The organism is Cryptosporangium arvum DSM 44712 (assembly GCF_000585375.1).
Classification (GTDB): domain Bacteria; phylum Actinomycetota; class Actinomycetes; order Mycobacteriales; family Cryptosporangiaceae; genus Cryptosporangium; species Cryptosporangium arvum.
On the sequence record NZ_KK073874.1, the window covers coordinates 2,280,548 to 2,336,262 of the forward strand.

A 55,715-nucleotide genomic window follows, 5' to 3' on the forward strand; every position below is an offset into this window, starting at 1 on the left:
TGCAGGGCACGTACGAGACGTTCGCCGCGGTGGCGGAGCGCAAGTTCGGCGGCACCCTCGCCGGCACGCTCACGGTCACCGGCGGCTGCGGCGGCATGGGCGGTGCCCAGCCCCTGGCCGTGACGCTCAACGGGGGTGTGGCCCTGGTGATCGACGTCGACCCGGCCCGCCTGCACCGCCGGGTGGAGCAGCGCTACCTGGACGAGGTCGCGCCGTCGCTGGACGCCGCGATCGAACGCGCGCTCGAGGCCAAGAAGGACCGCCGGGCGCTGTCGATCGGCGTGGAGGGCAACTGCGCCACGGTCCTGCCGGAACTGCTCCGCCGCGGCGTCGACGTGGACGTGGTGACCGATCAGACCTCCGCCCACGACCCGCTCTCCTACCTGCCGGAGGGCATCGACCTGGCGGACTGGCACGACCGCGCCGAGAAGGACCCGGCCGACTTCACCGTGCGGGCCCGCGCGTCGATGGCCAAGCACGTCGAGGCGATGGTCGGGTTCCTGGACGCCGGCGCCGAGGTGTTCGACTACGGCAACTCGATCCGCGACGAGGCCCGCCAGGGCGGCTACGATCGCGCGTTCGCGTTCCCCGGGTTCGTGCCGGCCTACATCCGGCCGCTGTTCAGCGAGGGCAAGGGCCCGTTCCGCTGGGCGGCGCTCTCCGGGGACCCGCGCGACATCCACGCCACCGACGAGGCCGTGCTCGACCTCTTCCCCGACAACGACCACCTGCACCGCTGGATCCGCGCGGCTCAGGACAAGGTGGCGTTCCAGGGTCTCCCGGCGCGGATCTGCTGGCTCGGCTACGGCGAGCGGGACAAGGCCGGTGTCCGGTTCAACGACATGGTGGCCTCGGGGGCGGTGTCGGCGCCGATCGTGATCGGACGTGACCACCTCGACTGCGGCAGCGTGGCGTCGCCCTACCGGGAGACCGAGGCGATGGCCGACGGCTCGGACGCGATCGCCGACTGGCCGCTGCTGAACGCGCTCGTCAACACCGCGTCGGGTGCGTCGTGGGTGTCGATCCACCACGGTGGCGGGGTCGGGATCGGACGCTCGATCCACGCCGGGCAGGTGACGGTCGCCGACGGCACCGCGCTGGCCGGTCAGAAGATCGAGCGCGTGCTCACCAACGACCCGGGCATGGGCGTGATCCGCCACGTGGACGCCGGGTACGACGACGCCACCGAGGTCGCCGCCGCGCGCGGGGTGCGGATTCCGATGCGGGAGGGTTCTTGACCGGCTTCGACCAGCTCTGGCGGGAGCTGCGGCCGATCGGCCGGGTGGCCGGGAGCGGCGGTTACCAGCGCTTTTCGTGGACGCCCGCCGACCTCTCCGGCCGGGAGTGGTTCGCCTCCACGGCCGAGTCGGTGGGCCTGTCCGTGGAGGTGGACCGCAACGGCAACCAGTGGGCGTGGTGGGGCGCGCCGGGGGCGGGCGCCGTCGTCACCGGCTCGCATCTGGACTCGGTGCCGGACGGGGGAGCGTTCGACGGTCCGCTCGGGGTGGTGTCGTCGCTGGCGGCGGTCGCTTCCCTGACGGCGCGCGGCCTGTCGCCGTCGCGGCCGCTGGCCGTGGTGAACTTCGTCGAGGAGGAGGGGGCGCGGTTCGGGCTGCCGTGCCTCGGGTCGCGCCTGCTGACCGGGGCGGTGTCACCGTCGCGGGCCCGCGACCTGCGTGACCCGTCCGGTGTGACCTGGGCCGCCGCGATGGACGCCGCGGGCCTGGACGCGTCCGGCATCGGCGCGGATCCGGACCGGCTGGGGCTGATCGGCACGTTCGTCGAGCTGCACGTCGAGCAGGGCCGCGGGCTCGTGGAATCCGGGTCGGCGGTGGGGGTCGCGAGCGCGATCTGGCCGCACGGGCGCTGGCGGTTCGAGTTCGCCGGTGAGGCGAACCACGCCGGCACCACCCGGCTGGCCGATCGGCGCGACCCGATGCTGACGTTCGCCTCGACCGTGCTGGGTGCGCGGGAGCAGGCCGCGCTGGCCGGGGCGCTGGCGACGTTCGGGCGCGTGTCGGTGGAGCCGAACGGGACGAACGCGATCGCGTCGCTGGTGCGGGCGTGGCTCGATTCCCGGGCGCCGGACGAGTCGTCGCTCGCCCGGGTGGTCGAGGCGGTGACGACGCTCGCGGCCGAGCGGGGCGACCGGGACGGGGTGAAGGTGACGGTCACCGCGGAGTCGACGACCCCCGTGGTCGAGTTCAACGCCGACCTCCGCGACGAGCTGGCGGTGCTGATCGGGGCGGGAGACGCCGCCGGGCGGGCGCCGATCCTGCCGACCGGGGCCGGGCACGACGCCGGGGTGCTCTCCGCGCACGTGCCGACCGCGATGCTGTTCGTCCGCAACCCGACCGGGGTGTCCCACGCCCCGGGCGAGTTCGCGACGCCCGACGACTGCGCGCTGGGCGTCGAGGCCCTGAGCGCCGTCCTGGAACACCTGGTCACCCGGTGACCGGCGCCTACTGGGCCGAGTACGCCTGGCTGCCGGAGGGTGCGGCCGCCGGGGTGCTGATCGAGGTCGCCGACGGGCGGATCACCGGGGTCACGGCCGGTGTCCGGGCCCCGGCGGGGGCCACCCGGCTGGCCGGTCTGACCCTGCCGGGGCTGGCCAATGCGCACTCGCACGCGTTCCACCGCGGCCTGCGCGGGCGCACCCAGGCCGGCCGGGGCACGTTCTGGACCTGGCGCGAGCAGATGTACGCGCTGGCCGCGACGCTCACCCCGGACACCTACTACGCGCTGGCCCGCGCGGTCTACGCCGAGATGGCGCTGACCGGCATCACGTGCGTCGGCGAGTTCCACTACCTCCACCACGCCCCCGGCGGCACGCCGTACGCCGACCCCAACGCGATGGGCGAGGCTCTGATCACCGCGGCCGCCGATGCGGGCATCCGCATCACGCTGCTGGACACCTGCTACCTGACCGGCGGCTTCGACCGTCCCCTCGAGGGCACGCAGCTCCGCTTCGGCGACACCACCGCTGATCGGTGGGCCGGACGGGTCTCCGCCCTCCGCCCCGGCGAGGGGCACGTGCGGATCGGGGCCGCGCTGCACTCGGTGCGGGGTGTGCCGCGCGAGCAGCTCGGGCCGGTCGCCGAGTGGGCGGCGGCCCACGGCGCGCCGCTCCACGTCCACCTCTCCGAACAACCGGCCGAGAACGAGGCGTGCCTCGCCACGCACGGCGTCACCCCGACGCGCCTGCTCGCCGACGCGGGCGCGCTCGGCCCGCGCACGACCGCGGTCCACGCGACCCACCTCACCCCCGACGACATCGCGCTGATCGGGACCACGCGCACGGTCACCTGCGCCTGCCCCACCACCGAACGCGACCTGGCCGACGGCATCGGCCCGATCCGCGCGCTCCACGAGGCCGGCTCCCCGGTCTCGCTGGGCAGCGACAGTCATGCCGTGATCGATCTCTTCGAGGAGGCCCGCGCCGTGGAACTCGACGAACGTCTCCGGACCCGCGAACGCGGTCACTGGCGCGCCGCCGAACTCCTCCGGACGGCGTTCGCACACGACTCCCTCGGCTGGCCGGACGCCGGTGCGCTCCGGGTCGGAGCCCGCGCCGACCTGGTCACGCTCCGGACCGACACGATCCGCACCGCCGGCTTCACGCCCACCACCGCGGCCGAGACCGCGGTCTTCGCGGCCGGCGCCGCCGACGTCCACTCCGTCGTCGTCGACGGCCGTGCGATCGTCGCCGACGGCCACCACACCACGGTCGACGCAGGCCGGGCGCTCACCGACACCCTGCGAGCCCTGGCATGACCAGCACCGTGATCCGTGACATCGGGATGCTGGTGACCCAGGACCCCGACCTCGGCACGCGGACCGACGCCGCGATCGTGTTCGAACACGGCCGGGTCGCCTGGGTCGGCCCCACGAACCAGGCGCCCGCGGCCGACACCGAGATCGACGCCGGCTCCCGGGCCGTGGTCCCCGGCTTCGTCGACAGCCACAACCACCTCGTCTTCGCCGGCGACCGGTCGGCGGAGTTCGCCGCCCGGATGGCCGGCACCCCCTACGCGGCCGGTGGCATCCGCACCACGGTCACCGCCACCCGCGCCGCGTCCGACGACGAGCTCCGGCGCCGGCTGGCCACCCTGGTCACCCAGGCCCACCGCCAGGGCAGCACCACGCTGGAGATCAAGTCCGGCTACGGCCTGTCGGTCCACGACGAGACCCGCTCGCTGCGTCTCGCCCGTGAGGTCACCGAGGAGACGACCTATCTCGGCGCGCACGTCGTCGCCCCCGACACCGACCCGGCCGACTATCTCGCGCTGGTCACCGGCGAGATGCTCGAGCAGTGCGCGCCGCACGCCAAGTGGATCGACGTCTTCTGCGAGCGCGGCGCGTTCGACGGCGACGCCGCCCGTGCGGTCCTCGCCGCCGGCGTCCGGAAGGGCCTCGTCCCGCGCGTGCACGCCAACCAGCTCGGGCCCGGGCCCGGCGTCCGGCTCGCGGTCGAGTTCGACGCCGCCTCCGCCGACCACTGCACCCACCTGTCCGACGCCGACGTCGACGCGCTCGCGGGCAGCGACACCGTCGCGACGCTGCTGCCCGGCGTCGAGTTCTCCACCCGCTCGCCCTACCCGGACGCCCGGCGCCTGCTCGACGCGAACGTCACGGTCGCGGTCGCCACCGACTGCAACCCCGGCTCCTGCTTCACGTCGAGCATCCCGTTCTGCGTGGCGCTCGCCGTCCGCGAGATGCGTCTGACGCCGTCCGAGGCGCTCTGGGCGGTGACCCGCGGTGGCGCCGCCGCCCTGCGCCGCACCGACGTCGGCCACCTCGGAATCGGGGCAAAAGCGGACGCAATTATGCTCGACGCCCCCGATCCGGTCCATCTCGCGTACCGCCCGGGGGTGCCCTTGATCGCGGAAGTCTGGATATCCGGTCAACCGGTCGTCTAAAACCTCCATTAACCAGCGCCGACGCCGGTTCGCCGTCCATACAGTGACGCTGTGGAACCGAGCCGCGATCGCAGGCTGGCCAACGTCCTCGCGCTGATGGTGTGCGGGGTGCTGGCCGGTGTCGTACTGGCGGCTGTCGCGTTTCCGGTGGTTGGCGTCTCCGGTCTGACCGCGAAGTCCGCTTCGGACTCGTTCCGCGACCTGCCGACGGAGATCCGGATCCCCCCGCTGCCGTCCACGTCGACGTTACTGGCCAGCGACGGCAAGACCGTGGTGGCGCAGTTCTTCGAGGAGAACCGGAAGAACGTCGAGCTCGACGACGTCGCGCCGGTGATGCGCCAGGCGATCGTCGCCGCCGAGGACATCCGGTTCTACGACCACAACGGGGTCGACGCGCGCGGGATCGTCCGGGCGCTGGTGCGTAACCAGACCTCGGGTGAGCTCGCCCAGGGCGCCTCGACGCTCACCCAGCAGTACGTCCGATCGGTGCTGCGCTACAGCGCCTCGAGCCCGTCGGAGTTACGGGCCGCCACCGAGGACACGGCCGGCCGGAAACTGCGTGAGATCCGCTACGCGGTGGCGCTGGAGAAAGAGATCCCCAAGAACGAGATCCTGAAGAACTATCTGAACATCACCTACTTCGGCAATGGCGGCTTCGGCATCAACACCGCGGCCGCGCTCTACTTCAGCAAGGCGCCGTCGCAGCTGACGCTGGCGGAGTCCGCGCTCATCGCCGGTCTGGCGCAGAACCCGACCCAGTACAACCCGGTCGGGAAGGACGAGGCCGGCCAGCGCCCGGCGCTCGCGCGGCGCGCGTACGTGCTGCGTCAGATGGTGAAGATGAAGTACATCAGCGCGGACGAGGCGGCCGCGGCGAACGAGTCGCCGATCGGGTTACGTCCGAAGGAGAACGTGCAGTCCTGCGAGTACAGCAAGGCCGGCTTCGGGTTCTTCTGCGGCTGGTTCCTCGACTGGTGGCAGGCCAACCCGACGTTCGGCAAGTCCACGACCGAGCGGCTGGCCATGTTGCGCCGGGGTGGCTACCGGATCGTCTCCTCGATCGACGTGCGGATGCAGGCGGCGGCGCAGCGTCAGATCAACCGGGCGCTCAGCACGCACAGCCGGTTCGCGACCGGGGTGGTCCTGGTGCAGCCCGGCACCGGCCGGGTGCAGGCGATGTCGATCAACCGGAAGTACGGCGTCCAGAAGAACCCCCACGGGCGGACCTACCCGTACACCGAGAACCCGCTGCTCACCGGGTCGTCGATCTCGCCGGGATACCAGGCGGGCTCGACGTTCAAGATGTTCACGATGCTCGCGGCCCTGCAGCAGGGCATTCCGCTGAGCCACACGCTCTACGCGCCCCGGCAGTTCGTGTCGCAGTACGTCGGCGGGTGCCGCACCGGCCGGTACTACTGCCCGAAGAACGCGGACGGGCGGATGACCGGCGTCCAGACGCTGTCCAGCGGCTTCGGCGAGTCCGCGAACACCTACTTCGTTCAGCTCCAGCAGGAGGTGACGGTGAAGGCCGCGGTCGCCGCGGCGGAGGCGGCCGGGGTGGTGTTCCGCGGCTCCAAGGACCGCAAGAACATCAAGTGGGCGCGCGACTCCAACCAGGCGTGGGGCTCGTTCACGCTCGGCACGGCGCAGGTGACCCCGCTGGACATGGCGACCGCGTACGCGACGGTGGCGGCCCGGGGCAAGTACTGCAAGCCCACGCCGGTCCGGTCGATCACCGACCCCGGCGGACGGTCGCTGCTGACCGCGAACACCACGTGCAAGCAGGCGTTCAGCCCACAGGTGGCGGACGCGGCGAACGACGCCGCGCGCTGCCCGGTCGGGGACGGTTCGCAGTCGGGCATCTCGTGCACGCACCCCGGGGGCGGACCGACCGCCGCGAGCGTCGGCGGGACGATCGACCGGCCGGTCGCCGGGAAGACCGGTACCACCGACGACAACAACGCCGGGTGGTTCGTGGGGTACACACCCAACCTCGCCGGGGCGTCGTTCATCGCCAACCCCGACAAGTACTACGACACGGTGCCGGACAGCCATCTGCCGGTTCAGATCGTGCGGGACACGTTCGCGAGCGCGTTACGGGTGCTGCCGGTCAAACAGTTCGTCCCGGCGCCCCGGCGCCTGTCCTGGGGCACGATGCTGCTGGTCCCCGACGTGAAGGGCGAGACACCGGACGGGGCGGTCCACCGGCTGCGCGCGGCCGGCTTCAACGTCTCGATCAACTACCGGGCGGAGGACTCCGACCAGCCCGCCGGCCGGGTCGCGGGCACCGATCCGCCCGGGGGGAGCTACGCGAGCAAGCGCAGCAGCATCCGCATCAACGTGAGCAACGGCAAGAAGACCAAACGCGATCCCCGCGTCGACGAGCTCTGCACAAAGGATCCCAAGCTGCCGATCTGCCGGATCAAGCCCGGCGAACCCGGCTTCCCCGCGGCACCGGGACGGCCCTGACCGACGGTTACGCGCTGACGTCCGGGGTCACGGACAGGGATCCGAGCAGCTCGAGCGAGCGGGCCGTCTCGGAATGCGGCTCGGCGTGGTAGATCGCCAGGATCAGGCCGGGGGTGTCCTGCAGCGGCAGCTTCTCGCGTCGCAGGTCCATCGGCCCGACCTGCGGATGGCTCAGCCGGAACGACCCACCGGCCAGCGGGGCGACGTCGTGCTGCGCCCACAGTCGGCGGAACTCCGGGCTCGTTCGGGACAGCTCGTCGACGAGCCGCGCGACGTCCGGGTCGTCGAGGTGGGTGCCCACCGACGCCCGGAACCCGGCGACCATGCCCTGGACGGCCTGCTCCCAGTCGGTGAACAGGGCCTGCTCCTCGGGGTCGAGCAGGAGGGCGCGCAGCCGGTTGACGCCGGGGCTGATGTTCGGCGAGACGGCGGTGGCCAGCCGGTTGGCCGCCACCACCGCGAACATCCGGTTCTCGACGAAGGCCGGCAGGTTTATCACGTCGAGCAGTTGCCGGATGCCGATCGGCACCGTCTCGCGACGGGCGCGGCGCGGTGCCGGGCGGGCGGTCGAGAGGCTCAACAGGTACTGCGTCGCGGTCGCGTCGAGCCGGAACACCCGGGCCAGCGACTCGAGCACCTGCGGCGACGGGTTGCGGTCGCGGCCCTGTTCCAGGCGCAGGTAGTAGTCGGCGCTGATGCCGGCCAGCGTGGCGACCTCCTCACGGCGGAGCCCCGGTGTCCGCCGCAGACCGGTCGTCCGCACCCCGGCGGAGGCCGGATCGACCTGCTCGCGCCGCGCGCGCAGATACTCCCCGAGCGTGTTCGGCATGCCCTCGACTCTACGGTCGCGCCGCGCGTCGTGCCTGGTCCCCGTACTACCAGGATGAGTGGGGCACTGCCCGGCCCGCCCGGGGGCGTGGAGTCTCGACGGCATGGCACAGACGAATCTCCCCGGCGGCACCTACCCGGTCGCCGACCTCACGCTGACCCGCTTCGGCTACGGCGCCATGCAGCTGGCCGGCCCGCACGTCTTCGGGCCACCGAAGGACCGCGACGCGGCGATCGCCGTGCTGCGCACGGCCGTCGAGTTGGGCATCACGCACATCGACACGGCTGACTTCTACGGGCCGCACGTCACCAACGAGATCATCCGGGAGGCGCTCGCCCCCTACCCGGCGGACCTGCACATCGTCACCAAGGTCGGGGCCCGCCGCGACGAGAAGGGCGGCTGGCCGCACGCGCGCACGCCCGCCGAGCTGGTGGAACAGGTGCACGAGAACCTGCGGCGGCTCGGCCTCGAGGCGCTCGACGTGGTGAACCTGCGTGTCGGCGGCTTCGACACCCCGGAACCCGGCTCGATCGCCGAGCAGTTCGGTGCGCTCGCCGACCTGCGCGAACAAGGGCTGATCCGGCACCTGGGGCTCAGCACGGTCGACGCCGAGCAGCTCGCCGAGGCCCAGGCGATCGCCCCGGTGGTGTGCGTCCAGAACTTCTACAACATCGCCAACCGGCGCGACGACGCGATGCTCGCCGACACCGCGCGGCAAGGCATCGCCTACGTGCCCTACTTCCCGCTCGGTGGCTTGAACCCCCTGCAGTCCGACGCCCTCCACGGCGTCGCGAAGCGCCTGGACGCCACGCCGCTCGCGGTCGCGCTGGCCTGGCTGCTGCAGCGTTCCCCGAACCTGCTGCTCATCCCGGGCACCTCGTCGGTGGCCCACCTGCGCGAGAACGTCGCCGGTGCCGCCCTGTCGCTGCCCGCCGACGCACTGGCCGAACTCGACGCGATCGGCTGACCACCTCGATGCCGCGGCTCCGACGCCACGGCTCGGACGTCATGGCCCTGAGTTCGCGCGGCCCTGAGTTCGCGCGGCCCTGAGCTCGCGGCCCGGGGTTGCCCCCGGGTGTGGCGGTGCGGAAGCTCGGGGTGCGGGGGAGGGGCTTACCTGATGTGCCGACCGGTGCGCACAGCGCACAGTGAATGGCATCGGGAAACCCCCGCTTCACCCCCAGACAGGGAGCCGGCCATGCATGACGTCCACCGCAGCCTCGCCTCACACGGTTTGGTCCGGCCGCGGGAGGGACGCCTCCTCGGCGGTGTGCTCACCGGCCTCGGCGCCCGCGTCGGCCTCGACCCGTGGCCCACCCGCATCCTGTTCCTGCTGGCCCTGGCGTTCGTCCCCGGCTCGTGGGTCTTCTGGGCCTACTTCGTGGCCTGGGTCCTGATGCCGTCCCAGGAGAAGCAGCGTTCGTACACCGAGCCGTACGCCCCCGGTGCCGCGGTCTGAGCGAGGTGGTCCGCCCCGGTCTGCCCGGTTCGCGGCAGACCGGGCGGACCCTCGGGGTGCGGTTGCCCCACGGGGTCGTCGAGCGCCCGGCGTTCAGCCGGGTACGGCCCCACGACCGATACCGACCGCGCGCGCGACGCTTCCCATGGACCGAGCCATGCGGGATGGCACGGAGTCCGGGGCCGGAATCGCGACCGGTCGCACGCGTCCGTTGTGCAACGCGGTGAATCGCCATCCCTCGGACGTGCGCACCACGACGAGCGTCTGCCGGGACGAGCGCCGCTTCGGCAGCACCGAACGCCACGGCATCAGAACCGAGGCGGTGCCGTGCACCACGGCGACCTCGGGGCAGAGGTAGCGGATCGATTCGATCTCACCGACCAGGGCGGAGCCGACGAGCACGCCGCGGAAGAGATCGTCGTGAGCCCGTTGCATCGGCTCACGGCCGATGGCCCGGGTGCCGTCATAGGAGACGTAATCGGAGTCCTCGGTGAAACACGCTCCGTACTCCTCGGCGTCGTTGTCGGTCCATGCCTGCTTCAGGCGATCGAACAGCTCGGTGATCGCCTGATCGTCGGTATCCACGTCTGACCTCCCCACGGTAAAGTTCGAACATCGATCTTTACGATAGCAGGAGGTTTCGATTGTCGAAACGTAAGTTGATCGAAGACGTGGCGGTGGAGCTCCGGCTGCTGCAGCGGAGCTTCGACGCGTTCGACGAGGCGGCCGCTTCCACCCTCAAGCTCAACCGCACCGACCTACGGGCCCTGGACGTGCTCCTGGCCAGCGACGAGCACCTCACCGCCGGCGAACTCAGCAACGCCCTGAAACTCAGCCCGGCCGCGACCACGACGGTCCTCGACCGACTCCAGCGCGCCGGGTTCGCTGCGCGGATTCCCGACCCGGGCAACCGGCGACGCGTCCACGTTGCCGTGACCGAGGCGGCGCGCGCCGCCGAGCGCGAGCTCTATGCACCCGTGGGTGAGGCCGGAGCCGAAGCTCTCAGCGGCTACGACCTCGATCAGCTCGCCACCATCCATCACTTCCTGCGGACCGCCCGCGGGGTCCAGGAGGCGCAGGCCGCCCGCCTCAACTCGTAGTGGGCGCCGCGACCTGCCGAAATCACGAACCGCCTGCGGACACGGACCGAGGGCCGCTCCGCGCGAAACGCGGGGCGGCCCTCGGTCGTTCTGACGTGGAGCCCGCCCAGGACTCGCCCTGGGCGGGCCGTGCACTCAGGCCAGGCCGGCCGAAGTGAGCCACTCCTTGGCGACCACGTCGGCGTCCTTCTTGTCGGCGACGACCTCCTTGACGAGCTGCGCCAGCGTCGTCGTGTCGAGCTTCGCCGAGACCGCGTTCAGCGCGGACTTCGCGGTGTCGTCCACGCCCTTCTTGTAGACCAGCGGCGTGACGTTCTGCGCGCTGAACAGGCCCTTCGGGTCGTCCAGCACGACGAAGCCGTTCGACGGCACGGCCGGGTCGGTGGTGAACAGGTTCGCGGCCTGCACGTCACCCTTCTTCAGCGCCGACACCGTGATCGGGCCGGCCACGTCGAGCGACTTGAACTCCTTGAACTCGACGCCGTACTTGTCCTTCAAGCCCACGATGCCCTGCGCCCGGGTCTTGAACTCCGGCGGGCCGCCGATGACCAGCTGCTTCGACACCGGCGCCAGGTCCTCGAGGGACTTCAGCTTGTACTTGTCGGCGGTCTCCTTGGTGACCGCGACCGAGTCCTTGTCCTCGGCTTCGGCCGGGTTCAGCAGCTCGAGGCCCTCGGGCAGCTTCGTCTTCAGCGCCGCGTCGACCTCCTCGCTGGTGGTGGCCGTCGCGGCCTTGTCGAGGTACGCGAGCAGCGCGCCGTTGTACTCCGGCAGGACGGTGAGCGTGCCCTTCTCGATCTGCGAGTAGATGACCTCGCGCGCACCGATGTTGAGCTGACGCTTGACCTTGACGTCCTTGGCCTCGAGCGCCTGCGCGTAGATCTCGCCCAGCAGCACGTTCTCCGGAAAGTTCGCCGAGCCGACCACGACCTCGCTGCTGCTCGCGGGCTGGTTCAGCGGGTCGTCCCCGGAGTCGCTGTCCCCGCCGCCGCAGGCGGTGAGCGCCAGCAGCGCGGCGGCACTACCGACTGCGAACAACATGCGGACTTGCTTTCTCATGGTTTCCCTTCCAGCGGGGTGTGGCGGTTGTGATGGTAGGTCTGGGGTACGACGATTATTTGACGAGCGCCCGCTGACGGACGCCCGGCGACACGATGAGCCGCTGGATACCGACGAACAGCGCTTCGGTGCCGAGCGCGAGCAGCACCGAGAGCACGGCGCCGCCGATCATGACCTCGTACTCCCGGCGGGCCAGGCCGTCGAAGATGTAGCGGCCCAGGCCGCCGAGCCCCACGTACGCGGCGATCGTCGCGGTCGAGACGATCTGCACCGCGGCCGTGCGCAGACCCAAGACGATCAGGGGCAGCGCCACCGGCAGCTCCACCTGGAACAGCACCTGGAAACCGGTCATCCCCATGCCGTCGGCGGCGTCACGCAGCTGCGCGTCGACCTGACGCACCCCGGCGTAGGTGTTCACCAGGATCGGCGGGATCGCCAGCGCGACCAGTGGCAGCAGCGTCGGCGTCAGGCCGATGCCGAACACCACGACGGTGAGCCCGACCAGACCGACGGTCGGCAGCGCCCGGGCGGCACCGGCGGAGTTCACCGCGAGGAACGCGCCGCGACCGGTGTGCCCGACGTAGAGCCCGAGCGGCAGCGCGATCAGAGCGGCGATCAGCAGTGAGAGCCCGGAGTAGTAGAGGTGTTCGCCGACCCGGGCCGGGATCCCGTCGGTTCCCGACCACTGCGACGCCTCACCGAACCAGTGGATCGCTCGCGAAACGACGTTCACACCGTCACCCCCGCCGGGTCGCCTGAGACCGGCTTCGCCGAGCGGCCGGTGCGGGTCCACGGCGTCAGCAGCCACTGCAGGCCGACCAGAACCGCGTCGGCCAGCACGGCCAGCACCACCGTCAACACGATGCCGACGATGATCGGCGTGATGAAGCTGCGCTGGATGCCGTCCACGAACAGCTGGCCGAGCCCGCTGATCCCGATCAGCGAACCGACGCTCACGAGGCTGATGTTCGAGACCGTCGCCACCCGCAGACCGGCGATCACGACCGGGATCGCGACCGGCAGGTCCACCTGGAGCAGCCGGCGCAGCCCGCCGAAGCCCATCGCGGTCGCGGCCTGGCTGACGTGCTCGGGCACCGATCGGAGCCCGTCGACGACGTTGCGCACCAGAACCGAGAGCGTGTAGATCGTCAGCGGGACGATGACCGTCCAGCCGGTGAAGCCGGTGTAGTCGATCAGCACGACGAACAGGGCCAGCGACGGCAGCGCGTAGAAGAAGCTGGTGAGCGCGAGCACGGGTGCGTAGAGCCGGGGGACCTGCACGCACAGGATGCCCAGAGGCAGGGCGATCAGCAGGCCGAGCAGCACCGGCACCACCGAGAGGTAGAGGTGCTGGCCGAGCAGCTCGGCGAGCAGGTCGTAGTGCGAGGTCACCCAGGACCAGCGCCAGTCCCAGGTCATCAGGCGACCTCGGAGGGCAGACGTCCGCGCAGCGCGCCCATGATCTGCTCCTGGCCGGCCAGCCCGACGACCTTCCCGTCGGCGTCCACCGCGATGGCGTCGCCGGACGGGTTGAGCACGGCGCTGTCGAGCGCGGAGCGCAGCGACTCGTTCCCGAGCACGAACGCGCGCCCGACCGGGAGCGGGTCCCCCTCGGACCCCGGGGCGAGCCACCCCGACGGCTTGCCGTCGGCGTCCACCAGCAGCCGCCACGAGTCGGCGACCCCGCCCGAGGTCACGACCCGCTCCGTGTCCAGCGACAGACCGTCCGACCCGACGAACGACAGCCGCCGCACCCCGCGGTCGTCGCCGAGGAACTCCTCGACGAACCGGTCCGACGGGGAGGCCAGCAGGCGCTCCGGGGTGTCGAACTGGCCGATGCGGCCGCCGACCTCCAGGACGCACACCAGGTCTCCGAGCTTCACGGCCTCGTCGATGTCGTGCGTGACCAGCACGATCGTCTTGTGCAGCTCGGTCTGCAGCCGCAGGAACTCCTCCTGCAGCTGCTTGCGGACGACGGGGTCGACGGCGCTGAACGGCTCGTCCATCAGCATCACCGGCGGATCCGCGGCGAGCGCGCGCGCCACTCCGACGCGCTGCTGCTGACCACCGGAGAGCTGGTGCGGGTAGCGCTTGGCGAACGACGCCGGCAGGCCGACGCGCTCCAGCAGCTCCATCGCGTGGGCCCTGGCCTGCTTCTTGTCCTGTCCGAGCAGGAACGGCACGGTCGCGATGTTGTCGACGATCGTCCGGTGCGGGAGCAGCCCGCCGGCCTGGATCACGTAGCCGATGCGGCGGCGGAGCGTCGGGGGGTCCACGCTCCGCACGTCCTGCCCGTCCACGGTGATCGTTCCCGACGTGGCGTCGATCATCCGGTTGATCATCCGCAGGGTCGTCGTCTTGCCGCAGCCGGACGGCCCCACCAGCACGGTGATCTTCCCGGCGGGGATCTCGAGGCTGAGATCGTCGACGGCGACCGTCCCGTCGGGAAACTGCTTGGTCACGCTCTCGAAGGTGATCACCCGGTAATCAGCGCTCCCGCCCCGTTGTGAATGGAGTTCTTCATGCTTCTGTTGCGTGAAGATAGTGTCAAGATAGGTTCCGCGTAGCCGCTGTTAACTCGGTATGTAGCGTTGAAGGGGCATCGATGTCGGAGGTGTTGCTCGACGGCGCCGCGCTGACCGCCGAGCAAGTGCGCAGCGTGGCGAGGCACGGCGCCCGCGTGATCGTGCACGAGGACGGTCTGATCCGCGCGAGCGCGGCCCACGAGTCGATCCGGGCGCTGAGCGCCGCCCGGCCGGTGTACGGCCGGACGACCGGCGTCGGGGCGAACCGGCTGGTCGCCGTGGAGTACGAGAGTTCGGCCGGACCGGTCGTGCTCGGCCCCGAGGGCAGCGTCGTGCCCGGCGACGCCGCGCCCGAGCCGATCGTGCGGCACGAACCCCACGGTCTGCGCCTGCTGCGCAGCCACGCCGGTGGCGCCGGTCCGCTGCTCGACCCGGTGAGCGTGCGGGCGATGCTCACGGTGCGGGCCAACCAGCTGGCCGCGGGCGGGTCCGGGGTCGCGCCGCACCTGCTCACCGCGCTCGCCGAAGCCCTCAACCGCGGCGCCATCCCGCCCGTGCACGCGTTCGGCGGCATCGGCACCGGTGACCTGCCCGCACTTGCCGTCACCGCGCTCTGCCTGCTCGGCGAGGTGCCGTGGCGCGGTGGGGCGATGGAGGCGGTGCCGTTCGACCCGGCCGACGCGCTGTCGTTCATCAGCTCGAACGCCGGCTCGATCGGCGAGGCCGCACTGGCCTGCGCCGACCTGTCGGAACTGCTGCGCGCCAGCACCGTGATCACCGCGCTGGCGTTCCTGGCCTGCGACGGAAACAGCGAAGCGTACGAGGCCGTCGTCCACCTGGCGCGGCCGCACCCCGGCCAGCAGACCGTCGCGGCCCGGCTGCGTGACCTGCTCGCCGGCCAGCCGGTCAAGGCGGCGCGGATCCAGGACCCGTACAGCTACCGCGCGGTGCCCCAGGTGCACGGCCCGGCGCTGGACGCCGTCGTCGCGCTGGAACGGACGATGAGTATCGAGCTCAACGCCGCCGCGGAGAACCCACTCGTCGACTCGGTCGGGCGCCGGGTGCTGCACAACGCGAACTTCCACACCGCGTACCTCGGGCTGTCCCTCGACGCGATGCGTAACGCGCTGTACCAGACCGCCGCGCTCTCGGTCGCCCGGCTGAGCCTGCTGCTGGAACCCGCGTTCACCGGGCTCGCGCCGTTCCTCGCCGCCGGACCGCCCGGATCGTCGGGGCTGATGATCCTGGAGTACGTCGCGCATTCCGCGCTCGGCGCGCTGCGCCTGCACGCGACCCCGACGTCGCTGGCGACCGCGGTGGTCAGCCGCGGGGTCGAGGAGCACGCTCCGTTCTCCTCGCAGGCCGCACGCAACTCGCTCGACGCGGTCGGCAGCTACCGGATCGTGCTGGCCGCGGAACTCGTGGCGGCCGTACGGGCGCTGCGGATGCGGGGGACGCCGCCGGTCGACGGCCCGCTGGCCGAGGCCTTCGCGTACGCGGCGGAGCGGTTGCCCGATCGTCTCGACGACCGTCCGCTCGATCAGGACGTGGAGGATGCCGCCGGCCTGCTCCCGGCGCTGGCCGGTTTCGAGGGGTGATCCCGGGGCCCGCGCGCGACCGGAGCGTGCGCGTGCGGATGCTCGCGCATCCACGCGCACTCTTTCGCTTCCGTCCACGGGCCCCATCCTCTGTCGCTCAGCGCCGGGTGCGCATCTTTTGACGTCGAATCGTGACCCACTCAACCCATCAACACGCTGGGATTAGAACCTACCGGTCGGTGAAATAGCCGGCTCGTTCGGCCATCCCCTCGTACGCCTCCAGCCGCGCCTGGGTGCGCGCCGGGTCGGCGTCGGCCATGGCTTGCAGAACCACCGCGGCCAGCGCCACCGGCCCCGCGTAGGAGTCGAAGACCAGGCGGGTCCCGACGCCGGCGGCGAGCAACACGTCGACGTCGTCGGCGAACGGCGCGATCGGGGCGTCGGTGACCACCGCGCTGCGGAAGCCGAGCTCACGCGCGAAGCGCAGCGCGGCGATCGTCTCCTCGGCGTAGCGGGGCAGCGCGAACGCGAACACCCAGCGGCCACCGGCCTCCTGCGACTGCAGCAACGCGTCGTACACCGCGCTGCCCCCCGAGGTCACCACGCGCACGTCCGGGTGGATGCGCCTCGCCGCGTAGCCGAAGTAGTCGGCCAGCGGCGCCGAGATCCGGGCTCCGAGCACGGTCAGCGGCATCGACGCCGCCAGGTCCCGGCCCAGCGCGACGACCCGCGAGGGGTCGACCAGACTCTGGCGCAGCGCCTCCAGGTTGCGGATCTCCGCGTCGACCGCCGACTGCAGCTCGTTGCGGCGCACGGTCTCGGGGTCGGGCCGGTCGGCCAGCGCGCGCATCGCGATCGGCCGCAGCGCCTTCTGCAGGTCGGGATAACCGGCGAAGCCGAGCGCGACCGCGAACCGCGTCACCGACGGCTGGCTCACGCCGACACGGCCGGCCAGGTCGACGCTGGAGAGGAACGCGGCCTCGGCGAGGTGGTCGAGCAGGTGCTGGGCGATGCGCCGCTGGGTGGGGGAGAGCCGGTGCGGCTCGAACAGCGCGAGCAGCTGCTCAGTCGGAGTTCGTCCCACGCGACGAGCTTAAGGGGAGGTGGACTCACGCACCCAAAGACGGGGGGACCGGACGAATCGACGATGTTCGGTGCGGCCCTCGACGGCCAGGCCGGCCGCCTGCCGCACGATGCCGTCCAGGTCCCAGTCGACGGTCGTCAACGCCGGGCTGAGCAGAGCGGACATCGGGTGCGAGTCGTAGCCCATCACCGACACGTCACGCGGGACGTCGAGCCCGAGCTGTCGCGCCGCCGCGTAGACGCCGTAGGCGATCGAGTCGGCGAAGCAGAACACGGCGCTGGGTCTCTCGGCGGCCTCCAGGACGGCGACCGCGCAGGCGGTGGCACCGGCGAGCGCGTGGGGCGAGGTGACCAGGCGGACGTCGAGCCCGAGCCGCGCGGCCTCCACGCCCACGTGCACCTCCGCCGGCCGGTCGGGCGTGCTCGGGCGGTTGGGCGTCAGCACCGCGATGTGCCGGTGGCCGAGCCCGGCCAGGTGCTCGAGCGCGAGCGTCACGCCGGTGCGGTTGTCGAAGAGCACCTCCCCGCCCTCGACGCCACGCAGCGGATCGCCGATCGAGACGATCGGCAACGAGGTGGCCAGCGCGGCCCAGTCCGGCGCCGACGGGTCGATCGGTTGCACGACGAGCGCGTCCACCCGCTGGTCGCGGAGCTGGCGGGCGAGGATCGCCTCGCGGGCCGGGTCGCCGGCCGCGTCCAGGATCAGCGCGTACCGGTCCTGGCCGAGCAGTTCGCGCCCCATCGCGACGGCCAGCGACTGCTGCCAGAGGTCCTCCAGCGACCCGCAGAGCAGCCCGACCGTGCCGGTGCGGCCGCTGGCCAGCGCGCGGGCGATCGGGTCGGCCTCGTAGCCGAGCTCGGCGGCGGCCGCGCGGACCCGACGCTGCGTCTCCTCGGACGTCTGCAGGCCGCGCAAGGCGTAGGAGACCGCGGCGGTGGACAGCCCGGTCGCCTCGGCCACGTGGCGGATCGTGGCGCGTTTCCGTTGTTGCGGCACGGTTTCCAGCGTAGTGAGGCGCGCTGTCCGGCGTGGCGTGCGCGGCGTTGCTCCCGTACGCGGTTTTTCTAGGGATATGACGGAACCCGAGAAGACCCCGCGCATCGTCCGTGTCATCACGCCCGAGGACCACCACGCCGTCGAGACGACGCACGCGCGGACCGCGTCGCCGGCCGAGCTCCTGGCCGGGAAGGTCCGCGGCGGCGAAGCCGAGCACGTGGAAGTCGTCGTCGAGTACTGCGAAGGACCGACCGGCACCCACCAGTTCACCGTCGACCTCGGTGACGGTGCCCCGCTGGTGATCCCGGCCGAGCCGCCGGTGGAGGAATGGCTGTTGGCGCACGGCGTCTCGACCTCTTGACGAGGGGGGAGGTTAACCGGTTAACTTCCGAGTGAGTTAACCGGTTAACCCTCTAAGTCGGTAGGAATACCCTTCTGACATGCGTATCGACGTTCACCAGCACCTGTGGCCCCAGCCGCTGATCGAGGCCCTGCGGGCGCGGACGACGCCGCCCCGGCTCGACGGCTGGACGCTGCACACCGCGAGCGCACCGCCGTTCGACGTCGATCCGGCCGACCACGACGTCGCCGCCCGGATCGCGCTCATCGACGCGGACGGGCTCGACCGGGCCCTGATCTCGCTCTCCAGCCCGCTGGGGATCGAGTGGCTGCCCGACGCCGGCGACCTGCTCGATGCCTATCACGAGGGCGTCACGGCGCTGCCGGGACGCTTCGGGGCCTGGGCCGCGGCCGGGCTGCTCCCGGTCGACCCCGGGGCGCTCGAGCGTGCACTCGACGCCGGCTGCGTCGGACTCCAGCTGCCGGCGAACGCGCTGCTGGACCCGGCCGGGTACGCGCACTGCGCCCCCCTGCTCGACGTGCTCGAACGCCGCAGCGCGCCGCTGCTCGTGCATCCCGGGCCGCACCCCGCCCCGCCCGACGGCGCGCCCGGCTGGTGGCCGGCGCTGAGCCCCTACGTCCACCAGATGCACGACGCGTGGCACGCGTTCCTCGCGTTCGGCCGGGCCGCTCATCCCACGCTGCGCGTCTGCTTCGCGTTGCTCGCCGGACTGGGTCCGTTGCACGGGGAACGGCTCGCGGCCCGGGGCGGCCCGGCCCGCCGTCCGGTCGACATGGACGCGTTCGTGGACACGTCGTCGTACGGGCCGCGCGCGGTCGACGCGATCACCCGGGTGCTCGGCGTCGATCTGGTGGTCCTCGGCTCCGACCGGCCCTACGCGACCGTGCCCGACTTCGGCCTGGGCGACGCGTTCGACCACGCGCTCGCCGTCTCCAATCCCGCGCGTCTGCTGTACGGAAAGGGAAAGAAGTGAACTTACCGGCACGCGACCTGACGAAGCGCGAGCTGAAAGAGCTTGTCGACGACCTGGCCGGCCATCCCGAGCGATGGCGCGAGCACATCGCGTTCTCCGACACCGAGCGGCACTACGTCTCGCTATACCGCGACGACCACGTCGACGTGTGGCTGCTCTGCTGGACCCCGCAGAACGACACCGGCTGGCACGACCATGACATCTCGTCCGGCGCGGTGGCCGTCGTCCAGGGCGCGGTGCACGAGAACAACCCGCGGATCGGCGGCGAACACGTCGACGTCGTCGTGCGCGAGGGCGAGTCGTTCTGCTTCGGGCCGGACCACATCCACCGGATGGCGGGCGCCGACCCGGAGAGCGTCTCGATCCACGCCTACTCGCCGCCGCTCTGGCGGCTGGGCACCTACCTGATCACCGACGACGGGGTGATGCGCCGCACGTCGGTGAGCTACGCCGACGAGTTGCGCCCCCTCGAGGTGGCGTAGCCGAGGCACTCTGACCTGGTGCGAAGACTCCTGCCGGCGCTGCTCCTGCTCCTGGTCGCCGGCTGTTCCCGGCCGGATCCGGACGTGCACACGCTGGGTGAACGGACCTATCGGACGCACGGCTCCGGCGGGACGGCCGTGATCGTGCTGCACGGCGGCGGCGGCAACGGCGCCCAGATCGCCGAGCAGACCGGCTTCGACGCGCTGGCCGACCGCGAGGGCTTCCGCGCGGTGTACCCGGACGGGTCCGGCCGCACGGACCTGCGCACCTGGAACGCGGGCAGCTGCTGCGCGTACGCCCACGACCAGGGCGTCGACGACGTCGGGTTCATCCGCGCGCTGATCGCCGAGCTCGACGCCGACCGGGTCTTCGTCACCGGCTTCTCCAACGGCGCCATGCTCACCTACCGGCTCGGTTGCGAACTCGCCGACGAGATCACCGCGATCGCCCCGGTCTCCGGCTCGCTGGGCGTCCCGTCCTGCGAGCCGTCCCGCCCGCTCCCGGTGTACGTCATCCACGGCGACGCCGATCAGGTCGTGCCGTACGCCGGGGGGAAGTCGGCGAAACGCGTCGCGGGGTCGCACCCGTCGGTCGGGTACGCCGTCGGCGTCTGGACCGGCGTGGACCGGTGCACCGGCGCGCCGGTCCGCTCGGTCTCGGGCGTGGTCGTGTCCGACCGGTACACCTCGTGCGCGTCCGGGACCGAGGTGCGGCTCGACACGATCACCGGCGGCGGGCACGCGTGGCCGGGCGGTGTCCCGGGGCGGCGCGGCGCCGATCAACCGGCCGATTTTGACGCCTCGGCCGCGATCTGGGCGTTCTTCACGACCCACGGCGGTTAGTTGTCGGGGGCGGCTGGTAAATCTCTTCGCGAAGAAGGGAGCCGCGAATGTCGGCGTTAGCGACCGTGCTGGTCGGATTGGCCGTGGTGGTGGTGATCGCGGCCGGTGTCGGGATCGCGGCCCATGTCCGTCACCGCCGCTGGGGCGCGTTGACCGGTGGTCACGCGCACAACGACTACCGGCATTCCCGCCCGCTGCTCGCGGCGCTCGACCAGGGCTTCACCAGCGTCGAGGTCGACATCTGGCCCCACCAGGACGAGCGCGGCGTCCCCCGGCTGCTGGTCGGGCACGACGCGGAGGACCTCGAGTACTGGCGCACGCTGCGCGGCCTGTACCTCGATCCGCTCGCGCGCCGGGTGGCCGAGCACGGCGGTGTGCTGCCCGGGTACGACCGGCCGTTCCAGTTGCTGGTCGAGATCAAGAACGACCCGGAGTGGTGCTGGGAGCTGCTCGCGGCCGAGCTCGACAACTACACCGACATGCTGACCCGCTTCGAGGGCGACGAGATCCACGCCGGCGCGGTCACCGTGGTCATCACCGGTAAGCCGCCGAAGAAGGAGCTCGCCGCCGCACCCGTGCGCTACGCCGCGTGTGACGGTTCGCTCGCCGCGGTGGGGAGCGATTCGCCGGCCTCGCTGGTGCCGTTGTGCAGCGAGAAGTGGGACTGGAAGTTCACCTGGGACGGCCACGGCGCGATGCCCGACGCCGAGCGCGAGTTGCTCCGTGAGTGGGTCGCGAAGGCGCACGCCGAGGGCCGCACCGTGCGCTTCTGGGGCGTGCCCGCCCACTCCCGGCGGCAGCGCCGTGCCTTCTGGCGGGAGATGCGCGACGCCGAGGTCGACTACCTCGGCACCGACGACCTGTCCGCGCTCCGGGCGTTCCTGCACGTGCCCTCGGGGCGTTAGAGCGTGGCGCCCAGCGCGGTGGCGCGGTCGAGGGCGGCGGCGAAGAGGGCCTCGCTGTGCGGCACCTGGGGCGCCAGGTCGGGAATGCGGGGCGCGAGCGTCAGCTCGGTGGCGACGACGGTGACCGTCATGCCGAGCGCGTCGCCGAGGATGATCCGCAGCACCGGCGTCAGGTGGTCCCACCCGGCGGTCGGCGAGCCCTCGGCGTACGAACCACCGGCGCTCGTCACCACCACGGCCGGCCGCCCGGCCAGCGGCTGGCTCGGGGTGTCGTCGAGCGTCGTCGTGACGCCCGGCACGTGCACGTGGTCCACCCACGTCTTCAGCGTCGAGGGCAGCGAGTAGTTGTACATCGGCGCGCCCACCAGCAGCACGTCCGCCGCGAGCAGTTCGTCGAGCACCATCCGCTGCCTGGCCTCGTCCTCGGCCGGTGCGGTCTCACCCTCCGCGCGCAGCCGAGGGGCCCAGTGCAGTGCCGTCGCCGAGAGCCGGGGGAGCGGGTCGGTGTGCAGATCCCGGTAGGTGATCGTGTGGTCGGCGCCGCGATCGGCCCAGGCCTTCGCGAACGCGGCCGTGATCGCGCGCGAGCGGGAGCCGGTGAGGTCGGCGGACGAGTCCAGGTGCAGCAGGTGAGGCATCCCCCGGTTATAACCTTTCTCGATTCTGCCATGCGAGGATGGCGGAATCGCTGACGTCGGAGAGGCGTCGTTCCTACACTGAGCCGCCGGATGCTCACCGAGGAGGACGACGTGTCGCGGTTACGTGTCTTGCTGCTCGTCGCCGTCCTGGTCGCGGCCGGGCTCACGGTCTCGGCGGCCCCCGCGTCGGCCGACGTCGGTGGCCTCTCGAACGGTGTCGCCGACGACGGCGCCCGGGTGATCAGCGAGACGTTCGTCGAGTGGCAGAAGCTCGACATCGTCATCGACTCGCCGGCGATGAAAGGCCAGACCCCGGTCCGGCTGCTGCTGCCGAAGGACTACTTCACCCAGCCCGACCGGAAGTGGCCGACGCTCTACCTGCTGCACGGCTGCTGCGAGCCGGCCGACTACCGGTCCTGGACGCAGTTCACCGACGTCTACGACTTCATGTACGACCGGAACGTGCTCGTCGTGATGCCCAGCGACGGCCTGGCCGGCTACTACAGCGACCCGCGGGGCAGCGGCCCGAAGTACGAGACCTACCACATCACCGAGCTGCAGCAGATCATCGAGCGCGGCTACCGGGGGTCGAGCACTCGGGCGATCGCGGGCCTCTCGGTCGGCGGCTTCGGGGCGTTCTCGTACGCGGCCCGCCACCCCGGTCGGTTCGCGGCGGCGGCGTCCTACAGCGGGCTGCTCGACACGCTCACCCCGGGCGCGCCGACCGCGATCGAGTGGATGCGCCGCCAGGCCAACGAGTCGCTCTTCTCGCTCTGGGGCGACCCGATCCTCAACCGCAGCACGTGGGCGGCCCACAACCCGGCGAGCAACCTGTCGGGTCTGCGCGGCACCCGGCTCTACCTCTCGTGCGGGGACGGGCGCGCCGCCGACCTGGACCAGAACGACGACTTCGTCTGGCAGGAGACCGCGGCTCTGCTGACCACGCAGAGCTTCGTCGCGAAGGCGCGCGCGGCCGGGTTGTCGCCGACCGTGCGGTTCTACGGCCGCGGCACCCACACGTGGCCGTACTGGCAGCGCGAGTTCAAGAACTCGTGGCCGATGCTCGCGTCCGCGCTCGGAGTGCCCGCGTAGGGCTCCGTCGTCGCGGGTGAGAACCGATTCACTCCAGCGCATTCCCGGACCGTTCCGGAGGTGCGGGCGGGTGTCCGTTTGCCGAGGCGGGCCGGGGTTACTCCGGCGGTGGATACCCGTTCACCACCCCCTGAGTGACGTCCTCTATGGACGGCATTCATCAGGATTCACCCGTTTAGGGAAGGGCGGGGTGCGGCATCTCTGCGAGGCCAACCGGCGCTCGCGAGAGGAGCAACCCGATGTTGACCCAGGAGCAGATTCCGACGCTGATGCAGTCGACCGCCTACGACCCGTCCGGCGACAAGATCGGTTCGATCAAGCAGGTGTACCTCGACGACCGCACCGATCGGCCGCAGTTCGCGACCGTCCACACCGGCCTGTTCGGGCTGAAGGAGTCGTTCGTGCCGCTGGACGGCGCCGAGCTGCACGGCGACCGGGTCGTCGTCCCGGTGGACAAGGCCCAGGTCAAAGACGCGCCGAGCATCGACCCGGAGGGCAGCGCCGGCTCGCTGACCCCGACCCAGGTCGCGGAGCTCCACCGGCACTACCACCTGCCGGCCCGTCCCGGCGGCACCCGGGACGCCTACGCGGCCGACGTCGACAGCGGTTCCGGCGAGCACGGCCACGGGCAGCACTACGAGTCCGACCAGGGGAACGTGCGCTTCTCCGGACGCGAGACCCGGACCGACCGTGACGACACGCGGGACGAACGGCTCGCGACCGGCTCCGAGCGGCACGAGCCCGGCCCGGCGGGGCTGCGCAGGTACGTCGCGACCGACGAGCGCTGAGTGATCGCCCCGGAGCGCCCGCACCCCGCGGGTGCTCCGGGGCCCGATCGTCGCGTCAGGGCAGCGGCGTGCTCTCGGCGCCGGCGCGCAGGGCGTCGCCCAGGGCGGTCCGGCGGTAGAGGACCGAACGGCCGGAACGGGCGCGATCGGCCAGGCCCGCGCGCCGCAGCACCGCGAGGTGGTCACCGACGGCGCCGACGGCCAGCCCCAGCGCGTGGGCGAGCTGAGTGGTGCTCGCCGGCTCGTCGAGCGCGGTGAGCACCCTCGCCCGGGACGGCCCGAGCAGATCCCCGAGCGCCCCCGGCCCGACCGGTGCCGACTGCCAGAGAGCAGCCGTACCCCGCGCCGGGTAGACCAGCGCACGCGGCCACGGATCGTCGGTGTGCACGGCCACCGCCGGCCACACGAACACCGACGGCACCAGCAGCAGCCCCTGACCGTCGGCCCTGATCACCTCGCCGCGGCCCGGCCGGCTCAGCTCCAACGCGCCCTCGTGCCACCGCACGTGCTTGTGCAGGTCCTCGAACGCGGCCGCCCAACCGGCGCGCCCGAGCAATCCGGCCCGGTGCACGACGTCGCGCTCGCAGATCGCGCGGAGCCGCAGCCACTCGGCCGCCAGCAACTCCCGCCAGGCGCGGTCGAGAGTGGCGGCCAGCCGCTCGCACACGTCGTCGGCACGCAGCACCGCGAGCACCGCCGGATCGTCGGTGGGGCGCTCGCGAAGGCAGTGCGCGATGTCCTTGCGCGCCTCGTCCAGCGGCACGGCACGCAGCGCCGCCAGCTCGTCGTCCCACGACTGGGCCAGCGACGCCGGCGGCGGAACGAGAAAGCTGGCGCCGCCGCGCGGCCACTGCAGAGCCTGGACGGCGGCGAGGTCGGTCTCGGCGAGCAGCCGCCGGTAGACCGGGCGGCTCCGGGCGGCGAGCCCGCTCGGCAGCCGGTGGCGCGAGAGCCCCGAGAGCACCCGGAGCAGGCCGTTCAGCTCGAACAGAGGGGAGAGCGCGAACCGGCTGCGCAGCAGATCGTCGGCGGTGAGCTCGATCCGCAGCATGCGCCGACCTTACGCTCCGGGGCGTAACAATTGGCTGGTGCCGCCAGGGCTCGAAGACTTGTCGGCGTGACCCCGACCGAAGAGCGCGCCACCTACACGCAGGTGCTGGCCCAGCCGGTGTTCCGCACGGTTTTTGTCACGCGCACGCTCGGCATCACGGCCGACACCTTGCGCGTGGTGGCGCTCTCCACGCTGGTGTTCGCGTCGACCGGGTCGCCGTTGCTGGCCGCGGTCGCGTTCGGGGTCGGGTTCGTGCCGCAGGCCGTCGGGGCGGTCGGGCTCGGCGCGCTCGCCGACCGGGTGCCGGCCCGGGCGCTGATCGTGACCGGCTACCTGGTCGAGGCCGGCGCCGGCCTGGCGATCGCCCTCCTGCACCCACCGGTCGTGGTGATCCTGCTGCTCGTGGGCGGAGTCGCGCTGTTCACGCCGGTGTTCACCGGTGCGGGCAACCGCCTGATCGCCGACGTGCTCACCGGCGACGCCTACGTGCTCAGCCGCTCGCTGGCCGTGGTCGCGTCGTCGGTGGCACAGCTGGTCGGGTTGGCGGTGGGCGCCGCCACGGTCGCCGCCCTCAGCCCTACCGGCGCCCTGTTCGCCACCGCCGCCGCCCACGGCCTGGCCGCGGCCTGGTCGGCCCTGGGCCTACCCGCCCCGACCCCGCCGACCCCGGCTCCACCCCGGGCCGGTCCGGCCGCCACGACAACGGACGCCCCCGCCCCCGCCCCGGCTCCGCCGCCGACGGCGTCCGCCCCGAATGCGCCGGTGGGGGACTCCGGCCCGGGGTCGGGCGTGGGGGAGAGCTGGGCCGGAACCCGGGTGTTGCTCGCGGATAGGCGGGTCCGGACGTTGCTGCTCGCGCACTGGCTGCCGCCGGCCGTCACGACCGGGGCGGAGGCCCTGCTCATCCCGTACGCGGAACGGGCGCACTACCCGGCCGGCACCGGTGGGCTCCTGCTGGCCTGCAGTCCGATCGGGATGCTGCTCGGCAACCTCGCGGTCGGACGGTTGCTCGGCCCGGCGGCCCGGGAGCGGCTCGTCATCGCGTTGATCGGGCTGTCGGGTGCCCCGCTGCTGGTGTTCGCGGCCGACCCGCCGGTGCTCGTCGGCGCGCTGTGTCTCGTGCTGACCGGCGCGGGCTACGCGTACGCGCTCGGGCTGCAGCGCCGTTTTCTCGACGCGGTTCCGGAGATGCGCCGAGGGCAGGCGTTCGGGCTGCTGCACGCCGGGATGATGACCTGCCAGGGCCTCGGGCCCGCCCTGCTCGGGCTGCTCACCGAGTCCGTGGCGGTCGGCACCGCGATCGCCCTGGCCGGCGTGCTGACCCTGACCCTGGCGGCCGCCCTCACCCCCGCCGTCCGCCGCACCGCCCCGTCCCCGCTCTAATCCAGATCGGACAGATCCAGGACGAACCGGTACCGCACGTCACCGCGCGCGAGCCGATCAAAAGCCTCGTTCACCCGTGCCGACGGCAGCACCTCCACGTCCGCCGCCACCCCCGCCTGCGCGCAGAACCGCAGCATCTCGGCCGTCGCCGGTCGCCCTCCGCTCCCGGCCGAGCTCAGCTTCTTCCGCCCCACCAGCAGATCCATCGTCTCCACGGTCACCGGCCCGAGGTCCCCGAGCGAGCACAACGTGCCGTCCATCGCCACCAACCGCAGGTACGGCCCGCGGTCGTGCGGGGCCGCGATCGTGTCGATCACCACGTCGAACGAGTCGCGCGCCGCCTCCAGCCGCGCCGGATCCGACGACACCACCACCCCCCGTGCCCCGAGCCGACGCGCGTCCGCCTCCTTGTCGGGCGACCGGCTGATCACCGACGTCGTGGCCCCGAGCGCCACCGCCAGCTTCACCGCGAGATGCCCGAGCCCGCCGAGTCCGGCCACCGCGACGCGGGTGTCCGGGCCGACGCCGAGCGCCCGCAGCGGCTCCCAGACCGTCACCCCGGCGCAGAGCAGCGGAGCGGCCGCCGCCGGATCGAGCCCGGGCGGAAGCGGATAGGCGAACGCTTCCCGGACGACGTACTCGCGGGAGTAGCCGCCCAGCGTGGTCGACCCGTCGTGCCGGTCGGTGCCGCCGTAGGTGAGCGTCGGGAAGGCCCGGCAGAAGTTCTCCTGGCCGGCCCGGCACATCGCGCACTCGCCGCACGAGTCGACGATGTTGCCGACCGCGACGGGGTCGCCGACCGCGAATGCGGTGACGTCCGGCCCGACCTCGGTGACCACGCCGGTGAACTCGTGCCCCGGCACTAAAGGGGTGGTCCCGGCGTGGCCGCGGCGGGCGTGCAGATCGGTGTGGCAGACACCGCAGTAGTCGATGCGTACCGCGATGTCGTCCGGCCGCAGGTCACGCCGTTCGACGCGCCCCCGGCGGAGCGGCGAAGCAGCACCCTCGACGTGCCATCCGGTCGTCGTCCGCATGGTGGTTCTCCTTAAAACAGACCGTTCGGTTTGCCAAGACCACCGTAGCGCATAAACAGACCAACTGGTCTGTTTGCTAAGCTGACCCTATGCCGGAGCAACCGTCGACACCGCGCGGTGCCGCCACCTACCAGCGCATCCTCGACGTGGCGACTCAGGAGTTCGCCCGGCACGGCATCGCGGGGGCGCGGGTCGAGCGCATCGTCGCCGCCGCGCACACCAACAAGGCCCAGCTCTACGCGTACTTCGGCAACAAGGACGAGCTCTTCGACGCGATCTTCTTCGGGTCGCTGGAGCGGATCGTCAACGTCGTGCCGATCGGCGCCGCCGACCTCGCGGACTGGGCCGTCCGCCTCTACGACGAGTACCTCCGCCGCCCCGACCTGATCCGGCTGGCCACCTGGGCACGCCTGGAGCGCCGCCCCACCGGGCACCTGGTCGAGAACCACGACGCCTACGAGGACGTCAAACTGCGCGCGATCGCCGAGGCGCAGGCCGCCGGGCGGGTGCGTCCGGGTGACCCGTTCGACGTGATGGCGATGGTGATCGCGATGTCGATGGCCTGGTCGCCGGTGAGCAACGTGTACGCGGCGACGGGTGACGAGCCCGCCGCCGCGCACGAGAAACGCCGTGCCCTGCTCCGCGAGTGCGTCCAGCGGGCAGTCACCGTCGGCTAGAAGTGCCACCCGAGCACGTTCCACTGCCAGCAGAACCACACCAGCGACGCCAGCGAACCGAGCAGCACCACCTGGTGCACCCGCGCCGCCGCTCCGGCGCCGCGCCACCCGGCCACCGCGGTACCCGCCGCCCCCGCGGCCAGACCCGTCATCAGGATCGGCGCCCCGAGCAGCACGCGGAACGACGTCGGCACGGCGTACAGGAACTCGCTGGTGTCGCCGAACAGGACCGCGGCCAGCCCCACCAGGAACCCCAGCCCCACGAACGCCGCCCCCGCGGCCAGCCCGCGCGACACCCGCCACGAGCGGCCCGGCTTCGCCCGCCGGCGTCGCAGCCCGGCGATCGGTACCGCGAGCGCGCTCAGCGCCGCGACCGCGAACACCGCGAGCAGCCCGAGGTTGAACGGCAACGCCCAGGACCAGCTCAGCCGCTCGAACGTCGGCCCGTCGGTCGCCACGTACCGGGTTCCGTCGGCGCCGCGCACGGCGACCAGGTGATCGTCGCCTGCGACGTAGGAACCGTCGCGCTGGGGCGTCCACACCTGGCCTCGGAACCGGACCGACCCGGAGCCGGTCACGGTCAGGCGCGCCGGGCCCAGCAGCGTGAGCAGTTTCTCGACGCCCGTGGTGTTGCGCCGGGTCGGCGCGTAGAACCCGGGCTGCGGTGCGACCGGCAGCCGCGAACCCCTGGCCGCGGGCGCGGAGCCGGGTGCGAACCGGTCCAGGAAACCCTCCACGACCGCGGCCGTCGACTCGAAGCCGGCGGTCGAGTTCACCGAGACGAACACCCCGAGCCGGCAGTCGGGCACCAGCAGCAGCGCGCTGCCGAAGCCCTCCCAGCTGCCGTCGTGCATGAGCACGCGGTGCCCGTTCATCGTGCGGGTGATGAAGCCGTGCGAATACCCGGTCAGCCGCGGGTCGGCGGCGAACGAGCGGGTGTGCATCAGCGCGGCGGTCTCCGGCCGCAGGATGCCCGCGCCCTGGTCGAGGTGCGCGACCGCGAACTTCGCCAGATCGGACGCGGTGGCGCTGATCGACCCGTCCGGCGTCAGCGGGTCGAACGTGAACGGGATCGTCTCGCCGTTGTCGCGGTAACTGCGCGCGGGCTCGCCGAGGCCGGCGGGTACCGGCTCGGTGGCGGTGGTGTGCGTCATCCCCAGCGGGTCGAGGATGTCGCCGCTGCACGTACCGGTCGTACGGCTCACCGCTGACCAGCGTGACGAGATAGCCGGCCAGCGCCGCACCGTAGTTCGAGTAGGCCGACACCACACCCGGCGGACGGATCCGCTCCGGCATGTTCTCGGCCAGGTACCGGCCGAGCGGCACGACGCCGTCGGCGGTGCGCGCGCCGGTGCCGACGATCCGGTCCTCGAACCCGGCGGTGTGGGCGAGCAGCATCTGCAGCGTGATCGGCTGCGGGTAGGTGCGCGGGACCTTGAAGGCCCGCAGGTACGTGTTGACGTCCGCGTCCAGGTCGAGGCGACCGGCCTCCACCTGCTGCATCACCGCGGTCGCGGTGAACAGCTTGGTGATCGACGCGATGCGCACGAGCGACCGGTCGGGGTCCATCGGCACGTTCCTCGCCACGTCGGCCCGGCCGAACCCGCGCGTGTAGACGGTGCGCGTGCCGGAGACGACGGACACCACCATTCCGGGCGTGTGACGCAGCGCGCCGGGCGCCGCCGCGTCGAAGTACTTCGCCGCCGCGGCCGTGGTGGCGGGTGTGCAGGTAGGTGGCGCCGCCTGCGCGGGGGAGGTTCCGGTGACCACCGCACCGGCGGCGAGCGCCAGCGCGGCGACGGTGCTCGCCGCGCGTCGGTACGGGCGTGGGGAGGGCGGCACGGGGTGCTCCTTCGACGAGGTCGGAACGGACGCACCGAGCGTCGCGGTGGCGGGTGCCCCGGGACATCGCCGCGTGGTCGCTCGCCGTCTCCGACCAAAGTCGGAGAACACCGTCGACTCCGGGGGCAGGAGAACCCGGGTCCGGCGCCCCTACGCTGCGATCCATGAGATCGGTCCAGCGGTGGCTCGGCGCGGACGCGGCGCTCGTCGCAGGCTGTCTGTTCCTCACCGTGCTGGCCGTGAAGACGCCCTGGTCGGACCTTCCGCCGGTGGTCGTAGCGGTTGCCGGGGCCCTGGCGAGCCTCGCGCAGTGGTGGCGACGCCGGTGGCCCGGGGCCGCCGCCGTGGCCGGGGCACTCGGGTACGCGCTGTCGGGCAACCCGGGCCCGCTGCTGGTGGGTCTCTACGCCGCCGGTGCCTACGCGCCCCGCCGGCACGCGTGGTGGCTGGTGGCGGTGGGCTGGGCCGGCGCGACCGGTTGGAACTGGCTCGACGCCGGACGTCTGTCCTGGTGGGACGCCGCCTACGTGGCGGTGGCCGCGGCGGCGACGTTCGGGCTCGGCGCCTACGTCGCGACGCGCCGCGCCCTGCAGGACGCCTGGCGCGAGCGGGCCGAACGCGCCGACACCGAGCGCACGCTCCGCGACGAGCAGGCACGGATCGCCGAGCGCGCCCGGATCGCCCGCGAGATGCACGACGTGCTGGCCCACAAGGTGTCGCTGATCGCGCTGCACGCCGGAGCGCTCGAGCTCACCGCGGACGGCGGGGCGGAGCGGGTCCGGGAAGGCGCCGGAGTGATCCGGGTGACCGCGCGGGAGGCGCTGGCCGAGCTCCGGACGGTGCTCGGCATCCTCGAGGCCGACGCGCAGCCCTACACCGACCTCGCGTCGGTGGTGGCGGACGCGACGTCGGCCGGGCAGCGGGTGCAGCTGGCGAACACCGCGGGGGAGTTGCCTGCCTCGTCGGCGCGCGTGGTGCAGCGGGTCGTTCAGGAGGGGCTGACGAACGCGCGCAAGCACGCTCCGGGGGAGACCGTGACGGTGTCCGTGGGCCGGGACGCGGACGTGGTGTCGGTCGTGGTGACCAACCCGGTGACCGGCGTCGGCCTCGAACTGCCCGGGTCCGGCGCCGGCCTGGTGGGCCTGGCCGAGCGACTGCGCCTGGTCGGCGGTGCGCTGGAGTCGGGCCCGACCCCGGACGGCTGGCACCTGCGCGCCACGATCCCCTACCCGTCCCCGGAGGCGTGATGATCTCGGTGCTGCTCGTCGACGACGAGGCCCTGGTCCGGGCCGGGCTGCGGCTGATCCTCCAGACCGCGAGCGACGTCACGGTGGTCGGCGACGCCGAGGACGGCCGGGCGGCGATCGAGGCGGTCCGCCGGCACCGGCCCGACGTCGTGCTGATGGACGTCCGGATGCCGCACCTGGACGGGGTGGCCGCCACGGCCGCGCTCAAAGCCGAACCGCACCCACCGGCCGTCGTCGTGCTCACCACGTTCAACACCGACGACGACGTGTTCCGCGCGCTCGCCGCCGGAGCGACCGGCTTCCTGCTGAAGGACACCCCGCCCACCGACCTGCTGCGTGCGGTGCGGCTGGCCGCCGCCGGCGACGCGATGCTCTCCCCGAGCGTCACCCGTCAGGTGATCACCCGCTTCACCGGCGACGACGGCTCCCGGCGCCGCGAGGCGCTGGCCGAGCTCGAGAGCCTCACCGGCCGCGAGCGCGAGGTGCTGGTGGAGATCGGGCGGGGCGCCGCCAACGCGGAGGTCGCCGCGCGCCTGCACATGAGCGAGGCGACCGTGAAGAGCCACGTCACGCACCTGTTCGAGAAGCTCGCGGCCACCAACCGCGTCCAGCTGGCGATCGCGGCTTTCCGCGCGGGCCTCGTCGACTGACCAAGTTCTTTACCGGTACAGGCTTTACCGGTATAGAGCGCGAGTGCTATACCGGTAAAGAACCTGTTGCTTTACCGGTATAGCACCGGACTGGTCGAGGAGTGATCATGGAATACATCGCCGCGTACTTCATCGCCCGCGACGCCGACGGGCAGCGGATGTCCACCGGCCGCCTCGACGGCCGGGTGGAGGCTCCGCGGGCATCGCTGTGGCGCCGGGCCGCCCGCCTCGTCACCCGGGCGGTGGCCGCGCGCCGGGCTTCGGTCGGCACGGCGTCGGTCGGCACGGCGTCGGTCCCGAAGGTGCCGGCCACGAAGGCGTCGACCGCGAAGGCGTCGGCCGCGGCGGCCGGGCGGACCGGCTGCGCCACCGCCTGAGCGTGGAGCCTGAGGATGCTTCCGAACCACCACGGATCCGCCGTCACGGCGGTCCCTGACCGCGGATCCGTGGTCCGGCGCCCCGCTCCCACCGGTTACGGTGGATCAGCGGAAGGCGGTGGCAGCGTGGCACGGGTGACCTTGCAGACGATCGCGGACCAGGTCGGGGTCAGCCGGATGACCGTCTCCAACGCGTTCTCCCGGCCGAACCAGCTCTCGCCGACGCTGCGCGAGCGGATCCTGGCCGCGGCGCAGGAGCTCGGGTACGTCGGCCCCGACCCGTCGGCGCGCGCCCTCGCGAAGGGCACCACCGGCGCCGTCGGGTTCCTGCTCACCGAGTCGCTCGGCTTCGCGTTCACCGACCAGGTGTCCACGCAGCTGCTCGGCGCGATCGCCGAGGAGCTGAAGCCCACCGGCCTCGCGCTCACGCTGCTGAGCGCGCTCGGCACCGGTGACATCGTGCCGGCGCGTGACGTCGCGATGGACGGCGTGCTCGTCTACTCCTGCGACCCGCAGGCCCCCGCGGTCGGCTGGCTGCGTCGCCGTCGGCTGCCGATGGTGTTCATCGACCAGGATCCGGTCGACGAGATCCCGAGCGTCAACGTGGCCGACCGCGCCGGAGCCCGGGCGTCGGCGCAGCACCTGATCGACCTCGGTCACCGGCGGATCGGGTTCGCGATGTCCGGCCTGCGCGGCCCGCTGGGGCTGATCGGGAACATCGAGGTCGTCGCCGACCAGCTGGTGTCCGGGTACGCCTCGCGCGAGCGCCTCGCCGGGTGGATGGAGGCGTTGAACGGCGCCGGGCTGGAGTCGCCGCTCGTCGTGCGCCAGCTCGACGACGCGGTCGAGCACACGAGCGGGGCCGCGCGGCTGCTGCTCGACCGGGACGACCGGCCGACCGCCGTGCTGTGTTTCTCCGACGCGATCGCGTTCGGGGTGATCCGGGCCGCGAACGACCTCGGGCTGCGGGTTCCCGAGGACCTGTCGGTGATCGGGTTCGACGACCACCCGCTGGCCGGGACGTTCCGGCCGGCGCTGACGACCGTGCGGCAGGACGTCCGGGCGAAGGGCCGGGCCGCGGCCGAGGCGCTCGCCGCCGCCCTCGGCCGCGGTCCCGCCGGGCCGGTGCCGCACGTGGTGCTCCCGACCGAGCTGGTCGTCCGCGACAGCACCGCCCCGCCGCCCGACAAGGCCTAAGCGCTCGCGAGCAGGGCGTCGATCTGGCCGAACGACAGCGTGATGCCCTCGGCCATGCCCATCGTCACGACCTGTTCGAGCTGCTCCGCGGTGTCGAAGCGGAAGACGATCGTCATCCGGGTGCCCGCCGGTGTCTCGTCGAGGTCGACGCGTGTCGCCGCCACCGGCAGCGCCGTGGACGGTTCGCCGTGCTGGTCGGCGAACCCTTCCTCGAACTCCAGCGACCGCGGCTCGTCCAGCGCGGTCAACCGCCAGAACCCGTTCGAGCGCGCGCCGTCGGGGCCGGTCATGTGGTATCTCGCCTCGCCGCCGACGACGAAGTCGTACTCCCGGAACGTCGCCGGATAGGTGGGCGGCCCCCACCACCGCTCGAGCAGCCGCGGGTCGGCCCAGAGCTGCCAGACGGCCTTCGGCGGAGCCGTGAACTCCGCGACGAGCGTCAGCGTGTGGGCCGCCGGGTCGGGCGTCGTGCTGATGACGGTCATGAGTCCTCCAAGAGTTCGTTCATCCGGTCGACGCGACCGCGCCAGATCTCCTCGTACCGGCGGAGCAGCTCGCGGGCCCGCCGGATCGTCTCGATGTCACCGCGCACCAGCTGCTCCCGTCCACTTCGCCGCTTCGTGACCAGACCGGCGCGCTCGAGCACCGCGACGTGCTTCTGCACGGCCGCGAAGCTCATCTCGTACTGCCGGGCCAACGCCGAGACCGACGCCTCCCGGGTGAGCACCCGGGTGACGATGTCCCGCCGCGTCGCATCCGCGAGCGCGGCGAAGATCCGATCCGCGTCACCCTTATCTACAACCACAAGGTTGTACGTTACTGTCGAGGGTAGGAGCCGGCAAGGGGGCACACGTGAAGGAACTGCTGGACGCGACCACCACCCTCGCGGCGGACTACCTGGCGCGGGTGGGAACCCGTCCGGTGGCCCGGCCGACGACGCTCGACGCGCTGGCCGACACGATCGGCGCCGAGCTGCCCGACGACGGCGTCGATCCGCGGACGGTCGTCGAGGATCTCGCGCGCGGCGTCGAGGAGGGCCTGGTCGTCACCAACGGCGGCCGGTTCTTCGGCTTCGTCGAAGGCGGCGTGCTCCCGGCCGCGCTCGCCGCCGACTGGCTCACGTCCACCTGGGACCAGAACCCCGGCTTCTACGCGCTCTCCCCGGCCGCCGCCGCGGTCGAGGAGATCTGCCGGCGCTGGCTCTGCGACCTGTTCCATCTGTCGGAGACCTGGTCCGCGGGCTTCACGACCGGTGCGCAGCTCGCGAACTTCGCCGGCCTCGCGGCCGCGCGCCACCACGTGCTCACGAACGCCGGCTGGGACCTCGAGCGGGACGGCCTCTTCGGCGCGCCGCCGATCACCGTCGTCGTCGGCCGGGAACGCCACGCCACGATCGACCGCGCGCTGCGTTTCCTCGGCATCGGCCAGGCCCAGCTCGCGATCGTCGACGTCGACGACCAGGGCCGCCTGCGCCCCGACCGCCTTCCCACGATCGACGGCCCGGCGATCGTCTGCACCCAGGCCGGCAACGTGAACACCGGCGCGATCGACCCGGTCGGCGCGATCGTCGACCGCGCGAACGGCGCCTGGGTCCACGTCGACGGCGCGTTCGGGCTCTGGGCGGCCGCGTCGCCGGCGCTGCGCCACCTCACCGACGGCGTCGAACGCGCCGACTCGATCGCCACCGACGGTCACAAGTGGCTCAACGTCCCCTACGACAGCGGAATCGTCCTCTGCGCGCGGCCCGAGGCGCACCGCGCGGCGCTGCGGCTGTCCGCCGACTACCTGGTGCGCCACGGCGAGCGCCAGGGCTCGGACTGGACCCCGGAGAGCTCCCGGCGGGCGCGTGCGTTCGCGGTCTACGCCGCGCTGCGCAGCCTCGGTCGCCGCGGTGTCGCCGAGCTGATCGAACGCTCCTGCGCGCAGGCCCGGCGCATCGCCGAGCGGCTCGACGGCGACTTCGCGGTGCTCAACGACGTCACGCTGAACCAGGTCCTGGTCCGGGTCGGCGACGACGACGAGCGCACCCGTCGTGTCGCCGCGGAGATCCAGCGTGGCGGCGACACCTGGCTCGGCACCACGGTGTGGCAGGGCCGGACCGCGATCCGGATCAGCGTCTCCGACCACGCGATCGACGAGGCCGCGATCGATACGCTGATCCGGGCCCTACGGACCGCCGCGGAGGCATGAGTGCGCATCGTCGTACTTGACGACCATCAGGACGTCGCGCGGACCTTCGGTCCGTTCGATCGGCTCGCCGCCGAGATCGTCGTCCGTCACGAGCACGTGTCCGACGTCGAGGAGCTGACCGCCGTACTGCGCGGTGCGAACGTCGTCGTGGCGATGCGCGAGCGCACCCCGTTCGGGGCGGCCGAGTTCGCGCGCCTGCCCGACCTCAAGTTGCTCGTCACCACCGGCATGGTGAACGCGTCGATCGACCTGGCCGCGGCCGCCGCGCACGGGGTCACGGTGTGCGGCACCGAGTCCGCGCCCGGCCCGGCGAAGGCCACCGCCGAGCTGACCTGGGCGTTGATCCTGGCCGTGCTGCGCAACGTCCCGGCCGAGGACCGCGCGCTGCGCTCCGGGCAGTGGCAGACCACCGTGGGCACCGGGCTCGCCGGGGCGACGCTCGGCCTGCTCGGGCTCGGCCGGCTGGGGTCGCAGGTCGCGAAGGTCGGCCGGGCGTTCGGCATGAACCTGATCGCCTGGAGCGAGAACCTCACCGCCGCGCGGGCGGCGGAGGTCGGCGCCCTGGCCGTCACCAAAGACCAACTGCTCACCCGGTCCGACGTGATGAGCGTCCATCTCCGGCTCAGCGACCGCACCGCCGGGCTCATCGGGGCGGCCGAACTGGCCCGGATGAAGCCGACCGCGGTACTCGTCAACACCTCGCGCGGCCCGATCGTCGACGAGGGCGCGCTGGTCGCCGCACTGCACGCCGGGGCGCTCGGCGGCGCCGGGCTCGACGTCTACGACACCGAGCCGCTCCCCGCCCACCATCCGCTGCTGACCGCGCCGCGTACCGTGCTGCTGCCGCACCTCGGCTACGTGACCCGCGAGACCTACGCGCTCTGGTACCCGCAGATCGTCGAGAACATCGAAGCCTGGTCCGCGGGCGCCCCGATCCGCGTCCTGACGGGCTGACCGGCTCAGTCGTCGAAGACCAGGCGGAGCAGGCGCTGCTGGTAGGTGGAGGCCTGGTAGTAGCTGAGGTACTGCACGAGCCCGTCGTCCTCGGCGTACTCGGGGTGGGCGAAGCCGGCGTAGTTCGTGCCCGAACCAGCGTTGTCGGTGGCGGCCAGCGCGAACGCCCGCGACCACGGGCCCGCCGGGGAGGATCCGATCTGGGCGGTGAGCGTGTTGCTCAACGGCGGCAGGTAGACGTTGAGCCACGCGTTCAGCGCCGGCACCCGGATCACCGAGTTGCCCGCCGAACCGGCGCTCAGATTCGTGGTGGCGTCGTCGTAGTCCTTCGACCACTCCGCGGCGCCGCTCGCCGCGCGTCCGGAGAAGAATTCCCATCGCGAGCGGTCGGAGACCGCACCGATCGGCACCCGGGCCAGGTGGCAGCGGCTGTTGCAGTCGCCGTAGACGTAGAGCTGGTCGCCGACGAGCGTCGCCGCCGCCGTGTACGCGGTGCGGTAGGGGAAGAACAGCGTCGGGTCCGCGTCGGTCTCGACGCTCGGTAACGGCGACGCGCCGCCCGCGGTGAGGCGGGTGACCTTCCGCGTCGTCATGTCGAGCGACGCGATGCCGGTGCCGAGTCCGTGCCCGAGCGGGCCGGAACAGCGGGAGTTCTCCGGACCGCCGCGACACAGCTTGGCGTAGAACACGAGGACACGATCGCGCCCCGGGTCGGCCACGATCGCACCGGGCCACAAGCCGATCTGCGCGCCGCAGTTCGTGTCCTTCTCCGGCGTGCAGCGGCTCTTCTCGTGCTTCGCGGTGAACGCTTTCTCGGCCGCGGTGTACGGGATCATGTTCGTCGGCACCGGGCCCGTCGTGCCGAACACGTCGGTGCTGGTGATCGTGATGCCGTCGGACGCCAGGAGGTCCGTGGTCGACGCCCCGGTGCTGGAGATGAACGCCCACGGCTCGCGGGTAACGGTGTCGCCGAACACCCAGATCGAGCGCGAGCCGAAACCGGCGCTCTGGCCGTTGTCGCGCCCGTTGACCCGGGGGTGTTGTCGCAGCGGACCGAGTTCGGTGACGCTCTCGACCCGCGGGACCGGCGGCAGCCCGTCGTCGTCCGGCTTGATCACCAGCCACGTGACGACGGCGGCCACGACCGCGGCGACGACGAACGCGGCGAGCGCCTGGGCGGCAGCCCCTCGCCCCGACGCCATAGGCGCGGAGATTACACGAGGCGCGGACGCGGTCAGCGGGCGAACGACTCGGCGTACCGGCCGAAGGCGTAGGTGGTGTCGAGGCTTCCGGGACGGGGCCCGGCCTCGGGATCCCAGCCGAGGGCGCGGTCCTCGCGTACCTGCGTCAGCAGCGGACGCCAGGCCGGGTCGAGGGTGGCGAGGGCCCAGTCGAGCGCGCCGCGCTTCGAGGCGACCCGCGCGGTGCTCAGCGTGTAGAGCAGGCGGCAGTACGTGGTGACCAGGTACCGCTGGGTCCAGGCGACGTCGAACGGCGCCCAGGTGCGGGTCTCGGCCACGAGGTGGGGCAGCGCGGCACGGGCCTCGTCGCGCAGCGCGCCCGGCGGGGGAGCGTCGACCAGGCTCGCGGCGGGTGGACCGGCGAGCGTGATGCCGTGGTTGTGCAGGATCCAGCGGGTGTGCGCGGAGTTGCAATGGGTGTCCCAGGCCAGCGTGCGGTGCCCGTGGTCGTTGTACAGCCAGCGGGTGCCGAGGCCGCGGACGGAGCGCAGCGTCTCGACGTCGGCGTAGGACGCTTCGAGGTGGGTGGACCAGAACCCCGGCCGATCGGGGACCACGGCGTGGAGCCGGCGGAGGCCGGTCTCGATCGGGCCGGTCGGCAGCGTGGTCGTGGCGACGACGACGTCGCAGTCGCTGTGGAGGTCTCCGGCGCCGAGCGCGAACGAGCCCTGCACGTAGGCGCCGACGAACGTGCCGCCGAGGATGCCGCGGACGTCGGCGACGAGCTCGGTCAGGAACGTGGTGAGCTCGGTGTCCATCACCGGGCGAAGACCTGCGTCTCGTCGAGGAACGCCTTGAACTCGAGCGCGTTGCCGGCCGGGTCGCGCAGGAACATCGTCCACTGCGCGCCGGGCCGGTTGGGAAAACGCAGGTAGGGCTCGATGACGAACGGGGTGCCGTCGAGCCGGGCGGCGAGTTCGTGGAACGCCTCTACGCCCAGGAGCAGGCCGTAGTGGGGGATCGGCACCTCGTGCCCGTCGACCTCGCTGAGGCCGGCGGGCGTGACGGGGCCAGGGACGAGATGCGTGACGAGCTGGTGGCCGTGGAGGTCCCAGTCGACCCAGTGATCGCTGGACCGGCCCTCCGGAAGCCCCAGCACCTGCCCGTAGAAGACGCGCGCGGCGGCCAGGTCGTCGACCGGGATCGCGAGGTGAACGGCCGGTCGATCGGTCATCGCGGCCTCCCTCGCCGTGCCCAGCGCTCCGGTCAGCCTACCGCCGCCGATGCCGTGCCCCCGGCGTCGTCCACAGCGGTCTTCGTCCGCCCGGTGCGGCGGTGGTAGTCCAGGGCGACGGCGATGACCAGCGGGCCCCAGGCGACGAGCGGGGCGTAGTAACGCAGGACGCTCCATCCGGGCGGCGCGTGGACCGGCTCGTCGCGCCCGATCCCGACCCAGCCACGGTCGACGACATGGAGGGCGTGGTTCAGGGCGAGGTAGACGCAGAGCGCGACGAGGATCGACCCGCCGATCAGCGCGGTGGCCACCACCGGCCGGGACGGGATCGCGCGTCCGGCCTTCCCGGGTACCCAGTCCGGGAAGCGCAGGCCCCGGTCGTGCACCAGCCCGAGGGTCAGCAGCGCCAGGGTCAGCGACAGCGCGGACAGGAACGTCGGGTACCAGTGGAACTGCCCATCGGTGACCGTCAGCGACAAACGCCAGATCGCCGACGGCAGGACACACAGCGGGACGGCGTACGCGGCCAGGACGGCCCAGCGGCGCGGTGCGGGAACGCTCATGCGGGTGCTCCGATCTCGAGTGGTGGTCCCAGGCTGGCCGGGGCGGCCCGCGGCGAACTCCCTCCTGCGAGGGATCCGGCTGGCTCGCGGGCGGGATCCTGCGGCGTCCGGCCCCGGTGATGCTCGATCCGGTCGGGATCACCGAGGACGTCAGGAGCGGCAATGTCGAGGTGGAGGACCGGAACCGGCGGCGGGTGGTGGCGTCTGCTCACCCGGTGGCCGAGCTGGGCGGGGTACGCGGCGGCCGGTTGGTCGCTGGCGTACGGACTGCTCGGGGTGTGGTGGACGGTCGGCGGGGACGGCTTCCCGTTCGGCCCGGTCGACGAGGATCACCGTACGGGCTCGATCCTGGAGGGCAGCAGCGCCGGGGTCGTCGCCCCGATCATGGCCGTGGTGGGGCTGGCCGGTGCGGTCGCCGCGCTGCTGATGGCCCGGGGCCTGCTCGCGGGTCGCTGGGCGTTCGGGCTGGTCGCCGCGGGTTGGTCGATCGCCGTCGCGCTGACCCTGGTGATCCCCGACTACACGATGCTCGCGCTGCTGGCGTTCTCGCCGCTGCTCCTGGTCTTCGCGTTCACCGGGGTACCCGGCGAGCAGGAGGGCCTCGGGGACATCCTCTACTGGCACCGGACGAACCTGGTTCTCCTGTTCGTCTGCGGCCTGCTGTGGGCCGCGACCACCCTCGCCTACCAGCGGCGGGTCCGCGCGGCCTGCCCGCACTGCGGCCGCGGCCGCGGTGCCGCTGACCCCGGGCCGTCCCGGGAGACGCTGCTGCGCTGGGGCCACCGGGCGGTCCTGGTCGCCTGGCTGGCGCCGCTGCCGTACGAGGTGACCAGGGTGGCCTGGTACCTCGGTTTCCCGCTCGGGATCACCGAGGACTTCCTGCGGATGATGCAGGACACCCCGGGCATGCTCGAGGTCGGACTGGGGTGCGCGGTCGCGTCCACAGTGGGCGGGGCGCTCACCAACGGCCTGGTCAGCCGCTGGGGGGAGGTCTACCCCCGCTGGATCTGGTTCAAGGCCGGCCGGCCGGTGCCACCCGCGCTCGCGGTCGTGCCGGCGTCCGTCGTCGCGATCGTCCTGATCCCGGCCGGGCTGATGGTCGTCTGGACGCCGGAGCTGCGGGGCGGCGGCTGGGCGATGTCCGTCCCGGCCCTCCTGTGGATCGTCTGGGGCGTCGCGCTCGGCGCCGCGACGATCGCCTACCACCGGCGTCGGCGCGGGACTTGCACACACTGCTCATCCGGTGACGACGTGCCCGGTCGCGTCGTCACAATGAGCGGGTGACACCTCCGCGGTACGTGGCCCCGCTGATCAGCGGCACCACGTACCGGCGCGGGGTGCACCTGCTGCTCGGTGCCGTGATCGCGTTGCCGTACCTCGTCCTGGCCCGGGCGGTGCTGACGCTCGGCGACGATCGGGCCACCCGCCCGGCGCTGCTGCTGACCGGCGTCGCCGCCGCGGCCATCGCCGCGGCACCGGCGTTCCTCAACGGCACCCGCGGCCTGGAGATCGCGGCGGCCCGGTCCCTGCTCGGGGTGGACCTCCCGGATCCGGTGCCGGGCACCCGGCCGGAGCTGGAGACCCGGGTCCGGTGCGCGCTCTGGTTCGGGCTGCACCTGGTGCTGGGCGCGGTGATCGCGTCGCTGCTGCTGGTCGCCGTACCGATCGCCGTGCTGGTGCTCAGCCAGCAGTTCGGCGTGCTCGACGCCGACCAGGCGGGGCTGAGCGGCGCGCCGGTCGGGCGGGGCGCGGCGGCGTGGCTGCTGTTCGCGGTCGTCGTGCTGGTGGTGACCGGATACGTGACGGCCGGGTTCGGGGCGCTCGCGGCGTTGATGGCCCCGGTGCTGCTCGGCCCGTCGGCCACCGAACGCGAGCAGGCGCTGGAGATCGCGGCGCGGCGGCTGGCCGAGCGTCACCGGCTGGCCCGGGACCTGCACGACTCGATCGGGCACGCGTTGACGCTCGCGACCGTGCAGGCGAGCGCGGCGGGGCAGGTGTTCGACGACGACCCGCAGTTCGTCCGGAGGGCCCTTTTGGTCATCGAGGAGACGAGCCGGACCGCGATGGACGACCTCGACCACGTGCTCGGCGTCCTCCGCGACCGGGACGTCCGGGGAGATGAAACCGACCGGGACCACGACGGCGGGACACGCGGGCCGCAGCCGACGCTGGCGCGGCTCGACCGGCTGTGCGACGACTCACTGGCCCGGGGAGTGCCGGTGGAGGTCACGGTGACCGGGGCGGTGACGGCGGTACCGGCGGTGGTGTCCCGGGAGGGCTACCGGATCGTGCAGGAGGCGCTGACGAACGTCGCGCGACACGCCGGGCGGGTACCGGCGACACTGCGGGTCACGGTCACCGACGCCGAACTGGGCATCGAGGTCGTCAACCCGCTGCCGGAGCGGGCGTCCGCCGCCGGGTCGCGGGCCGGACGCGGGCTCGACGGCATGCGCGAGCGGGTCGCCCTGTTACGGGGCACGCTGAGCACCGGCCGGTCCGCCGTCGGCTGGCAGGTGTCGGCCCGGTTGCCGCTGGCCGGTGACCGGTGAGCGACGTGACGACGGTGCTGCTCGTCGACGACGAGGAACTGGTCCGGATGGGGCTCCGGGCGGTCCTCGACGCCCAGCCCGACCTGCGGGTGGTCGGCGAGGCCGCCGACGGGGCCGAGGTACCACCGCTCGTCGCCCGGCTCCGGCCGGACGTCGTGCTGATGGACGTGCGGATGCCCGCGGTCGACGGGATCCAGGCCACCCGGCAGCTGATGGCCTCCGGCGACTCCCCGCCCCGGGTGCTGGTGATCACGACGTTCGAGAACGACGACTACGTGTACGCGGCGCTGCGGGCCGGTGCCAGCGGGTTCGTCCTCAAACGCGCCCGCCCGGCGCAGCTGGTCGACGCGGTCCGGGTCGTCGCCCGAGGCGACTCGCTGCTGTTCCCGGCCGCGATCCGGCGGCTCGCCGGCGCGTACGGCGTCGGTGCGGCCCTGCTCGCGGACGCTCGGCTGACCGCGCGTGAGCTGGACGTGCTGCGCCGGATGGCGGCCGGGCGTTCCAACGCGGAGATCGCCGGCGACCTGGTGCTGAGCGTGGAGACGGTGAAGACCCACGTGGGCAACGTGCTGGGGAAGCTGGGTGCCCGCGACCGCACACAGGCCGTCATCGTGGCCTACGAGTCGGGGCTGATCACACCGGCGGGGTAGGCCGCGCGGGTCGAGACAGCGGCGTGTTCCCGACACGCCGGCCGGGTCGGCGACCGCCGCTCAGGAGTCGCGGCGGGCCTTCAATCGCGGTCCGATGAAGACGGCCCAGGCGGCCACACCCAGACTCGGACCTAGCGCGACGCCGAGACCGACATTGTCAAAAAAGCCCCCGACGACTACGCCGAAGAGCGCGCCGAAAGCGATCCAGATCCCGAGGTTTCCCCAGATCCCGGGACCGGCTGCGCCCGCGGGCGCGTCGTGGCTCGTCATGGCATCTCTCCCGGGAGACGGGTGGAGGGCTGACGATGTGTCGGTCCACCACGGCGGATGCTTAATCCACACTTGGCACGATATCAACTGATAGCAAGGTTTCGAGCGGCTGTCGCAAGCCAATGCGCAAACGTCATGTCAGTAGTCGCGGCGTCGGGCATGCCGGTCATGATGTGCCCGGCCAGGCGGGAGCAGTCGGCGACGCGCCGCGCGGGTGTGGTGGCGGAGGCGGGATTCGAACCCGCGGCTTATGGGTTATGGGCCCGGCGCTAACCGAACTGCGCTACTCCGCTATGGGACCCGCTCGGCCGGGCTGCTTGGGCTCGGCCGGCGGGGTGGTGCTTCTCGTGGGCGGGTGGCGCTTACCCGAGCACAGCCCTCGTGCTCACTCCTGGACCGGCGAACCGGTGGCCACCCTGTGGAAAATCGGTTGGGCGCGTCGCTCGGCGAGCTGAAGTCTTGAGGCCCTGGCCGGCCGTGTCCCCAGGACCACCCGACCGGCCTCCGAGCCGCCATCCCGCAGGGTCAGCAGGGGAAGCCGACGCTCGCGGCCCAGTGGTTCAGCTGTTTCCACGTGTTCGGCCCGACAATGCCGTCGACGGGAAGCCCGATGCAGCTTTGGAAGCGGCGGACGTAGTTATCGGTGATAGGGCCGAAGCTGCCGTCCACGGCGATGTCTGCGACGCCTGTCATCGCATAGTTGAGTTCGCACTGCACCTGCCGGACCGCGGTACCGGAACTGCCGCTCCGGAGGACCGGTTCACTGCTGGTGTAGGTACACCTGCCGGTGATGTTCCCCGCACTGGCCGGAGTGGCGACGACACCGCCCGTGGCCAAGGCGGCGACAGTGGCGATGAGCAAAGCTAGAGTTCGTCCGACGATCTTTCGTTTCACTGTCATGCGTGTCTCCGTGAGAGGCGGATGGTCAGCGACCGTGCACCGCCATCAAACGGACTCCTCTGCGGACAGTGTCAGTGCACCCCCGCAGGGTCTGGAGAGATCTAGACCTCTGTCGCTCGGGCACCAGGGCCGATGGAGGTCCCGACGACCGCCCGGCGGTAAAGCCACTGTGGTACGAGGGGCACCGGAGGGACGTCGGCGAGCGGGGCGGCCCAGAGAGTAGGCACGGGATCACCCCGTTCCGGGCATGCGTCACGCGGGCCGCACAACGATCGATCGTCAGTTAGCGGCACGCTCTGTCGATGACTCGATCCCGGCGGAGACCGCGTGCCGCATCGTCCGCTCGGTCCCGAAGAACACGACGGCCGCTTAGCGAACGACCTCGGCTCGTTCGGACGCTGGTGCACACTCACCGGCCGGACGCCGCTTCCGGCGACACTCCTACGGACCAGTGATGCGGTTCCGCCTGGAGCCCTGCGATGCCCCCGCTGCGAAGCCCGACTCGGCCGGCTAAAGCTGTGCAAGGGGGTCGGATCTCGGTACAGCTTCTGGCGTCTGCGGGTAACGCAGCGGCGATTTCGCGCCGCCACCAGGGGCTCGATCGGCGAGCGATGTTGCTCGCGGAGCTCTAGTCACTGTTCCGCCTTCTCCGTAGGCTCGCTGCGGGGGCTTCTCCACGTTCCAGGGGTGGGCGATGGCGGACGACATCGATTTCAGAGCGGTCTGCGACGAACTCGCTGTGCGCACCAACGGTTACCGGAACGACGGCGAGGCGCAGCCGCTCTTGGCCCCAGAAGCCGCAGCGGCCGCTGAAATGATCCTGGCGCGTAGGGCAGAAGCCGGGGACTTCGAACTCGTCGTCGTTGCAGTAGTCGCGTGGTTCCACTGGCAGCGCTCCCTCGCGTTACCAGACGGCGAAGGAGATCCGGACTGGGGCATCGCGCGTGATCTGTTTGCCGAGCTGGCGCCGCTGCTGCCCGACTTCGTGCCGGACGAATTCCGGGGAGTGGGGCGCGTCATCAACAGTCGACCGCAACTGGCGTTGCTGGACCGCGCGCTGAGGCGCTTGCCGAACGCCATCGATGCGGGAGGCTCAAGTCTTGACGAGGTCATCGATCTGCTCGCGCGCGGAACTCCCGAATTGACCAGCGACTCGCCCGGTTATCCCGCGGTGATGTCCAACTATGGCGTAGCCCTACGCACACGTTTTGAGCAGAGCGGCTCTACTGCCGACTTGGACGAGGCGATCCGGGTCAGCCGCGATGCCGCGAACCGCGCGTCCGACGATCATCCTGACCGTGCTGCTTTGCACGCCAATCTCGCCTTGGCGCTTCTCGGACGGTTCACGATCGCCGAGGACCGCGCCGACTTGGACGAGGCGATCGGCGCTCAGGACCAAGCGGTCGACGGCTCGTCCGGCGATCGCCATCGTCTGGTGCTCGCGCAGTTGCTGAGCACGCGCTTCCGCCTCCTCGGTTTGAGGGACGACATTGACCGGGCGGTACGCGTTGCCCGTGATGCTGTGAGCGGTGCGCCGAGTTCGTCGTCGTGGGCGGTCCTCGGGCAGACGCTGGCCGACCGTTTCGACATCAGCAACGACCTCGTGGATCTGGACGAAGGGTTGCGCCTGCTGCGCGAAGCTGCTCGCGCGATGGGCAGCGACGATCCGGACCTCGCCGGCGTGCTCACGAGCCGCGTCGACGCTCTGCGCACGCGGTTCGAGCGCTGCGGCCGTTCCGAAGATCTCGACGAAGCCGTGCGTATTGCCGGGGAGGCCGTTGATGCATCCGCGTCGGACGATGCTCGTCGCGGCGCGAGCCTGAGCTGCCTGGCCCGAGTACTGCTTCGCCGGTTCGAGGTTCGCGGGCTCTCCGATGACCTCGACACGGCGGTGGAGTGCGGTCGAGCAGCAGTTACCATCACCCCCTTCGCCAGCGTCAATCGTGCTCCCCGGCTGTCCACGCTGGCCGCTTCGCTGTTGAGCCGATACGACCAGAGCGGCGCCGGCGATGACCTGGCAGCAGCGCTCGAGGCAGCCCGAGAAGCACTCGACGCCTGCCCGCCTGACAGTCCTCACCGGGCCGATTACCTGTCGGAACTCGCCATCGCGTGGCAAGCGAGTCACGAGCAGACCGGTCTCGCCAGCGATCTCGACGAGGCGGTGCGGCTGGGCCGTCTCTCCGTCTTGGAGGACGTCGGCGGTGGCGCTGAGGGGGCACGTCGCCGGTCCAATCTCGCAACGATCCTCCTGTCACGGTTCATGTCCAGCGGATCACTCGACGACCTGGATAGAACCATCGAACTCGCGGAGCTGGCTTCCCGCGCGTGCGTGCCGGGGAATCCGGCCCGGGGAACGTATCTGAACAACTGGGCCAGTGGGCTGCTGCTCCGCGCGATCGGCACCGGCGCCCGAGCGGACCTCGACGAGGCGGTCCGGGTTGCACGAGAGGCGGTTGCCGCTACGGCGGACGGGCACGTGGAACACGCTAAGCACTGGGCCACTCTGGGCGCGGCGCTGCAGCACCAGTTCCGCCGAACAGACAATTTCGGCGATCTTGAGGACGCACTAGCAGCGTGTCGGCAGGCGGCCGATTCGGTGGGTTCCCGACGTCCCGACCGCATCCGGTACTGGTCGAACCTCGCGGCGGCGCTGCGCGCGCGCTTCGACCACACCGAGGATCGGCGCGACATCGATGAAGCGATCGCTCTGGGGCGTCGGTGTCTGGACACGTTCGTCCCAGGCGGGCTCGGCACGATCGCGCTCGGGGCCAACCTCGCGAGCGCACTCCTCACTCGATACCGCGAGTTCGGAGACGAGCGCGACGTTGACCACGCGGTACAGGCCGCACGACAGGCCGCCGATGTGGGTCCGCCTGACCATCCCGACCGTGGGATCGCGCTCCTCAACTTGGGCAACGCGCTGCACACTCGGCGCGAAGCCGGGGACCGTGAGGCGGCGTACGAAGCCTGGCGGGCCGCTGCAGCTCTACGGGCGACCGCGACGCAGTACCGCTTTTCAGCCGCCATCGCATGGGGTCTGGCGGCCGCCGAAGATGGTTCGTGGACGTTGGCCGCGGACGGTTACGGCGAGGCCGTCGGCCTGCTTCCTCTGCTCGCTTGGCAGGGCGCTCGTCGGACGGACGCTGAGGAGAGCCTGACGCGAGCTGCTGGAATGGTCAGCGACGCCGCTTCCTGTGCTGTGGCTGCCGGGGATCCGGATAGAGCACTCGAAATCATCGAAGCCGGACGCGGAGTGCTCTGGTCGCATCAACTCGACAGCCGAACCGACCTCGGCGAGGTCCGAGCCGTAGCTCCCGAACTCGCCGCTGAGCTCGCCGACGTTCGAGCCGCCCTGGATGAACTCGGAGACGATCTCGTCACACTGCTCCCGGCGGTTGCTGGCGACGCCGGCCGGAGGGCCGCGCTCAGCCGCCGGTGGGACGAACTCGTTGCCCGAGTCCGCGAACTGCCCGGTCTCGCTGGCTTCCTGCGGGCGCCCTCCGCCGAGCAGTTGCGCCAAAGAACCGTGGGCGGCACGGCAGCGATTCCGATCGTGAGCCGGTGGCGTTGCGACGCGCTTCTGGTCACCCCTGATGCTGTGAAAGCCCTTCCGCTACCCGGCCTGACCAAGGAGACGGTCACCGAACATATCGACGACTATCTGCTGGCCATCCAGCGTTTCGAGAGCGGCCCACGCTCGCCGAGAGACCGCACGATGTTCGAAGCGGCGATCAGCCGATCTCTCGAGTGGTTGTGGGATGCCATCGCCGAGCCGATTCTCAGCGCCGCAGGGTTAGGTCGGCATGTGGACGGGTCAGACTGGCCCCGGGTGTGGTGGTGTCCGACCGGGCCGCTGAGCTTGCTCCCGATCCATGCCGCGGGTCGTCACCGAGACGGCGTCGCCGGATACGCGGTGCTCGACTGCGCCATCTCGTCCTACACCCCGACCTTGCGGATACTGGATCCAGACCTACGGGAGAACGTGCTGGCTGACTCGGATGGGACCGCCCGGCGGCTGCTCGTCGTCGGAATGCCCTCGACTCCGGGAGCATCCGAACTACCTACCTTCGCCGTCGAGCGTGACCTCCTGACCCGGCTGATGCCCGGCCGAACAACCGTGCTGGAGGGACCAGCCGCCACGCGGTCGGCAGTGAATTCACTGCTCGACGGACACCGTTGGGCGCATTTCACCTGTCATGGGACTCAAGACCTGGCACAGCCGGGGCGAGGTGGGCTCGTCTTGCACGACGGACGACTCACGGTGACCGAGATGCGCCGTTCGGCGGCACAGGCCGGCGAGGTCGTCGTGCTCGCCGCGTGTAAAACCGCGACCGGTGGCCTCCGACTGTCAGATGAGGCGATCACGCTGGCCGCAGCGTTTCGCTACCACGGATGGCGGCACGTGGTGGGCACCCTCTGGTCTGTCTGGGACGTGAGCACGGCGATGGTGACGACTGACATGTGGACCCGACTACAGACGGTCAACGAGGGCTCGGAGGACACAGCCGGAGCACTTCATCACGCTGTCCGAGCCCTCCGGGAGAAGCAGGCGGGGAACCCCAGCCTCTGGGCGCTTATTGCCCACTACGGTCACTGAGTTGCGCATCGGCTACTTCAAGCCGAGCAGCACCACGCACACCGCGCCGGCGAGTGCCGCTGCCCCTGCGACCTCGCTCGTCAGACCAGCGAGGAGAAACATGCTCCGCCGGTGGTTGGCCCGGCGAAGCCCGACGAGCAGGCCTGCTCGAGTAGCCGTGACGCGGGCCCGCGCGCGCGATTCGTCGTCCGACCACCGGTCACGCATCATCTGGAGCATCGCGGCCGGAGCAGCAGCAGGGTGTCGCATCGGAAGGTTGGTGACCAACGCCAGGACCGCGGCGAGTAGCAGGGCGGAAGCGCCGCCGACGATCAACGGTGCCGCAGCGCCGGGCAGTCGAACCGAGTCGCCACGCTTAGCCAACGCTAAGGCTCCGAACGCGAGCGTGGCTAACACCCCGCTGGACGTGATGACGGCCAGCCCGCGCTGTTCAAGCGACAGCTTTCGCGTTTCTTCAGAACTCAGCTGCTCCTGCATGAACTCGGCGTACAGGGCTGAGCCCGGCTTCCCCTGGTCCAAGCTCTAGCGCCGTTCAGTGTCGTCGGTGCCGGAACCCCGATAACTCGACTCCGTAAGCGGAAAGCCGGCCCATGGATCATCCGGCACAGGCTGCTGGGCAGCCGGCCCTTCCGCAGGGGACCAGTCGTCCTGCTCGTGCGTCTTCGGTTCGTCGCCCATGCTGCCTCCCCAACCCTGCACAGCGTCGCTACACCGTAAGCCACCAGTGTGGGTAGAGGGATAGCAGTTGAGCCGTCGGAGTGATGCCGCATCGGCCAGGAGAAAGCTCGTTCGCTGCAATCGACGCCGCCGACTGATGTAAGCGGCTCTAGCGTCCGAGGTAGGCCCGCGGCACGGCGTGACGCGTGTGCCAAGTGTCGAAGAAGTCTGTGGCACTTCCCCGCGCCCTGACGGCGCCGTTGGATGGTGTCGGCCGGCTGCCGATTAGGTCGGCGAAGGACGTGGGTCGCAGCGAGCGCGAAGTCCGTGCTTTGCCACGGAGGTGCACAGGCGTCCAGCCAGGTCCACTAACAAATCTCGAACACGAAGTCCCTACAAAGCAACCAGGTCAGAGCCTGTGTGGCTCTGACCTGGGTAAACGTGGTGGGCGATACTGGGATTGAACCAGTGGCCTCTTCCGTGTCAAGGAAGCGCTCTCCCACTGAGCTAATCGCCCGAGGCGGCGGCGGGAATCGAACCCGCGTACAGGGCTTTGCAGGCCCTTGCCTAAGCCACTCGGCCACGCCGCCGGAGTTACCGCTGGGGCCAAGCTACGACACCAGCGCTACGCCCGAGGGCGTCTACCGAGCGGACGACGGGATTCGAACCCGCGACCCTCACCTTGGCAAGGTGATGCTCTACCAGCTGAGCCACGTCCGCGTGTTAGCTCGACCGGGTTTTTCGACCCGCTCGCTGCTGACAGGGAGAACTGTAGCCGAGTCACGCGCCAAGGTTCAAACCCGGGGGACGTGTCGCCGACCACGCACGGTCATCGGGATGCCACCACCGCCTCATGAGGGGCGGGTAAGGCTCTGGTAAAGAGCGGGTTACAGCGGGGTTGTCGCCGATGTCCGAGTCGCCGCGCGCCGTGCACACAAACGCGCTGCTCAGAGCGTCAATGGAGAATTGCAACACGCCGGGTTGCGGGGTAGGTGCGCGCAAAACGGTCACTACCGCATACGATGCGCAGCGATGGGATCACAAAAAGTGAGTGCCGCCGCGCCTCAGGCGCGGCGGCACTCACGTGGAATCAGTTCAGCGAGGTTCGCTGCCGTACGAGCCGAGGAGGGCCGCCAGAGCGCCATCGATGTCCAGGTGGACGCTCTCCGCGCCCTCCGGCACCTGGCGGTACGTACGCCCGAGGAAATCGCCGAGCGCGAGGCGCGGCACCTCGAACAGCGCGTGACCGTCGGGGGAGGAGAGGGCGAGGGCGACGGACGGCCCGTTCGCCGCCTGCCAGGGCCAAACCCGGACGTCGCCGATGCCGGTCGGCTCGCTCATGCCGTCGGCGAGGAGCTGACGCGCGAACGACCACGACACCTCGCCGCTGGCCTCCGTGCTGCCGGCATGGAATATGACGTGGACCGCGTACGGATCCTCGGGCTCGTACCGGAGACTCGCCTTGACTGGCAGGGAGGACCCCTCCGGAACAACTAGACGCAATGACACGTCCACCTGTACCCGAGTCGGTTGTGCGATCCCCATCGGTGGCACCTTTCTGCACGTCCGCACGCGTCGAACGCGGGCGCGAACCCATACCCGTTCTTCCCGGTCTGACCACTACGCAAACTCAGCGCTGCGTGGCTCAAGAACCACAACGAGTGAGGTTGCGGAGAGATGCGGGCGACGGTCGAGGATCGTTCGGCCGGCGTCCATCAACTGTCTTTCCCGGTGAACCCGCTGGTCATGCCACCCGTATTGGGCTCAGGACGTCGGCGTGTCCGCCGAAGGAGTCGCGGGGCCTGGTCCAGGTCGCCAGTGTGAGAGACGATGGGTCTGTGAGCGGACGGGGAAATCGGTGATCGACACCCAGGAGCGGCCTCCCGAGGCCGAGCCGACGCTCGTCGACCGGCTGCGCGCCCACCCGCTGGCGCTGCGCTTCGTCGCGTGGGGCGTCTTCTTCCGCGACCGGATGCACCACCCGATGCGCTCCCACCCGGTCTTCGGCTTCCCGTACCGGGCAGCGATCACGGTGGTCGGCGTCGTCGTGGTGATCCTGGGCCTGATCATGGTGCCGGCACCCGGCCCGGGCTGGCTCGTGGTGATCGCCGGTCTGGGGATCCTCTCCACCGAGTACTCGTGGGCGCGGCGGCTGCTGCACTTCACGCGAGGCGCGGTGGCGGCGTGGACCAGGTGGGTGCTGCGACAGCCGCTGGTGGTGCGGATGGCCGTGGGGTTTGCAGGCTTTTTGCTGCTGGTGGGGTGTTTGTTGGTGTCGCTTCGGCTGAGTGGGTGGACCGGATTCCCCTTCAGCTGACGGGATCTAGTATGGTGTGAGCGTCCCTGAGGGCGATTAGCTCAGGGGGAGAGCGCTTCGTTCACACCGAAGAGGTCACTGGTTCGATCCCAGTATCGCCCACCGTAGTTGTCAGTGCGCGAACCGGTTTTCCGCCGGTCGGGGCTGGTCCGTCGAGGGCCAGCCCTTTGTCGTTGGCGGTCGGGGCGGGTTGAAACGGGCCGGACCGCGTTGTCGGACACGATCCATCGAGCGAGCCGATCGGCTCGCTCACCCTGTTTGATCCCGGTCCGAGGACGAACTCATCGGTCGACGGCCGGTAGGTTCGACGCCCTCAGGCGGGATCACCGCGACGTCGCCGTCGACCGAAAGCCGCTCGCGTCGATGCGCGGGGCGTCGCAACGTGATTGGTGGTCCTCGGCCGAGACGCGGTGATCACTGCTCCGGCTCGGCGGGGGTGGTCGGATGGGAGCCGGGTCGGAACGACCGGTCGGGATGCGGTGACCAGGCGAGCTCTCGCATTCCGAGCATGGTGGGCGCGATCCGGGTTTCGGCGCCGGCGATGCCGATCGCGCGGACCGGCGCGACCGGCAGCTGTGGTTCCCGGTGGCTCGACGGCGGGGCGGGCGGTGGTGAGTTCTCGACGGCGGCGGGGTGGTCGTCCGAGGAACGAATCAGGGTGAGGAGTGGTCTGCGCCGGATGGCACGGGTGCGGATCCAGGTGAGCGCAGCCGTCACGCGCCCGCGCCGGCCGGGGCCGCGGTTGGAGACGACGGTGAGCGGTGTTGTACGAGGGTGAAGCTGTGGGAATCGGGGCACACCAGGTGTTCGGATCTGCTCGGGGTAAGGATTGGTTCGCACTCGCCGGCCTGAGTCAGGTCAGCGGAAGGACCGCATGGACCTTGGTCGGGACCGGTGCGCCGCCGGCGTTCTCGATGCTGACCGCGATCTGGTCAGTGCCGTTGAGATCGTGGACGATCAGACTTCCTCGGCGCGTGCCTTCCGGGAGAGCGCCGAGCGATCGAGGGTTCTGGCCGATCAGACGCCAGAACTGATAAGTCTTGCCCGCCGGGACGTCACCGAGGTCGGCAAAGGTGACGACGGCGGCTCGATGGGACGATGAGTACACAGCGGCCAGGTGCCCGGACGGCAGATTGGCGGCGACCCGGAATTCGGCGTCGGATGCGGTCAGCACCGCCCGTATGTCTGCGCTTTCCTGCTCGGCCGCGATCACCCGTGCGCGTTCGTGCGTGATCCGGTTTTCCTGCGCCCACCAGGTGCCGCCGACCGAACTGACGAGAACGACCGCCGCGGCCGCGGCCGCCGCTCCGCGTCTCCGGCGCGGGGCCGGCCTCCGTGCTGCTCGGTGGTGTTGCGCCGTGCGCTGGGCGGCGCCCAGCACCCGCGCGCGGAGGTGCGGGGGCGGCGTGGTCACGGCGGCGGCGCCGAGCCGGGCGGTGGTCGCGGTCAGCTCGGCGGCTTCCGCGGCGCAGGTCGGGCAGGTGCGCAGATGTCGCTCCACCGCGGCGCGTTCGACGTCGTCCATAGCGTCGAGGGCGTACGCGCCGAGCAGCTGGTCGACGTGGTTGGTGGCTGAGGTCATCGGGTCACTCCGAGGCAGTCGCGCAGTCGGATGAGTCCGTCGCGCATCCGGGTCTTGACGGTGGGTCGGGGCAGGCCGAGGTGTTCGGCCACCTCGCGGCTGCCGTCTGCCTTCTCCGTCGGTCCGTCAACGGTGCCTCCGGGCGTTGAACAGCGTGGTCAGACGTTGTTCGGAGCCGTTATGCCGGTGGATTGGTCATCGAGGCAGGGAGCCGACATTCCGGCTAACCCGTCAAAGAATTTCCCGGATCGACCAATCCGCTCGGAGCGTGGCTCCGAAGAGCTGAGGTGACACGGACTCAGCGACTCGCCACCGACGCCTCGATCAGGCTCGCGGCGATCGCCCTGGTTTCGCCCGGTCAAGGGTTTCGCGACCCGGACGTTCGGTCACGCCGGGTGTTCGAGTGTCGGCTCCGTGCTCCGGTGCCGACGTTGCCGACGGCGGCGCTGCAGGCAGGAACCGACCTAGGGGTCTCCGCGTCGGGCGCGGGGACTCGGACGCCAGTCGGCCGTCGCACGCTCGAAGGCCGGGAGAAACCGTTCCCCGACGGCCGCGAGCGGCCGGCACTCAGCCGTCGTCGCCGTCCCATAGCCCGAAACAACTGAAGGAGATTGCCGTGGCGCACATCCGTACCCGGCTATTCGGAGTAACCGCTGCCTCGCTTCTCGCGCTCAGCTTGGCTGCGTGCGGAGGTTCGGACTCCTCGAACTCTTCGAATTCCTCCGACACCGCGGCTGCTCCTGCGCCGTCGGCCAGTGAGATGACCTCTTCCGGCACCTCGGGCATGGACCAGCCGTTCGGGGCCGCCTGCTCGGCCGTGCCGGCCTCCGGCGCCGGCAGCTTCAGCGGGATGGCTCAGGACCCGGTCGCGACCGCCGCGAGCAACAACCCGGTGCTTTCGACGTTGGTCACGGCTGTGAAGACCGCCGGGCTCGTCGACACGCTCAACGGGGCCAAGGACGTCACGGTGTTCGCGCCGACCAACGATGCGTTCGCGAAGATCCCGGAGGCGCAGCTCAAGGCCGTGCTCGCCGACAAGGACATGTTGACGAAAATTCTCACCTACCACGTGATCGGGCAGAAGGTCACCCCCGAGCAACTCGGCACGGCCGGGCCGTTCAAGTCGCTGCAGGGCGGCGAGGTCACGGTCAGCGGTAGCGGCGAGGACTTCACTGTGAACGGCGACTCGAAGGTCGTCTGCGGCAACGTCCAGACCGCCAACGCCACCGTCTACCTGGTCGACACCGTCCTCATGCCGAAGTGACGTCGGCGGTGACGCTGGTGGTCCCGTTCGGGCGGTGAGCTCGAGAGCCCTGGGCGGCAGGGTCGGATCCGTGGAGTGGATCCGACCCTCCCGCACCGGTCTAGTTCTGGTTGACGCTGGCCTGGTTCGGCAGGGCGACGTAGGGGAAGCTGTGCCGGAAGCCGACGTTGTTGCTGTCGACGCCATCACCGAGCGTCTTGACCGCCGCGGGTGGGTTCGGTAGCAGAATGCCTTCCGCGGCTTGCAGCGTCACGTCGATGACGTCGTCGGCGAGCCGGCGTCCGTTCGGGAAGCCGGCGAGGTCGCCGCCGACCACGCCGAGCCGGTTCGGGTTGTCGGCCGGCGGCACGGCCATGTTCAACCGGAGCTGCTCGCTGGGGACGAACGACTTCTTGGCGACGTCCTTGTTGAGCTGTTGCGAGTTGAGATTCGCCTTCACCGGTCCGCAGGCCTCGCAGACGCCGGTCAGGAACACCTCGACCAGGTCGGTACGCGGTGTGGCCGGCGCCGGGATCTTGTAGAGGGCCTGGATCAGCTTCGGAACCTCGGGATTGGTGACGTACGGGGCGAACTTCCCGTCGTCAGTGGGCTTGGTGGCGTTGAACTCGTTCTTCTTCCCCAGCGGGATGACGACCTCGTTCACCAGTGGCATGCCCAGCCGCGACACCTGCTGCATCGCCCCTGGCTTGCCGCGCATGCTCGCGCCGACGCGTGACGTGGTCGTCCAGATGCCGACGACCGGGTTGCGGGTGGCGTTGCCCTTGAGGGCCAGGTCGGACTTGGGCACCTGCAGGGCGATGGTGTTGACGTTGTAGCCCTTGAGCGTGTCGTGCCCCACCTTGCTGAGGTCGCCGCCGTAGAGCAGGTCGAAGACCCGGAGGTCGGCGAAGAACGCGTCGTCGGACTGGCCCGCGAACGAGCGGGTGTCCGCACCGGCGGACGTGACCGCCTGGTTGGACAGCCACCCGTAATTCGGCATCGACGCTTCGCCGGTGAACGACGGTGCGACCTGCGCGGTCCGCAGGATCGACTTGGTGCCTGAGGGAGTGATCCGCTGCAACGTGTAGAACTGGCGGATGTTCAGGTCGGGGTCACCCAGCGAGGTGACCTGGCCGGTGTTGTAGAGGAACGTGTTGGGATTCCGGTAGGTCGTTCGGAACATCCACCGGTAGATGACGTCCGGCTTGGCGTCACCGTTGTTGTCGATGTTGATGTCGTGCGCGGTGTTCTCGGCGAACGGGTAGAAGTTCGGCCCTCCGTTCGGTTCCTCGAACGGCTGCCAGTTCGCC

At 71.3% G+C, this 55,715-nt stretch carries 54 protein-coding genes, 5 tRNA genes and 2 pseudogenes (2 of these 61 running past the window's edge); 31 read left to right on the top strand and 30 right to left on the bottom strand.

Going from position 1 to position 55,715, the window contains the following annotated elements; translation table 11 throughout:
• The 5 genes in view from hutU to CRYAR_RS10605 are tightly spaced (at most 51 nt apart) and all read left to right on the top strand, a layout consistent with a single transcriptional unit that may run on beyond the window.
• On the top strand, positions 1-1,238 hold the 3' portion of the coding sequence (gene hutU / locus CRYAR_RS10585; protein ID WP_035850218.1) for a urocanate hydratase. The gene continues 421 nt to the left of window position 1, outside the view; only the last 1,238 of its 1,659 coding nucleotides appear in the window; its start codon lies beyond the left edge, outside the window; it ends in the stop codon at positions 1,236-1,238.
• A complete protein-coding gene (locus CRYAR_RS10590) occupies positions 1,235-2,455 on the top strand; it encodes an allantoate amidohydrolase (RefSeq protein WP_035850220.1) in 1,221 nt (406 codons plus the stop codon). The genes hutU and CRYAR_RS10590 overlap by 4 nt, the downstream gene beginning before the upstream one ends.
• A complete protein-coding gene (locus CRYAR_RS10595) occupies positions 2,452-3,774 on the top strand; it encodes a formimidoylglutamate deiminase (protein ID WP_035850221.1) in 1,323 nt (440 codons plus the stop codon). The genes CRYAR_RS10590 and CRYAR_RS10595 overlap by 4 nt, the downstream gene beginning before the upstream one ends.
• Positions 3,771-4,919 (top strand): imidazolonepropionase, encoded by a 1,149-nt coding sequence (gene hutI / locus CRYAR_RS10600; RefSeq protein WP_051570011.1) that lies wholly within the window; start codon positions 3,771-3,773, stop codon positions 4,917-4,919. Before CRYAR_RS10595 ends, hutI begins: the two co-directional genes overlap by 4 nt.
• A gap of 51 nt (positions 4,920-4,970) precedes the next feature.
• On the top strand, positions 4,971-7,388 hold the full coding sequence (locus CRYAR_RS10605; RefSeq protein ID WP_035850222.1) for a penicillin-binding protein: 2,418 nt from the start codon (positions 4,971-4,973) through the stop codon (positions 7,386-7,388).
• Positions 7,389-7,395: 7 nt separating this feature from the next.
• Here CRYAR_RS10605 and CRYAR_RS10610 read toward each other — a convergent pair whose 3' ends face one another.
• Positions 7,396-8,217 carry a helix-turn-helix transcriptional regulator gene (locus CRYAR_RS10610; RefSeq protein WP_035850224.1) on the bottom strand — a complete coding sequence of 274 codons (822 nt, stop codon included), beginning with the start codon at positions 8,215-8,217 and terminating at the stop codon, positions 7,396-7,398.
• 103 nt (positions 8,218-8,320) lie between these two features.
• On the opposite strand from CRYAR_RS10610, the gene CRYAR_RS10615 reads away from it, so the two are divergent.
• Together CRYAR_RS10615 and CRYAR_RS10620 are read left to right on the top strand one after the other, a co-directional pair.
• Positions 8,321-9,184 carry an oxidoreductase gene (locus tag CRYAR_RS10615; RefSeq protein ID WP_035850226.1) on the top strand — a complete coding sequence of 288 codons (864 nt, stop codon included), beginning with the start codon at positions 8,321-8,323 and terminating at the stop codon, positions 9,182-9,184.
• A 231-nt stretch (positions 9,185-9,415) separates the two neighbouring features.
• Complete coding sequence (locus tag CRYAR_RS10620) at positions 9,416-9,676, top strand: PspC domain-containing protein (protein ID WP_035850227.1); 261 nt, start codon at positions 9,416-9,418, stop codon at positions 9,674-9,676.
• Positions 9,677-9,769: 93 nt separating this feature from the next.
• Here CRYAR_RS10620 and CRYAR_RS10625 read toward each other — a convergent pair whose 3' ends face one another.
• A complete protein-coding gene (locus CRYAR_RS10625) occupies positions 9,770-10,261 on the bottom strand; it encodes an SgcJ/EcaC family oxidoreductase (RefSeq protein ID WP_035850229.1) in 492 nt (163 codons plus the stop codon).
• 59 nt (positions 10,262-10,320) lie between these two features.
• Here CRYAR_RS10625 and CRYAR_RS10630 point away from each other — a divergent pair, with 59 nt between their 5' ends.
• Complete coding sequence (locus tag CRYAR_RS10630) at positions 10,321-10,776, top strand: MarR family winged helix-turn-helix transcriptional regulator (RefSeq protein WP_035850230.1); 456 nt, start codon at positions 10,321-10,323, stop codon at positions 10,774-10,776.
• 135 nt (positions 10,777-10,911) lie between these two features.
• On the opposite strand, the gene CRYAR_RS10635 is transcribed toward CRYAR_RS10630, so the two are convergent.
• From CRYAR_RS10635 to CRYAR_RS10650, 4 genes are all read right to left on the bottom strand, one after another.
• On the bottom strand, positions 10,912-11,817 hold the full coding sequence (locus CRYAR_RS10635; protein ID WP_211247380.1) for an ABC transporter substrate-binding protein: 906 nt from the start codon (positions 11,815-11,817) through the stop codon (positions 10,912-10,914).
• 73 nt (positions 11,818-11,890) lie between these two features.
• On the bottom strand, positions 11,891-12,568 hold the full coding sequence (locus tag CRYAR_RS10640; protein WP_035861720.1) for an ABC transporter permease: 678 nt from the start codon (positions 12,566-12,568) through the stop codon (positions 11,891-11,893).
• Positions 12,565-13,254, bottom strand: a complete 690-nt coding sequence (locus CRYAR_RS10645) for an ABC transporter permease (protein ID WP_035850234.1) — start codon at positions 13,252-13,254, stop codon at positions 12,565-12,567. Before CRYAR_RS10645 ends, CRYAR_RS10640 begins: the two co-directional genes overlap by 4 nt.
• Positions 13,254-14,315 carry an ABC transporter ATP-binding protein gene (locus CRYAR_RS10650; protein ID WP_035850236.1) on the bottom strand — a complete coding sequence of 354 codons (1,062 nt, stop codon included), beginning with the start codon at positions 14,313-14,315 and terminating at the stop codon, positions 13,254-13,256. Before CRYAR_RS10650 ends, CRYAR_RS10645 begins: the two co-directional genes overlap by 1 nt.
• A 125-nt stretch (positions 14,316-14,440) precedes the next feature.
• Here CRYAR_RS10650 and CRYAR_RS10655 point away from each other — a divergent pair, with 125 nt between their 5' ends.
• Entirely contained in the window at positions 14,441-15,958 is a 1,518-nt protein-coding gene (locus tag CRYAR_RS10655) for an aromatic amino acid ammonia-lyase (RefSeq protein ID WP_035850237.1), read from the top strand.
• A 169-nt stretch (positions 15,959-16,127) separates the two neighbouring features.
• Here CRYAR_RS10655 and CRYAR_RS10660 read toward each other — a convergent pair whose 3' ends face one another.
• Positions 16,128-16,982, bottom strand: coding sequence for a MurR/RpiR family transcriptional regulator (locus tag CRYAR_RS10660; RefSeq protein WP_035850239.1), 855 nt, complete (start codon positions 16,980-16,982; stop codon positions 16,128-16,130).
• Between the two features lie 9 nt (positions 16,983-16,991).
• Positions 16,992-17,978 carry a LacI family DNA-binding transcriptional regulator gene (locus CRYAR_RS10665; protein ID WP_035850241.1) on the bottom strand — a complete coding sequence of 329 codons (987 nt, stop codon included), beginning with the start codon at positions 17,976-17,978 and terminating at the stop codon, positions 16,992-16,994.
• Positions 17,979-18,054: 76 nt separating this feature from the next.
• On the opposite strand from CRYAR_RS10665, the gene CRYAR_RS10670 reads away from it, so the two are divergent.
• From CRYAR_RS10670 to CRYAR_RS10690, 5 genes are all read left to right on the top strand, one after another.
• Positions 18,055-18,339, top strand: coding sequence for a hypothetical protein (locus CRYAR_RS10670; protein ID WP_035850244.1), 285 nt, complete (start codon positions 18,055-18,057; stop codon positions 18,337-18,339).
• Positions 18,340-18,418: 79 nt separating this feature from the next.
• A complete protein-coding gene (locus CRYAR_RS10675) occupies positions 18,419-19,312 on the top strand; it encodes an amidohydrolase family protein (protein WP_035850247.1) in 894 nt (297 codons plus the stop codon).
• Positions 19,309-19,794, top strand: a complete 486-nt coding sequence (locus CRYAR_RS10680) for a cysteine dioxygenase (RefSeq protein ID WP_035850249.1) — start codon at positions 19,309-19,311, stop codon at positions 19,792-19,794. Before CRYAR_RS10675 ends, CRYAR_RS10680 begins: the two co-directional genes overlap by 4 nt.
• Positions 19,795-19,812: 18 nt before the next feature.
• Complete coding sequence (locus CRYAR_RS10685; RefSeq protein WP_051570012.1) at positions 19,813-20,637, top strand: CE1 family esterase; 825 nt, start codon at positions 19,813-19,815, stop codon at positions 20,635-20,637.
• 47 nt (positions 20,638-20,684) lie between these two features.
• Positions 20,685-21,542 (top strand): PI-PLC domain-containing protein, encoded by an 858-nt coding sequence (locus CRYAR_RS10690; protein WP_035850251.1) that lies wholly within the window; start codon positions 20,685-20,687, stop codon positions 21,540-21,542.
• Here the strand turns inward: CRYAR_RS10690 and CRYAR_RS10695 are convergent.
• Positions 21,539-22,180, bottom strand: a complete 642-nt coding sequence (locus tag CRYAR_RS10695) for an FMN-dependent NADH-azoreductase (protein WP_035850253.1) — start codon at positions 22,178-22,180, stop codon at positions 21,539-21,541. The two genes, CRYAR_RS10690 and CRYAR_RS10695, sit on opposite strands and share 4 nt — an antisense overlap.
• 90 nt (positions 22,181-22,270) lie before the next feature.
• Between CRYAR_RS10695 and CRYAR_RS10700 the strand changes: the two genes are divergently transcribed.
• On the top strand, positions 22,271-23,272 hold the full coding sequence (locus CRYAR_RS10700; protein ID WP_051570013.1) for an alpha/beta hydrolase: 1,002 nt from the start codon (positions 22,271-22,273) through the stop codon (positions 23,270-23,272).
• A gap of 239 nt (positions 23,273-23,511) precedes the next feature.
• A complete protein-coding gene (locus tag CRYAR_RS10705; protein ID WP_051570014.1) occupies positions 23,512-24,060 on the top strand; it encodes a PRC-barrel domain-containing protein in 549 nt (182 codons plus the stop codon).
• Between the two features lie 55 nt (positions 24,061-24,115).
• Here CRYAR_RS10705 and CRYAR_RS10710 read toward each other — a convergent pair whose 3' ends face one another.
• Positions 24,116-25,111: an ArsR/SmtB family transcription factor gene (locus CRYAR_RS10710; protein ID WP_035850255.1), complete on the bottom strand. Its 996-nt coding sequence runs from the start codon at positions 25,109-25,111 to the stop codon at positions 24,116-24,118.
• 66 nt (positions 25,112-25,177) lie between these two features.
• Here CRYAR_RS10710 and CRYAR_RS10715 point away from each other — a divergent pair, with 66 nt between their 5' ends.
• Positions 25,178-26,494, top strand: coding sequence for an MFS transporter (locus tag CRYAR_RS10715; protein WP_035850257.1), 1,317 nt, complete (start codon positions 25,178-25,180; stop codon positions 26,492-26,494).
• On the opposite strand, the gene CRYAR_RS10720 is transcribed toward CRYAR_RS10715, so the two are convergent.
• A complete protein-coding gene (locus CRYAR_RS10720; RefSeq protein ID WP_035850260.1) occupies positions 26,491-27,528 on the bottom strand; it encodes an NAD(P)-dependent alcohol dehydrogenase in 1,038 nt (345 codons plus the stop codon). The genes CRYAR_RS10715 and CRYAR_RS10720 overlap by 4 nt on opposite strands.
• A gap of 89 nt (positions 27,529-27,617) precedes the next feature.
• Here CRYAR_RS10720 and CRYAR_RS10725 point away from each other — a divergent pair, with 89 nt between their 5' ends.
• Complete coding sequence (locus CRYAR_RS10725; protein WP_035850262.1) at positions 27,618-28,205, top strand: TetR/AcrR family transcriptional regulator; 588 nt, start codon at positions 27,618-27,620, stop codon at positions 28,203-28,205.
• Here CRYAR_RS10725 and CRYAR_RS10730 read toward each other — a convergent pair.
• Positions 28,202-29,855, bottom strand: a pseudogene (locus tag CRYAR_RS10730) (serine hydrolase domain-containing protein). The gene CRYAR_RS10725 and the pseudogene CRYAR_RS10730 overlap by 4 nt on opposite strands.
• 356 nt (positions 29,856-30,211) lie before the next feature.
• On the opposite strand from CRYAR_RS10730, the gene CRYAR_RS10740 reads away from it, so the two are divergent.
• The 4 genes from CRYAR_RS10740 (at position 30,212) to CRYAR_RS10755 (ending at position 33,518) form a co-directional block, all read left to right on the top strand.
• Positions 30,212-31,294, top strand: a complete 1,083-nt coding sequence (locus tag CRYAR_RS10740) for a sensor histidine kinase (protein WP_035850268.1) — start codon at positions 30,212-30,214, stop codon at positions 31,292-31,294.
• The gene (locus CRYAR_RS10745) at positions 31,294-31,944 is read left to right on the top strand and encodes a response regulator (RefSeq protein ID WP_035850270.1); all 651 of its coding nucleotides are present in this window, start codon (positions 31,294-31,296) and stop codon (positions 31,942-31,944) included. The genes CRYAR_RS10740 and CRYAR_RS10745 overlap by 1 nt, the downstream gene beginning before the upstream one ends.
• A 107-nt stretch (positions 31,945-32,051) precedes the next feature.
• Positions 32,052-32,321 carry a hypothetical protein gene (locus CRYAR_RS10750; protein ID WP_157017574.1) on the top strand — a complete coding sequence of 90 codons (270 nt, stop codon included), beginning with the start codon at positions 32,052-32,054 and terminating at the stop codon, positions 32,319-32,321.
• A 135-nt stretch (positions 32,322-32,456) separates the two neighbouring features.
• Positions 32,457-33,518, top strand: coding sequence for a LacI family DNA-binding transcriptional regulator (locus CRYAR_RS10755; RefSeq protein ID WP_211247382.1), 1,062 nt, complete (start codon positions 32,457-32,459; stop codon positions 33,516-33,518).
• Here CRYAR_RS10755 and CRYAR_RS10760 read toward each other — a convergent pair.
• Positions 33,515-34,003 (bottom strand): SRPBCC family protein, encoded by a 489-nt coding sequence (locus CRYAR_RS10760; protein WP_035850275.1) that lies wholly within the window; start codon positions 34,001-34,003, stop codon positions 33,515-33,517. The genes CRYAR_RS10755 and CRYAR_RS10760 overlap by 4 nt on opposite strands.
• Positions 34,000-34,323, bottom strand: coding sequence for an ArsR/SmtB family transcription factor (locus CRYAR_RS10765; protein WP_035850278.1), 324 nt, complete (start codon positions 34,321-34,323; stop codon positions 34,000-34,002). Before CRYAR_RS10765 ends, CRYAR_RS10760 begins: the two co-directional genes overlap by 4 nt.
• Before the next feature lie 47 nt (positions 34,324-34,370).
• On the opposite strand from CRYAR_RS10765, the gene CRYAR_RS10770 reads away from it, so the two are divergent.
• Both CRYAR_RS10770 and CRYAR_RS10775 read left to right on the top strand, forming a co-directional pair.
• A complete protein-coding gene (locus CRYAR_RS10770) occupies positions 34,371-35,708 on the top strand; it encodes a pyridoxal phosphate-dependent decarboxylase family protein (RefSeq protein WP_051570015.1) in 1,338 nt (445 codons plus the stop codon).
• Positions 35,709-36,662, top strand: coding sequence for a D-2-hydroxyacid dehydrogenase family protein (locus CRYAR_RS10775; protein ID WP_035850280.1), 954 nt, complete (start codon positions 35,709-35,711; stop codon positions 36,660-36,662). It abuts the gene before it with no gap.
• A gap of 5 nt (positions 36,663-36,667) precedes the next feature.
• Here the strand turns inward: CRYAR_RS10775 and CRYAR_RS10780 are convergent, their stop codons facing one another.
• From CRYAR_RS10780 to CRYAR_RS10795, 4 genes are read right to left on the bottom strand one after another with little or no spacing between them, the layout of a single operon-like run.
• Positions 36,668-37,864, bottom strand: coding sequence for a DUF4185 domain-containing protein (locus CRYAR_RS10780; RefSeq protein ID WP_035850282.1), 1,197 nt, complete (start codon positions 37,862-37,864; stop codon positions 36,668-36,670).
• Positions 37,865-37,896: 32 nt separating this feature from the next.
• Positions 37,897-38,661 carry an aminoglycoside adenylyltransferase domain-containing protein gene (locus CRYAR_RS10785; protein WP_035850283.1) on the bottom strand — a complete coding sequence of 255 codons (765 nt, stop codon included), beginning with the start codon at positions 38,659-38,661 and terminating at the stop codon, positions 37,897-37,899.
• The gene (locus CRYAR_RS10790; protein WP_035850284.1) at positions 38,661-39,077 is read right to left on the bottom strand and encodes a VOC family protein; all 417 of its coding nucleotides are present in this window, start codon (positions 39,075-39,077) and stop codon (positions 38,661-38,663) included. The genes CRYAR_RS10785 and CRYAR_RS10790 overlap by 1 nt, the downstream gene beginning before the upstream one ends.
• 32 nt (positions 39,078-39,109) lie before the next feature.
• Positions 39,110-39,640, bottom strand: a complete 531-nt coding sequence (locus tag CRYAR_RS10795; RefSeq protein ID WP_035850286.1) for a hypothetical protein — start codon at positions 39,638-39,640, stop codon at positions 39,110-39,112.
• Positions 39,641-39,802: 162 nt separating this feature from the next.
• Between CRYAR_RS10795 and CRYAR_RS10800 the strand changes: the two genes are divergently transcribed.
• The 3 genes from CRYAR_RS10800 to CRYAR_RS10810 are packed head-to-tail and all read left to right on the top strand — an operon-like array spanning position 39,803 to position 42,839.
• On the top strand, positions 39,803-40,924 hold the full coding sequence (locus CRYAR_RS10800) for a hypothetical protein (protein WP_051570016.1): 1,122 nt from the start codon (positions 39,803-39,805) through the stop codon (positions 40,922-40,924).
• Positions 40,921-42,189, top strand: coding sequence for a sensor histidine kinase (locus CRYAR_RS10805; protein ID WP_051570017.1), 1,269 nt, complete (start codon positions 40,921-40,923; stop codon positions 42,187-42,189). The genes CRYAR_RS10800 and CRYAR_RS10805 overlap by 4 nt, the downstream gene beginning before the upstream one ends.
• Before the next feature lie 5 nt (positions 42,190-42,194).
• The gene (locus CRYAR_RS10810) at positions 42,195-42,839 is read left to right on the top strand and encodes a response regulator (RefSeq protein ID WP_035861740.1); all 645 of its coding nucleotides are present in this window, start codon (positions 42,195-42,197) and stop codon (positions 42,837-42,839) included.
• A 60-nt stretch (positions 42,840-42,899) separates the two neighbouring features.
• On the opposite strand, the gene CRYAR_RS10815 is transcribed toward CRYAR_RS10810, so the two are convergent.
• The 3 genes from CRYAR_RS10815 to CRYAR_RS10825 all read right to left on the bottom strand — a co-directional run bounded on the left by CRYAR_RS10815 (position 42,900) and on the right by CRYAR_RS10825 (position 44,009).
• Entirely contained in the window at positions 42,900-43,109 is a 210-nt protein-coding gene (locus CRYAR_RS10815; RefSeq protein ID WP_035850288.1) for a hypothetical protein, read from the bottom strand.
• Positions 43,110-43,326: 217 nt separating this feature from the next.
• Positions 43,327-43,402 (bottom strand) — tRNA-Ile (locus tag CRYAR_RS10820).
• A 232-nt stretch (positions 43,403-43,634) separates the two neighbouring features.
• A complete protein-coding gene (locus tag CRYAR_RS10825; protein ID WP_084700338.1) occupies positions 43,635-44,009 on the bottom strand; it encodes a peptidoglycan-binding domain-containing protein in 375 nt (124 codons plus the stop codon).
• A gap of 694 nt (positions 44,010-44,703) precedes the next feature.
• Here CRYAR_RS10825 and CRYAR_RS10830 point away from each other — a divergent pair.
• Positions 44,704-48,606: a CHAT domain-containing protein gene (locus CRYAR_RS10830; protein ID WP_035850289.1), complete on the top strand. Its 3,903-nt coding sequence runs from the start codon at positions 44,704-44,706 to the stop codon at positions 48,604-48,606.
• A 12-nt stretch (positions 48,607-48,618) separates the two neighbouring features.
• Here CRYAR_RS10830 and CRYAR_RS10835 read toward each other — a convergent pair whose 3' ends face one another.
• From CRYAR_RS10835 to CRYAR_RS10855, 5 genes are all read right to left on the bottom strand, one after another.
• The gene (locus tag CRYAR_RS10835) at positions 48,619-49,083 is read right to left on the bottom strand and encodes a hypothetical protein (RefSeq protein ID WP_157017578.1); all 465 of its coding nucleotides are present in this window, start codon (positions 49,081-49,083) and stop codon (positions 48,619-48,621) included.
• Between the two features lie 622 nt (positions 49,084-49,705).
• A tRNA-Val gene (locus tag CRYAR_RS10840) sits at positions 49,706-49,780 on the bottom strand.
• 1 nt (position 49,781) lies between these two features.
• Positions 49,782-49,853 (bottom strand) — tRNA-Cys (locus CRYAR_RS10845).
• 57 nt (positions 49,854-49,910) lie between these two features.
• Positions 49,911-49,983, bottom strand: a tRNA-Gly gene (locus CRYAR_RS10850).
• A 375-nt stretch (positions 49,984-50,358) separates the two neighbouring features.
• Positions 50,359-50,808, bottom strand: coding sequence for an SsgA family sporulation/cell division regulator (locus CRYAR_RS10855; RefSeq protein ID WP_035850293.1), 450 nt, complete (start codon positions 50,806-50,808; stop codon positions 50,359-50,361).
• A 313-nt stretch (positions 50,809-51,121) separates the two neighbouring features.
• Here CRYAR_RS10855 and CRYAR_RS10860 point away from each other — a divergent pair, with 313 nt between their 5' ends.
• Together CRYAR_RS10860 and CRYAR_RS10865 are read left to right on the top strand one after the other, a co-directional pair.
• On the top strand, positions 51,122-51,580 hold the full coding sequence (locus CRYAR_RS10860) for a TIGR02611 family protein (protein ID WP_211247383.1): 459 nt from the start codon (positions 51,122-51,124) through the stop codon (positions 51,578-51,580).
• Between the two features lie 30 nt (positions 51,581-51,610).
• Positions 51,611-51,682, top strand: a tRNA-Val gene (locus CRYAR_RS10865).
• A gap of 312 nt (positions 51,683-51,994) precedes the next feature.
• Here CRYAR_RS10865 and CRYAR_RS10870 read toward each other — a convergent pair.
• The 3 genes and pseudogenes from CRYAR_RS10870 to CRYAR_RS50640 form a co-directional block, all read right to left on the bottom strand.
• The gene (locus CRYAR_RS10870) at positions 51,995-52,297 is read right to left on the bottom strand and encodes a hypothetical protein (RefSeq protein WP_035850295.1); all 303 of its coding nucleotides are present in this window, start codon (positions 52,295-52,297) and stop codon (positions 51,995-51,997) included.
• A 136-nt stretch (positions 52,298-52,433) separates the two neighbouring features.
• Positions 52,434-53,162, bottom strand: a complete 729-nt coding sequence (locus CRYAR_RS10875) for an anti-sigma factor (protein ID WP_051570019.1) — start codon at positions 53,160-53,162, stop codon at positions 52,434-52,436.
• Positions 53,159-53,260: pseudogene (locus CRYAR_RS50640) on the bottom strand (RNA polymerase subunit sigma); the annotation flags it as partial. The pseudogene CRYAR_RS50640 and the gene CRYAR_RS10875, both read right to left, overlap by 4 nt.
• 512 nt (positions 53,261-53,772) lie before the next feature.
• On the opposite strand from CRYAR_RS50640, the gene CRYAR_RS10880 reads away from it, so the two are divergent.
• Complete coding sequence (locus CRYAR_RS10880) at positions 53,773-54,426, top strand: fasciclin domain-containing protein (RefSeq protein ID WP_084701832.1); 654 nt, start codon at positions 53,773-53,775, stop codon at positions 54,424-54,426.
• Positions 54,427-54,526: 100 nt separating this feature from the next.
• On the opposite strand, the gene CRYAR_RS10885 is transcribed toward CRYAR_RS10880, so the two are convergent.
• A protein-coding gene (locus CRYAR_RS10885) for a DUF4331 domain-containing protein (RefSeq protein WP_035850299.1) crosses the window boundary here: on the bottom strand, positions 54,527-55,715 show its 3' portion. The gene runs 209 nt beyond the window's last position; only the last 1,189 of its 1,398 coding nucleotides appear in the window; its start codon lies off the right edge, out of view; it ends in the stop codon at positions 54,527-54,529.

Bases quoted from the DNA above. Each gene is read 5' to 3' on its own strand.
- hutI (WP_051570011.1), top strand. From the start codon at position 3,771: ATGACCAGCACCGTGATCCGTGACATCGGGATGCTGGTGACCCAGGAC.
- CRYAR_RS10610 (WP_035850224.1), bottom strand. From the start codon at position 8,217: ATGCCGAACACGCTCGGGGAGTATCTGCGCGCGCGGCGCGAGCAGGTC.
- CRYAR_RS10615 (WP_035850226.1), top strand. From the start codon at position 8,321: ATGGCACAGACGAATCTCCCCGGCGGCACCTACCCGGTCGCCGACCTC.
- CRYAR_RS10620 (WP_035850227.1), top strand. From the start codon at position 9,416: ATGCATGACGTCCACCGCAGCCTCGCCTCACACGGTTTGGTCCGGCCG.
- CRYAR_RS10635 (WP_211247380.1), bottom strand. From the start codon at position 11,817: ATGTTGTTCGCAGTCGGTAGTGCCGCCGCGCTGCTGGCGCTCACCGCC.
- CRYAR_RS10645 (WP_035850234.1), bottom strand. From the start codon at position 13,254: ATGACCTGGGACTGGCGCTGGTCCTGGGTGACCTCGCACTACGACCTG.
- CRYAR_RS10655 (WP_035850237.1), top strand. From the start codon at position 14,441: ATGTCGGAGGTGTTGCTCGACGGCGCCGCGCTGACCGCCGAGCAAGTG.
- CRYAR_RS10670 (WP_035850244.1), top strand. From the start codon at position 18,055: ATGACGGAACCCGAGAAGACCCCGCGCATCGTCCGTGTCATCACGCCC.
- CRYAR_RS10675 (WP_035850247.1), top strand. From the start codon at position 18,419: ATGCGTATCGACGTTCACCAGCACCTGTGGCCCCAGCCGCTGATCGAG.
- CRYAR_RS10690 (WP_035850251.1), top strand. From the start codon at position 20,685: ATGTCGGCGTTAGCGACCGTGCTGGTCGGATTGGCCGTGGTGGTGGTG.
- CRYAR_RS10695 (WP_035850253.1), bottom strand. From the start codon at position 22,180: ATGCCTCACCTGCTGCACCTGGACTCGTCCGCCGACCTCACCGGCTCC.
- CRYAR_RS10700 (WP_051570013.1), top strand. From the start codon at position 22,271: ATGCTCACCGAGGAGGACGACGTGTCGCGGTTACGTGTCTTGCTGCTC.
- CRYAR_RS10705 (WP_051570014.1), top strand. From the start codon at position 23,512: ATGTTGACCCAGGAGCAGATTCCGACGCTGATGCAGTCGACCGCCTAC.
- CRYAR_RS10710 (WP_035850255.1), bottom strand. From the start codon at position 25,111: ATGCTGCGGATCGAGCTCACCGCCGACGATCTGCTGCGCAGCCGGTTC.
- CRYAR_RS10720 (WP_035850260.1), bottom strand. From the start codon at position 27,528: ATGCGGACGACGACCGGATGGCACGTCGAGGGTGCTGCTTCGCCGCTC.
- CRYAR_RS10725 (WP_035850262.1), top strand. From the start codon at position 27,618: ATGCCGGAGCAACCGTCGACACCGCGCGGTGCCGCCACCTACCAGCGC.
- CRYAR_RS10740 (WP_035850268.1), top strand. From the start codon at position 30,212: ATGAGATCGGTCCAGCGGTGGCTCGGCGCGGACGCGGCGCTCGTCGCA.
- CRYAR_RS10745 (WP_035850270.1), top strand. From the start codon at position 31,294: ATGATCTCGGTGCTGCTCGTCGACGACGAGGCCCTGGTCCGGGCCGGG.
- CRYAR_RS10750 (WP_157017574.1), top strand. From the start codon at position 32,052: ATGGAATACATCGCCGCGTACTTCATCGCCCGCGACGCCGACGGGCAG.
- CRYAR_RS10760 (WP_035850275.1), bottom strand. From the start codon at position 34,003: ATGACCGTCATCAGCACGACGCCCGACCCGGCGGCCCACACGCTGACG.
- CRYAR_RS10780 (WP_035850282.1), bottom strand. From the start codon at position 37,864: ATGGCGTCGGGGCGAGGGGCTGCCGCCCAGGCGCTCGCCGCGTTCGTC.
- CRYAR_RS10785 (WP_035850283.1), bottom strand. From the start codon at position 38,661: ATGGACACCGAGCTCACCACGTTCCTGACCGAGCTCGTCGCCGACGTC.
- CRYAR_RS10790 (WP_035850284.1), bottom strand. From the start codon at position 39,077: ATGACCGATCGACCGGCCGTTCACCTCGCGATCCCGGTCGACGACCTG.
- CRYAR_RS10795 (WP_035850286.1), bottom strand. From the start codon at position 39,640: ATGAGCGTTCCCGCACCGCGCCGCTGGGCCGTCCTGGCCGCGTACGCC.
- CRYAR_RS10800 (WP_051570016.1), top strand. From the start codon at position 39,803: ATGTCGAGGTGGAGGACCGGAACCGGCGGCGGGTGGTGGCGTCTGCTC.
- CRYAR_RS10815 (WP_035850288.1), bottom strand. From the start codon at position 43,109: ATGACGAGCCACGACGCGCCCGCGGGCGCAGCCGGTCCCGGGATCTGG.
- CRYAR_RS10825 (WP_084700338.1), bottom strand. From the start codon at position 44,009: ATGACAGTGAAACGAAAGATCGTCGGACGAACTCTAGCTTTGCTCATC.
- CRYAR_RS10830 (WP_035850289.1), top strand. From the start codon at position 44,704: ATGGCGGACGACATCGATTTCAGAGCGGTCTGCGACGAACTCGCTGTG.
- CRYAR_RS10835 (WP_157017578.1), bottom strand. From the start codon at position 49,083: ATGCAGGAGCAGCTGAGTTCTGAAGAAACGCGAAAGCTGTCGCTTGAA.
- CRYAR_RS10855 (WP_035850293.1), bottom strand. From the start codon at position 50,808: ATGGGGATCGCACAACCGACTCGGGTACAGGTGGACGTGTCATTGCGT.
- CRYAR_RS10875 (WP_051570019.1), bottom strand. From the start codon at position 53,162: ATGACCTCAGCCACCAACCACGTCGACCAGCTGCTCGGCGCGTACGCC.